Here is a 57,671-nt window from a genome sequence, read left to right on the forward strand (position 1 = left end):
TTGCTTTGATCTTACGATCAAAGACCCTACACATTTGATTCGTCGAAACTTTATTCAGTTTTCAAAGGTCTACCATGTTCACTTCTTTAACAAGTCAGTGAGCATTTATTATAATAACATGTTATCTGTATCTCGTCAACAACTTTTTTGAAATTATTTTGAGAAATGATTGAAAAGTCATATCAACAGACAACTATTATAATTTATCAAACCGTTGTAAGAATGTCAACAACTTTTTTCAACTAAGTTGAAGCAACTTATTAACTTGCCTCACAACGTTTATATACTATAAAGAATCCCCCTTCAGAAGTCAACACCCCTTTTCTTAACCAGCCCACCCCTAATACCACTAATGACGAACTATCCTTAACATTAACACTCAATAATTAGTTATTCTCCCATAACACTGGCAACAAACATTTCGATAGTGTCAATCAGTAATTCTAAACATTAACAATCAAAAAAAGCAAAAAAATAAAAGCTACATCACCGTGTAGCTTTTATGCTTAATTATTGGTCTTTGGACGCATCGTTGGGAACAGCAAGACATCACGAATTGACTTAGCATTGGTCATCAACATCACAAGCCGGTCAATTCCAACACCGAGTCCTCCCGTAGGTGGCATCCCGTATTCGAGCGCTTCAACAAAGTCTTCATCAATTGGTTGGTACTCATCGTTACCTTCCGCATGTTCCTTTGCTTCCGCTTCAAAACGTTCTCGCTGATCAATCGGATCATTTAGTTCGGTAAAGGCGTTCGCATATTCATTACCTAAAATGTACAATTCAAACCGGTCAGTAAACCGTGGGTCTTCGCGGTTCATGTGGGCTAATGGTGAAATTTCCTTCGGGTGACCGTAGATAAAGATTGGTTGTTCAAGCTGGTCCTGTACCTTTTCTTCAAAGAAGGCATTGATAATATGACCGACCTTCCACCAGTCTTCATATTCAATTCCATTGTCATCAGCCAATTGACGAGCTTCTTCAACTGACATTTCAGGCCAAAAATCTACCCCAGTATACTTCTTGATGGCATCAACCATGTGCATTCTCTCGAATGACTTACTGAAGTCCAGCTCAGTCCCTTGGTAGTTAATCTTTAAATCATTGGAAACTACTTTAGCTGCGGCTTGGAAAATCCCCTCAGTTTCCTTCATAACATCATTAAAGTCAAAGTAAGCCGCATAGGTTTCCATTGTATCAAATTCCGGATTATGGTGAGGGTCCATCCCTTCATTCCGGAAAATCCGACCTAATTCATAAACACGTTCCATCCCACCAACAATCAAACGCTTTAACCGTAATTCGGTGGCAATCCGCATATACATATCAATATCTAACGCATTATGGTGAGTAATAAATGGCCGTGCTTCTGCACCCGAAGCGATATTTTCCAAAATTGGCGTTTCCACTTCAGTAAAATCATTGCGATCCATGTACTGACGGATAGCCTTAATAATCTTGGTACGGGTTTGGAAACGGTCAAAACTTTCCCGGTTCGTAATCAAATCCAAATACCGCTGACGATAAACAATTTCTGGGTCCTGTAAACCATGGTACTTATCTGGTAATGGACGCAAGGCCTTCGTTAAGAAAGTCATCTTCCGGGCCCGAATCGTTAGTTCACCCATCCGCGTTTTAATAACATCACCGGTAATTCCCCAGAAATCACCAATATCAGAATCCTTAAAGACTTGGTAAACGTCTTCGCCAACAATATCCTGACGAACATAAAATTGAATCTTACCACCACGGTCCAGGAGGTCAGCAAAACTAGCCTTCCCGCTGCCCCGCTTGGCAATCATTCGTCCCGCAATCGTCACTTCATTTTGTTGCTCAGCGAGTAATTCTTCACTCTCGTCACCGTACTTAGCCCGGATATCCGTTGAAATATCATGATCCGGTGCAAACCGGTGCCCAAAAGGATCGATGCCCTTCTCACGTAAAGCATCCATCTTTTGCCGGCGCACCACCATCTGATCGTTAAGCTTCTCTTCCTTTGCCATTAAACATCCTCCTTAATTAATTCGCCGCCTGGCGCTTTGCTTGCCGTTCCTCATATTGGTCAAGAAAACGGTCAAAAATTTCATCCGCTTCTGCCTGCTTGGTAGCGGACATCAAGGCCACCTTGGTCCGTGCGGAACGTGGAATCCCCTTGAGGTAGTAAGCAGCTTGTCCACGAAATTCACGAATACCAACGTATTCACCCTTCAAATCACACAGGGCCGCCAAGTGTTCCTTGGCAGTGTGAATTTTTTGTTCAGGGGTCGCTTCTGGTAATAATTCACCAGTTTCCAAATAATGTTCGGTCCGGGTCAACATCCATGGATTCCCCATTGCGGCCCGACCAATCATCACCGCGGTCGCCCCAACCTCATCAAGCATCCGCTTAGCATCCTCAGGCGTCCGTACATCACCATTTCCCATAAATGGCACCGTCAATTGGGAAGCAACTTCTTTCAAGATGTCCCAATCAGCATGGCCGGTATACATTTGCTTTCTAGTTCGACCGTGCATGGCAATGGCCGCAGCTCCAGCGCGTTCTGCCGCCAGGGCATTTTCTACCGCCAGGATATGTTTGTCATCCCAACCAGTCCGCATTTTAACGGTGACTGGTTTTTGAACGGCATCCACAACATATGAAACCATTTCATAAACTTTATTTGGATCGAGCAACCAACGGGCCCCAGCATCAGTATTGACCACTTTATTCACTGGGCACCCCATATTGATGTCGATCACATCAGCATCAGTATGTTGGTCGATAAATTTCGCCCCTTCAACCAGGGTTTCCTTGGTCCCGCCAAAAATCTGAATCCCCATCGGGTGTTCATGGGGGTCAACAGTGGTCATTGAAAGAGTCTTTTTATTATGGTACATGATTCCCCGATCGGAAATCATTTCACAAACCACGTAACCAGCACCAAATTTTTTGCAGATCACCCGGAAAGCCTTGTTAGTGACACCGGCCATTGGTGCAACAACCACTTGGTTGGGAATCTTCACATCCCCAATTTGCCATTCCATGAGCTTTCCTCCTTTTTTCTCAAAATCACAATCAATATTGTATCACAGCATCGAAAACCAACAAACTAATCTTTATCCTTCAGCATTTGGCGAAGCTCATCTTCGGAGAATTCGTACTTTTTTCCACAGAACTGGCAAACTGCCTGGGCACCGTGATCCTGATTAATCATTTCCTCAAGGTCTTCTTTTTTGACACTCGCCAGGGCCTGAGAAAAGCGGTCTTTTGAGCAATCACATTGATACTTCACCGGCATCTTTTCGAGGATTTTGAGTTCTTGGCCGGCAAAAATCTTTTTGAGAATGTCTTCGGGAGTTTTCCCGTCTCTTAACATTTCTGAAACGAGGGGCAGTCCCTGAATTGACTTTTCCAAGTCCGCGATTTGCTCATCTGAAGCACCTGGCAAGACTTGTACCAAGAAGCCCCCCGCAACTTCAATCGAATCATCTGGATTGACAAAGACAGACAAACCAACCGCAGAAGGGATTTGTTCAGACTGAGCCAGGTAATATGTAAAATCATCACCAAGTTCACCTGAAACAAGGTTAACCTCACCAGTATACGGTGTTTTATCAGCAACGTTCATCTTAGTGACCGACAAAGTTCCCTGCTTACCAACCGCTCCGGCAACATCAATCTTGCCATTACTATTCAAAGGAAGGTTCACATGGGGATTATGGACATAGCCCTTCACAGTGCCATTGGCAGTTCCATCTGCCACAATAAAGCCCACTGGACCATTCCCTTGAATTTTCACGGTCAAGCCTGCTTGGTCGCCTTGTAATCCCGAAGTTGCTAACAAGAGTGTCCCAACTAAGGTGCGCCCGAGGGCTGCAGAAGCCGCACTCCACGTTCCATGAATTTTTTGAGCTTCACGCACCAACTCCGTTGCGTTGACGGCATAGGCCCGAAACATCCCATGTTCGGCCGTCGCCTTTACCAAATAATCTTCAGTCATCATTGTTACCTCCAATTAAGATCTTGTTTCCATTCTAACATCAATTTGAATTAACCAGAAATGCAAAGAGGCCGGGAAAAACCTCTAACTTAGCTGTAATACGAACAGCGCAGTACAACAATGGGCTCCAACATCCGGTAAAACCGAATGCTGGAGCCCTATTGTTGCTTGCGGGGGCGTTAATACGAAGTCGTAAACGACTTCTGTAACGCTCCCTCTAAATTCAATTTTAATTGTCTTCTGGTTTGTGATCATCAGTCGATTGGTTTGAATCATTCGTTGATTCATGACCTTGATCAGCATCGTCAGCGGTTGAATCATGCCCAGCAGCCTGGTCATCCGGTTGATCGATTGCGGCCGTTTGGTCGTCTTGATCAGCCTTGGCGTTTTCACGCCGTTCAAGTTCACGCTTGGACTCTTCAAAGGTTGCTGCCCGTTGTTCATCTTCCGCGGCTTCAACATCCTTTTCAGGCATCTTACCGTACTTGTACAAACTAAGAATTTGCTTTTCATCCAGCGTTTCGTACTTAAGCAAGGCTTCGGCAATCAACTTGTGTTGGTCACGGTGCGTTTCGATAATGTGCAATGCCCGTTGGTGACCTTCAGTCAGAATCCGCCGAACTTCTTCATCAACCAATGCGGCCGTCTTTTCAGAATACGGTGATTGATCATAACCTTGGCCAGTAAAGACTTGGCCAGAACTTTGCAGTTCAACTGGTCCAATCTTATCACTCATCCCGTATTGGGTAACCATCGAACGCGCAATTTGTGTTGCTTGTTCAAAGTCATTCGAAGCACCCGAAGATTGTGAGTTGAAGATTAATTCTTCGGCTGCACGACCACCCATTAAACCAGCGATCTGTTCTTCGGCATTCTTCTTACTCATCAGCATTTGGTCTTCCTTAGGAAGCATGATCGCGTATCCGCCGGCTCGACCACGTGGCACAATAGTAACCTTGTGAACAACCCGCGCATCGTTAAGGACTAACCCAACGATGGTGTGCCCAGCTTCGTGGAAGGCAACGGTCTTCCGTTCTTGTGGCGAAACGACCCGATCCCGCTTAGCTGGACCAGCAATTACCCGATCTTCGGCTTCATCAACGTCAGACGCATCAATTTCCGTCTTATTCCGCCGGGCGGCCAATAATGCAGCTTCGTTTAAGAGGTTTGCAAGGTCAGCCCCAACAAAACCAGGGGTTTGCTTAGCAATTTCCTTTAAGTCAACGTCCGGTGCCAACGGTTTGTTCTTCGCGTGAACACGAAGAATTGCTTCACGACCCTTCACATCAGGACGACCAACCAGAATCTTTCGGTCGAAACGACCTGGCCGCAATAAGGCCGGATCAAGGACGTCTGAACGGTTGGTAGCGGCCATTACAATGACCCCTTCGTCACCTTGGAACCCATCCATTTCAACTAACAGTTGGTTCAAGGTTTGTTCACGTTCATCGTGACCACCGCCCATGCCATTACCACGTCGCCGACCAACGGCGTCAATTTCATCAATAAAGATGATCGATGGGGCATTCTTCTTTGCTTGGTCAAAGAGGTCCCGGACCCGGCTAGCACCAACCCCGACGAACATTTCAACGAAGTCAGAACCAGAAATCGAGTAGAACGGTACCCCCGCTTCACCAGCAACGGCCTTAGCTAACAAGGTCTTCCCAGTACCTGGAGGTCCTTCCAAGAGGACACCAGATGGGATCTTGGCACCAAGCTTCATAAACTTCTTTGGATCTTTCAGGAATTCGACAACTTCGACCAGTTCCTGCTTTTCTTCTTCTTCTCCAGCAACGTCAGAGAAGCGAACCTTATTGTCCTTCGAATTAGATGGTTTTGCTTTCGACTTACCAAAGTTCATGACCCCACGGCCACCACCTTGGCCAGCTTGCCCCATCATCATGTAGAAGAAGAGAATCATAATGACGATTGGCAAAGCTGTAACTAACAGGTTCACCCAAATGCTATTGGATTCCTCTGGGTGAGTCGAGATCTTCACGTTATTTTTATCCGCATACTTTTGTAATTGGCTAACCGTGACATCACTTTGCAAAACAGAGCTTTGGAAACTAGTCGTGGTGCTTGACTTTTGGTTCATCAACGAGAGCCCAGTTTGGTTACTATTGGAAACCTTTTGTGGCTTTCGATAAGTCCCCGTAATCTTGTAAACACCACCATTTGGTTGGACTTGGAAACTCTTAACTTGGTTCTTTTTCAGAGCAGTTACAAACTGCGTTTGGGAGACATTTTTACTTTGCCCGGCAGTATTGTTGCCACCAAAGAAAAAGTACACAATCCCCATGATACACAGGAAAATAACTGCATAGAAGAGCACGTTATGAGTAAAGCCGTTATTTTTACGATTGTTGTTCATAACAACCTCCTATTTCTAGCAGTGTTGATGCTTAATAATTACAGTGCATCTATAATAGCATATTTGACCATCACTGACCAATATTTTATCATGATTTTCGTTGGTAAACTTCAGGCTTCAAAACCCCGATATATGGCAGGTTACGATACAGTCCCTTGTAATCAAGACCATAACCGACCAGGAACTCATTTGGCACATCAAAACCAACATAATCAGCATTGACATCAATTACCCGACCTTCGGGTTTATCAAAAATTGAACAAACCCTAATACTATTGGCGCCGCGGTCTTGCAAAAGATCAATCAAAAACTTGAGGGTCCGACCGGTATCGACAATGTCTTCGCAGATAATGACATCTTTACCCTTAATGTCATTCTTGAGATCATGGAGTAACTTGACCGAGCCTGTCGATGCGGTGCCCCCTTGATAACTAGAAACATCTACAAAGTCGATATGCGCATACAAATCAAGTTTCTTATAGAGGTCAATTGTAAACATAATGGCCCCGGTGAGCACGGCCACGACGACAATGTCCCGCTTACCAGCATAGTCATGACTAATCTGAGCTGCCAGTTCGCCGACCCGATGGTCAATTTGTTCCTGATTGTAAATGACACGTTCAATATCGTTATTCATTATTCTCTCCCGTAACTGCTTTTCGGCAAAAATAGACTTGCTGATGGTGATCATGAGCGGCATAGCGATCTAACCAAGCGGTTTTATGACCGATTAACCAAAGCACCTGACCCAGATGGTCAACCATCACGACCTCTTGCTGGCGCAAATTCAATGGAACCTTTTGATCAATTAAAATTCGCCGTACTAATTGATGGTGCCCAGATTTCAAGCGGAGCCGATCACCAGGCTGCCATTGCCGCACACGCAGTGGTTGCTGCTCAGGCGTCAGCAGAATCGTCGCCTCAACCTGTGCAACTGGTGTCGTAAAGACTCCATATTGATAACCATCAGTCCCTGAATACCAATGGTCAAATTTTACCATAAAATCAGCCACTGACGAATCGTTTCGCGTTAAATTCTGAACTTTTTTTAGCTCCGCAATCTGATAGTTCTTAATTAGCAACCAATTGGCGTTGACAGTCACCTGTCCTTGGGGGCGTTGCCGATTCATTAAGAAATGGTCCAACTGCGTTAATTGCGCAGTTGTGACATCGTAAATTGCTGAATGATTGAAGTAATCACGTAGCAAAAGTTGCCGAATGGTTGGCTGGTATTTCTGATATGAAGTTAGTTGTAATTTCCCTTTTGGGTCCACCCACATTTCATCATCCAAGGTTTGCTCCTGCCAGTCGAGCAAAGAGGTTAACTGATCGTGGAGCTTTAACAAATGATCCAGAATTTGGGGATTTTCACTGGCCAGTTCTGGTAAGTAATGATGGCGAATGCGGTTCCGTAAGGTTGCATCAGCCTGATTACTGGCATCCTCAAACCAGTGGATCTGGTGTTGCCGCGCGTAGTCAACTAGTTGTTGTTTCGGAATTCGTAATAGGGGATGCAGCACAGTGGCGGACCCCAAATGGCGGGCCTCCTTAATTCCGACTAATTCACTCAGTTCGCCGGTGCGTAATAGCTTCATCAACATCGTTTCGGCTAAATCATTTTCATGGTGGGCAGTTAGCAGCAATTGCGCTCCTTCTTTTGCTAGAACTTCGCGAAAGAAGCGGTAGCGTTCCTGCCGGGCCGCCATTTCAATTCCCGTTTGCGGGTGATCTTCCACTACCCACTGATCAACAAACAGGCGGAGGTGATGTCCCTGACAATAATCCCTGAGGTAGCGTTCTTCCTCCCGGCTCTGCTCCCGCAAATGGTGGTTCACATGGGCCACCACAATCCGTTCTACTGGCACCAATTTTTGCAGGAGCGTCAGTAATACCATCGAGTCAACCCCCGTAGAAACGGCCACCACGAGCGGTTGCTGATTAGTAAAAAAACGGTACCGTTCCAGGCACCGTTTTACTGTTAAGCGTAATTGGTCAGCCATTAGCTACGCCGGCCGCCACGACCGCCACGTTTACCGTCAGTTTGCCGTTTCAAAGTGGATAAACGGGATTCGCTTTCTTTCATATAATTGGCAAGCATATCATCGAAGTGGCTCTTTTCATGACGTCCGCCAAAGCCATGATGTTGCTGACGTTGATGATTAGCCGGCCGGTGAGCAAATTGGTCATTGTTGTGATGATGCTGATCATGGTGATGGTGGTCACGATGAAAGTCATGGTGGTCACCCTGTTCGTCATTTTGCGCTGCCTTGATTGATAAAGCGATCTTGCCATCATCCGCGACCTTCGTAACCTTAACCGTGACTTGGTCCCCCACAGTTAATACGTCATGAATATTTTTAACATACCGGTTTGAGACTTGACTAATGTGTACCAAGCCAGTTTGGTGATCAGCTAAATCAACAAACGCCCCAAAATTTGTGATTCCGGAAACAGTTCCAGTAACCTTTGCTCCTTCTTCAATTGCCATGAACCAGCAATCCTCCTAATTCTAATAAAAATTTAATCTTCCTGAGTATATCATAATCACGCCGTCAATTGATAGAGTGATATTTATAAAATCTAAAAATAAGGTCTAGAATGTTGAACCATCAACTATTCTAGACCTCATTGAGTTCGTCGAATCAAATTATTCGACCGTTGTCAGCTAACTGTTACTTCACAAAATTATAAAGTGTTTCGCCATCTTTAGCATAATTATATTTTTCACGCACGAGTTCTTGGAGATAGTTAGGATCGTGCAACTTTTTAACCTGTTTTTTAAGTTTGCCATTGGTGGACTGCTTTTGGGCCAACGTCGTGTTGGCTTTCGCAATGTTGCCATTGACCTTGCTTTGTTGCCGTTTCACCCCAATTAGTTGAATCGCTAAAATGAGGAACAACACTACAAATACCCCTAAAATAATTTGTGCCCGGCGAACGTGAACGTGATAACGATACGCTTGTTCACTGGTCCGTTCACGGTTTCGTTGACGAGCGAACGGTGTATTAATATTTGTAATATTGTTTTTAAAACGTTTCTTCATTCCGTAATCCTCACTTTGACTTATCAAGAATAAAGTTCCTCAATTAGCCGTGTCAACTATCTACTCCATTTATAATCATATTAGCAAAAATTACCGCGAAATACTAGCTTCAATTAATAAACAACTAATTATAAATAGTTAAGTAACTGACCGCTAATTGTTAGAAATCGTTCTTAAAATCTTCTTCATAACTAATGTCGAGAATTTCGTACATTTCCTCGGCTTCCGCCTTTTTGGTCGTTTCAACAATCCGCTTAACCTTGACCTGTTCGGTTTTATTGCCAAATTTGATCGTTAACACGTCGCCCGTGTGAACATCAGTTGACGATTTCGCCAGCTTATCATTAATCAAAATTCTGCCCTGATCAGCGTTTTTTTTGGCAACGGAACGTCGCTTAATAATTCGTGAAACTTTTAAAAATTTATCTAAACGCATGTAATTTTCCTCATTTCTTTGTCTGTGTTTGGGCTTCTTGAACCGTCGCCGCTAACTCAGCAACCACTTTGAGAAGTTGGTGAAGCCAATCCTGCTGGCTCATCTTTGGCTGAATAATTAAGCGGACCGTTAATTGTCCATCATCAGTTTCGCCCATTGTGGCCTTAAACCGGGTTTGAGCAACTGCTTTCATCACACCAGCGGCTTTCAAATACTGGTTAGCTGCTTTGGCAAAGGTCAAATTCAAGTTATCTTGATGTTGCTTAATCTGCGTGAGCAGTGCTTGGTCAGCTTCCATTTTAAGTTCACCAATTAATAACAAATTTGCGACTGGCTGACCATAGTCTCCGAAGCGATCGATCAGATCACCCTGAATTTCCAGTAAATCATCCTTATTCTGTGCCTGACGAATCGTTTTATACAATTCGATTTTTTGGCGTTGATCAGCCACATAATCACTCGGCAAGTATGCCTCCACTGCCACATCGATCTCAGCATTGGAAGTAGCCTTTTGCTGCTTTCCTTGTTTTTTCGCCACGGCATCCGCCAACATCGACGAATACAGGTCATAACCAACGGAGTCGATAAAGCCGTGTTGTTGTTTACCAAGTAAGTTCCCAGCGCCCCGGATCGCGAGGTCACGCATCGCAATCTTGAACCCGCTCCCCAACTCAGTAAAGTCCCGAATCGCTGCGAGTCGTTTTTCACCCGGTTCAGTCAGGACCTTATTAGGCTGGTACATGAAGTAAGCGTAGGCAACCCGGTTGCTACGCCCAATCCGCCCGCGAATTTGATACAACTGGGCCAGCCCCATCCGGTCGGCGTTTTCGACGAAGAGCGTATTGACGTTTGGAATATCCACCCCGGTTTCAATAATTGAGGTTGTCACTAACACGTCGTATTCACCCCGGATAAAGTCGTACAACACCCCTTCAAGCTGGGCTTCAGTCATTTGACCGTGAATATAACCAACCCGGGCTTCTGGAACCATCGTTTCTATCTCGTGGACAACCTGCTCAATGTCGTTAACCCGGTTGTGCAAGTAGTAAACCTGACCACCACGTTGCATTTCACGGAGAATCCCATCACGGATGGCTGTCCAATTTTGTTCCATCACGTAAGTTTGGATTGGAAAACGGCCAACTGGCGGTGTTTCCAAAACCGAGAGGTCCCGGACACCCAGCATTGACATGTGGAGGGTTCGGGGAATTGGGGTCGCAGTCAACGTTAATACATCAACGTTGGACTTAATCTGCTTCAATCGCTCCTTGTGTTTCACCCCAAACCGCTGCTCTTCATCGACGATCAGGAGCCCCAAGTCCTTAAAGTGGACATCTTTGGAAAGAAGTCGGTGAGTCCCCACAACAACATCAATGGAACCATCCGCGAGTCCCCGTTCGATTGCCTTCATCTGCTTTGGTGTGCGGAAGCGCGACATCATTTCAATTTTAATTGGAAAGCCTTCAAAACGTTCCCGCATGGTATCGTAATGCTGTTGTGCCAAAATGGTGGTTGGTACTAAGAACGCCACTTGCTTACCACCAGTCACAGCCTTAAAAATTGCCCGTAAGGCCACTTCGGTCTTTCCATAGCCAACATCACCGACCAGTAGCCGGTCCATTGGCTTTGGGGTTTCCATATCTTTTTTAACCTCTTCAATGCTCCGCAACTGGTCCTTGGTTTCGGTATACGGAAATTCGTTATCAAACTTTTCTTGCAGGTAATCGTCCTTGGGAAAGGAAAACCCCTTCGCCGTTTGCCGTTTGGCATAAAGGTCCACCAGATCGCCAGCAATATCTTCTACCTTTTGGGCCACCCGCCGTTTTGTTTTGGCCCATTCGTTGCCACCTAATTTATTGATGTGTGGTTTGGTGGCTTCTGAAGAAACGTATTTTTGCACCAAATTTAGCTGGGTTACCGGGACGAATATCTGCGCATTGTCACGGTAGTTAATCACCATGTAGTCCTGGTGTACCCCGTCCACGGTCATCGTTTTGATTCCTGAAAAGAGCCCAATCCCGTGATTGACGTGAACTACATAATCACCCGGCTTGAGGTCCGTGTAATTTTTAATTCGTTCGGCATTTGCGAGCTTTTGGGAACGGGGGCGCCGCTTCTTCACCTGTTTGAACATTTCCGCTTCGGTAATGACGACTAAGTTCGCCGCGGGCATTTCAAAACCACTGTGTAAAGAAGCCGCAACCAATTGCAATTGGTGTAATTGGAGGTCATCAAATTGGGTTTCTACGGCCTGAATCTGAAAATCCGCCAAGGTTTTAGCGACGCTGGCCCGGCGCTCATCGCTCTTCGTTAAAATCACGATTGTTTCCCCTTGGTCTTGGAACCGTTGGAGCTCATTTTTTAGTAGTTCCATTTGGCCAAAGAATTGTTCCATCGCCCGGGTTTGTAATTCAACGATTTGTTGAAAACGCAGCTGACCCATCCCCTTTTTGAACAGGGCAAAGAACAGTTGGGCATGCGAATCGTGCGTTAATTGTTGGACTGCATCATTCCCCAGTGAGCCAACATTTTGGCGTTGGTGATAATCAACCCGTTCCTGTTGCCACTGTTGTTCATCGGCCGCCAAGTCCTGGTTGGTATCCTTAATCCGAGAAAAATCGTCCACGATCACGACCCCAGTAGTTGGCAAGTAGTCCAAGAGGCAGGCAGGCCGCGGGTAAACAAGGTCGGCATAGGTTAAAAAGCCGTTAGTTAAATTGCCGGCATCAAGAGCATCGAGGAGGGGCCGAAAATGATTTTCGATTTGGCGACCATCGTCCTCGTCAGTAGCTAACTTTTGCAGTTGGGTATCCTCATCCTGAAATTGCTTCTTTAAAGAACCTAATTGCTGCGGATCAACAACCAGGTCGGTCGCTGGGAGAATCGTCACCGCCGCCACGTTTTCGATACTCCGCTGACTATTCGCCTCAAAGTAGCGGATCGAATCCACTTCCGTATCAAAAAGGTCAATCCGCACGGGGGCCGTCGTGTTCAGAGCATAGATGTCGATAATTGAACCTCTGACCGCAAAGTCACCTGGCGCCATCACCATCTTTTGGCGTTGGTACCCCATCACTGCTAGTTTTTTAACAGTATCCTCCAGATCAACTTCGCCCCCGACCTTAATCTTCAATTGGGCGTTTTCAAAGACCTGGGGACTAGGTAATGGGCGGCGCAACCCTGCCGTCGCGGTCACAATCACTGCTGTCTGCCCAGTCAAAAGGGCATTGAGTGCTTGCACCCTTTGTAAACGGTAATTAGGTGAGCTCGTCGCAATCTCCATTGCCAATGATTCTTCCACCGGAAATTGGTACACCGCAGTTTCCGGAAGTAGATTCTCTAAATCATCCGCTAATTCCTGCATATGAAATAAACTATCGGTGACCACCAATTGGGGGGCCGTTAAATGGTGCTGGAGGGTCGCCAATAAGGTTGTCTTACCTGAACCACTTACCCCAGTTACCAACTGCCGGTGTTGCGCAGTCAGTTGTTCTGTAATTTTTGAAAATTGTGGCGTTTGCGCCACGAGGTCCTCAATTTGCAAGTGGCAATTCCTTCTTTCTACTTAGTTATAGTCGTTCATTAATTGATCAAAATCTTCACCATGGACCCAATCGACCAGGGCCCGTTCTGCCGTCGCCACGGCGTTATCAAAATCTGGCCGTTCAGCTGGTTTAAACTTCCCTAAAACGTGGCTGACCACCGTACCTTGGGCTGGATGGTCAATTCCCAACTTCACCCGGTTAAACCGGTCGGTTCCCAAATGCTGAATAATACTTTTTAGTCCATTGTGCCCACCGGACTTGCCATGGGCTTTCAGACGAACTTTGCCAACCGGCATGTCCAAATCATCATTGACGATGACGACATCTGATAAATCCAGGTCATAATAATCCACTAGCGGTTTAACAGCCCGTCCAGAATCATTCATGAAGGTCGTGGGTTTAACCAACATTACTTTCTCACCATCAAGCATGCCCGTGGCGATAACTGCTTCGATGTTTTTGGCATGTTTGAACGCTCCCAGATGGTAGTCACGGGCAAGTTGTTCCACAACCATAAAACCGGTGTTATGACGAGTCTCATCATAACGAGTTCCGACATTACCAAGGCCAACAATCATTTTCATTTTTTCAATCTCCTTTAACTACAAAAAGGCCGCGCCGGGACTAACTAGCCCCTGCCCAGCAATTCATGCTCCATTATACATGAGGAATGACGAAAGCAAAATTTCCTGACCATTTTCTCATGATTTTTTAATTTTATGGTATGATGAAGTATAGAATGTCAAAAAACGGAGCATAAAAGATGATCTTTAATTCACTCATTAAACCTAAAAAAGAACTTACCACCTTAACCGAAGATGCTACCCTGGAAGAGGCATTGCAGGTTCTCGAAGAATCTGGCTACCGGTGTGTGCCCATTTTGGATCCTTCCCGGACCATATTCCGGGGCAACATTTACAAAATGCACATTTACCGCCACAAATCCCGGGGCGGTGATATGTCACTGCCCGTCACCGCGCTACTGAAGAATTCGACAAAATTTATCTCCATCGACACGGACTTCTACAGCGTCTTCTTTACCATTCGGGACCTCCCCTACATTACGGTCCTCGACCGGGAAAACCATTTTTACGGAATTCTCACCCATAATAGTCTCCTGAAATTATTGGCCGAGGCTTGGAACGTGAATAATGGTCGGTACGTGCTCAACGTCCACGTTTCTGATGAGCGTGGCGACCTCGCCCGGCTCACCAAAGAAATTACTCGCTTTTGTCAAATTGCCAACGTAATTTCGCTAGACCCTGACGAACAGGATGGCAAACAGGTTCTCTTCACCCTCCCTGCCGATGTCGATAAGGAAAAGGTCACCAAGATTACCAAACGGTTAACCAAAAAAGGCTTCACCGTGACCGAGGTGGAGGACCTCCACCGGCACTAAAATCACAGAGATTAGAAAGAGGCTGAGCACTTCAAAAAACTCAGCCTCTTTATTTTTAATCATTTGTGTCAATGTACTTACGGTGAAGACGGTCACCCAAGCCCGTTAAAATTTCGTAGTTGATGGTTCCTAATTGGTCGGCTAAATCAGTGGCCGTAATCTCTTCGTTCCCCGAGCGACCAAGCAGGACCGCTGCGGTGCCCACAGGCATTTCGTGAGGAAGGCGAATCATCATTTGATCCATACAAATCCGCCCCAAAATGTCACACTTTTGGCCATCGACCAGGACGTGGTAACCAGTCAAGCCACGACGGTAACCATCAGCATAACCAACGGGCAGGGTTGCCACCCATTCGTCTTCCTTGGCAGTATAAGTAGCCCCATAACTTACCGATTCACCCCGGTGTAGCTTTTTGACAAAGGTAGAATGGGTCACCAATGATGTGACCGGCTGCAGTTCAAATGTGGGCTTAATTTCGTGCCCAGATGGATTACAACCGTAGAGGGAAATCCCCATCCGCACGGTATTATTTTCAATAACCGATTGGTGCCAGAGGCCGGTCGCCGAGTTGGCCATATGGACATACCGTGGCCGGTCTTTCACAACCGCCAGAAAGGCTCGCCATTTCGTTAATTGACGTTCAAAATAGGTTTGATCTGCACTATCGGCCGTCGCAAAGTGGGTAAAAATTCCTTCAAACTCAAATTCCGGTGCGGCCAAAAATTTAATGGCGGCTGCTAAATCAGCGGGTTCTTGGAACCCAATCCGCCCCATTCCGGTGTCTAAACCCAAATGGACCTTCAACGGTTTCTTAACCCCGTTAGCTTGGGCCACTTTCTGGTAATCACGCAGCCAGGCCAGCGAACCAACCGTTAACGAAATCCCATTTTCCGCCGCAATGAGCGCATACTGAACTGGGGTAATGCCTAGCACCAGAATCGTTTCTTGTAAGCCAGCGTCCCGTAAGGTCAACCCTTCATCCAGCAGGGCCACACAAAAACCGGCCACTCCTTCTTCAGAAAGGACTTGGGCCACTTGGGTCATCCCGTTCCCGTAGGCGTCAGCCTTGACCACCCCAAAAATCTGGCTATTAGCTGGTAAAGCCGCCTTTTGGGTCCGAATATTATGCCGTAACGCCCCTAAATTTACAATCACGTCAGTGTTTCGCAACCGCGCGCTATTCATCGTCTGTCGTCTCCTTTTCTAATACAACCTCTGTCATTACTAGTGTACCAGTGTGGCTCACCGATGCCAAAGCAACGCCCTGAAACGGTGATTTAGTAATGATTGGCCGGCCAACCTGGTTATCCAAAATTTCAATATCCTGAAAGCTAACCTGTGAGCCAATCCCCGTCCCATAGGCCTTGGAGAAGGATTCTTTGAGCGACCACCGTCCACTCAAATACTCCCAATAACGCTGTCCAGCAAACTGCGCCAATTGTTCTTGTTCGTTTTGTGTCAGGACATGTTTGATAAATTGTGGCTGCTTTGAAGCCGCTTTTTTGATCCGGTCGATTTCTGTAAGGTCAATCCCGAGACCTGCCAACATCATTTTCACCCGATTTCAACTACTTTTGGCGTTTTCGAACACTAAACTTGTGATTGTTACCTTGGCGACGGTGGCCAAAGTTACCGCGGTCACCATTATGACGACGACCATGGCCCCGATAGTTATTATTATGCCGGTGACCATTACCACGTCCCCGATAATTGTTATTCCGACGACGCTTTGGTAATGGTCGTTCTGGCGTGATTTTGACTGGCACCTTGCTGGCATCATCCGTTGTCAAATCGTTCAACAGCGCTGCCACCAAATCAACCGCCTCGTGGGTCGCTAATAACTTTTCTGCCGACTCACGATACTTTTCAGTTGCGTCATCATTGATTAATTCATCAATATCATTGACGGCACTGGCCACCTGACCGCGAAAGGCCTCTTCTTCGGTTGGTGGTTTCAGTGGTAACATCCGCACCCGGGTTAACTTTTCAATTTCGTGGAGGTAATCCATTTCGTTTGGCGTCACGAAAGTAAGGGACACCCCATGGTGCCCGGCACGCCCAGTCCGGCCGATCCGGTGAACGTAGCTATCTGGATCCGATGGAATATCGTAGTTGTACACGTGCGTGACGCCCGAGATATCTAGGCCCCGGGCAGCGACATCAGTGGCAACTAAAATATCCAGTTGGCCATTTTTGAACTTTTTCATGATCTTAGAACGACGATCTTGGGTTAAATCACCATGGATGCCCGCAGCGTTGTAGCCGCGCGCCACCAATCCCCGGGAAAGCTCATCGACCCGGCGTTTGGTCCGACCAAAGACGATGGTCAAATCAGGATCCTGAACATCGATCAACCGGGTCATGATATCAAATTTTTCGTAGTCCTTAGCCCGGACGTAGTACTGATCCACCAGGTCGGTTGTCAATTCCTTGGCCTTAATCTTGACCGTCTGCGGGTCCCGCATAAACTGGACCCCAATCCGCTTGATTTCCGGTGGCATCGTTGCCGAGAAGAGTAACGTTTGACGGTCAGTCGGCGTTTCCTTAATGATTGCCTCGATGTCATCCAGGAACCCCATGTTCAACATCTCATCGGCCTCGTCCAGAACCAAGGTTTGAACGTGGTCTAACTTAACGGTTCCCCGACTAATGTGATCACGAAGCCGGCCCGGGGTCCCCACCAGGATTTGCGGATGCTTTTTTAAGGAATTAATTTGCCGACGGATGTCAGCACCCCCGTATACTACCTGGACCTTCACGTGCTTGTCATGACCTAAGCGGTATAATTCTTCCTGAGTTTGGATCGCTAATTCCCGCGTTGGCGAAATCACGATCGCCTGAATTGCTGGGTTATCAAGGTCAACGTGTTCGATAATTGGCAACCCAAAGGCAGCCGTCTTCCCGGTCCCCGTTTGGGCTTGCCCGATCACATCTTGCCCCTTCAAAACCATCGGGATGGTCTGCTCTTGAATTGGGGTGGCTTCTTCATAGCCACTTTGTTTCACGGCCCGTAATAGGCTTTTTGATAGTCCTAATTCTCCAAATTTCAATCATTTCACCTCATTTAGTATTATTGCTGAAAACACCACTACTCAATTGGCGTCGATATCTGGCCAATGGTAGTGGTGCCAAACATTATTTTGCTTTAAGTGCTTGTAAGACCTTCTCCAAGTGGATCCCATGACTCCCCTTTAAGAGGACAATGTCACCAGCTTGAATTGTCTTGTGGAGCTGTGTAATTAACTGAGTCTCTTCAACTGTTGTGAAGAGTTGTAAATCATCCGCCGGATACCCAGTGGCCAGTAATTGCTCACGGAGCGCCTTCATTTCATTTCCCACTAAAAAGACCTTTTGGAAATGGTCGTGGTCAATCGCGTCGGCAAGCCCGGCGTGAAGCTTTTGTGAAGCCTCACCCAGTTCCAACATGTCCCCTAAGACAATGATCCGCCGACCAGTTTCCGGCAATTCATTGAGCGTTTGTAACACTTCTCTCACGGCCGTGGGGTTCGAATTATAGACATCTGAGAGGATCTTTTCTCCTTGACTACCAGCGAGCCACTCCGCTCGGTTAGCCGTCACCTGCAGGTCTGCCAAACCTTTTTGAAGGTGTTCTGGGGTCACATGCAATAAATCACCAACCATCATGGCTGCCAAGGCATTATTGACGTTGTATTCACCAATCATTGGAATGGTAAATTCTTGATCCGGCCACAGGTTGACCTTGAAACGGATATCATGGTCTGATTGTTCAACACTGGTGGCGTAAATATCATTATTTAATTGCCGACCAAACGTCTTTTTGACCTGTTTCAGAGCTGCCGAGCGCTCACGAAGTAACGGTTCATCACCATTGTATACAAAGGTCCCATCTTCTCTAAGACCATGGGTGATCTCCATTTTAGCATCGGCAATCCGATCACGAGTACCGAAAAATTCAATGTGGGCCTCCCCAATCATAGTCAGCACTGCAATATCGGGCGTCACTAACTTACTGAGTTCGTCCAATTCGCCAAAATGACTCATCCCCATTTCTACAACGACCGCCTCGGTGTTCGCTTCCATGTTCAGCAGCGTCACGGGCACCCCAATTGCGTTATTGAAATTCGCGTGGGTCTTAGTCACGTTCATTTGGGTACTTAAGATTGACGCGATCATATCCTTCGTCGTGGTCTTACCATTACTACCACTGACTGCCACCACGATCGGATTGATCTTGCGAAGGTAATACTGGCCTAGTTTATGAAGGGCTTGAAGAGGATCAGCAACCACAATCCGGGGATGACCATCGTCTGCAAAATCATGGTCAGCCGCCCATAAGGTCGCACTGGCCCCGTTGTCAAAAGCCGTTTGCACAAATTCGTGACCATCACGGGCACCCGCCAACGGCACAAATAGGTTGCCGGCTTGCAATTTACGACTATCGAAGGCAACACCTGAAACTTCAATCTCCGCCCATTGCTCAACATTATTTTGGGCATCTACCGCGCGTGCGATTTCAGCGATGTTCATTTTCATGAGTAATCCTCTTCCTCTTTTATCCAGTTAATGATCGATTTTTAATTATATCACTATTCAGCTAGTCGACACAATCACCAGGCAACATAAAAACCAACCACGGGCAATTACCATCCCCTAGTTGGTTTCCACACTTTACATTTTTTCTAGACGTTCAATCCGGTTATCTAATGGCGGGTGAGTATCAAAGAGGTGACTAAACCGGTGTTTTTTCCCATTCCGTTCTGGGTCACTGATGTACAAAGCTGATGAATTCGGGTCAGGATCTTTCATGGGTGTCGCATCCTTTAATTTAGTCAAAGCCATAATTAAACCGTGGGGATTGCGCGTCAGCTCCACCGAGCCAGCATCAGCCAAGTATTCCCGGTTTCTCGACAGCGCCATCTGCGCAATTGAGGCCGCCAAAGGTGCCAAAATAATCATTAGTACCGAACCCAAGATTGCAATCACTCCAGCACCATCCCGGTCATTATCATCACGGCGGCCACCAAACCACCAAATGTGACTCACAAACCCGGTCAATGCACCAATCGCAGAGGCGAGTGCTAGCGCGATTGTCTGCAAGCGAATATCGTAGTTACGCACGTGCGACATTTCGTGGCCGATCACACCCTCTAACTCTTCCCGATTCATTACTTGTAAGAGGCCAGTAGTGGCCGCCACGGCAGCATGTTCAGGATTGTTACCGGTGGCAAAGGCATTCGGGCTCGGGTCGTCAATGATGAACACCCGTGGCATGGGAACTTGGGCCACCATTGCCATATCCTCGACCACGTGCCATAACTCTGGCGCTTCGTCAGCTGAATGAAGCTCATGAGCATTATTCATCCGCATCACCACATCGGTCGATTGGCCCACCATCACCGAAATATAAATCAAAGCTAACACCAACGCGATCACAATGCCGCCAACCGCACTCCCCGCAAATAAGTAGCCAACGGCCGCCCCCACCAAGGCCACAAGCAGCGAAAAACCCGCCATGACTACCACAGTCATCCGCTTATTTCTGGCAATTTGTTGATAAAGCATGGTCCATCACCATTACTGATCGAGATCGCTAAAGTCCACTTGGGGATTTTGCTTGGCTTTCTCAGGAACCTGCAAATAGTCCAGCTTGGTGAAGTGATGAAGTTTCGCCACTAAGTTTGCCGGGAACGTCAAAATTTTAGCATCAAATGCCGCCACAGTGGAGTTGTAAAGCTGCCGTGAGTAAGCAATCTTGTTTTCTGTATTACTCAATTCTTCCATTAACTTGCTGAACTCCGCACTGGCCTTTAAGTCAGGATAATTTTCTGCCACAGCATACAGCGAATTGAGGGCCCCAGTCAACTTGTCTGCCGCGGCCATCTTGGCCTGAGGATCATCAGCGGGGGCCTGAGCAACTTGTTGGCGCAAAGCGGTCACCTTTTCTAAAGTTTTGGCTTCGTACTTACTGTACCCCTTCACCGTGTTGACCAGGTTAGGAATCAAATCATTCCGCCGTTGCAACTGCACATCAATTTGGCTCCAAGATTCCTGGGCGTTCGTCCGCATTCGGACCAGACCGTTGTAAATGCTGATGTAAATTAAGATCAACACCACCACAATGATTAAAATAATAATAGTTGTCATTTCGAAACTCCTTTACAAAATTTTACCCTAATCATACCAGGACCACTCGGCCATGAAAAGTTAAGACTTCATTAAGGCCACTCTCCGTGGCGACTAATTTCGTATGGTATGATAAAAGAAAAGTGAGGGATGTCTATGAAAGTTTTATTTGTCTGTTTAGGTAACATCTGCCGCTCACCATTAGCGGAAGCCATGTTTCGCCAAATGGTTGCCGAACAAGGTCTCAGTGACCACATTACGATCGATTCAGCCGGGACCAGTAGTGAAGAGGAAGGTAACCACCCCTATCCAGGTATTCAACGAATTATGACCAAGTATCACCTGGCTGGCCATGACCTGGTTTCCCGACCAATCACCATGGCTGACTTTGATAACTTTGATTTGATTATTGGGATGGACGATATGAATATTCGTCACCTCAAATCGATCGCTCCGGCAGCTGATTTGCATAAGATCCATGGCATCAACGATTTAGTGCCCGGAAAAGCCGGTGAACCACTCCCAGATCCCTGGTATACCCATGAATTTCAGAAAACCTACGACGCACTCCACTTGGCCTTGCCATACTGGTTAGACTACGTGCAGGCGCAACAATAATAAAAGCGACCAGCTGGTCGCTTTTATTATTTATTCGTATAACCCTTACTCAAGCTCTTTTGCACTGACTTCGGTGCCTGCTTGAACTTCATCGATTTAACAAATTTACCCCGGATCATCAACCGCCGTGATCCCGTCTTATTACAAGTAATCAGGGTGATGATCTTTTGGGGCGTGTCGTTCACCACGTCGACCCGGGTGGCCGCAATAAATTTCCGTTCGGTAATCTGATATTCGTAAATCCGTGTCATGTCTGTCAAGTAAACCTTTTGGCCAACCTTGGCATCATAGTACAGTGGCGAAAACAAAATTCGTGAACCATGGGCCATGTTATGTCCCGCTAAGGCATAGTTTCCCTCACCCATTTTTTGGTCAGCCCGCATGGTGCCGGCAGCGAGGGCCAAGGTGTTATTATCAACACCCTTGCCAATCGGGATTGACATCTTGATGGCAGGAATGGAAATGACGCCAATCACCTTGATTGACTGTTTCCGGGCCCGCGCCTTTGCAACGGATTGTAAGTTCAGGTCCTGAACATTACTAAAATCGTAATTAGCCGACTTCTTGTTATTTTGTTTCACAGTTTGTTTGGTCACCGTCGGGTGGTAACTTCCAACTAAGTAATACTTAATTTGCTGGTTAAAAATTAAAACGACACTGACGATCAATAAAATGACCACGGCCGTCCACCGGAACCATTCCCGCTTTTTCATTGCTTTTACCTACTTTTCGTTAGTGTTATCATAATAGCATTAGTATACAACAAAACTGACTAGAAGGTGATTTTTTTGTCTGGTCAAAAACAACCAGCCTGGGTACGGAACCTCCGTGTCCTTTCCATCGGCGTCTTTTTCGCCGGCATGGGCTTTTCTGAAATCATGCCCTTTCTTTCTTTATACATTGCGACCTTGGGTCATTATACCCACCAACAACTAAACTTCTATTCTGGGGTTGTCTTTGCCGTCATGTACTGTGTTTCGGCGATCGTTTCTCCGTACTGGGGAAAGCTTGCTGACCGCAAAGGGCGGAAGCCAATGATCTTGCGGGCGGCCCTTGGGATGGCAGTCGTGATTGCTGCCATGGGGTTGGTCACCAATGTCTGGCAATTAATCGGTTTGCGGATGGCCCAGGGGGTCTTTGCCGGCTTCGTCAGTAATTCAAACGCCTTGATTGCTACTGAAACCCCCAAGAAAAAGTCTGGCCAAGCTTTGGGAACCATGGCGGCCGGCGTCACCGGTGGGAACCTCTTGGGGCCACTGCTCGGTGGGACCCTTGCGGAAATTTTTAGTTACCGGGTCACCTTCTTTATTACCGGTGGCATTCTCTTTATCATCTTCTTAGGATGTTTATTCTTCGTTCATGAAGAAGGGTTTCAACCGGTTAAAGAAAAGAAGTTTGATAAGGCTGCTGGTGTGATTCATGAATTAAAATCACCACGGATTATTTTTGGGCTCCTAATTACAACCATGATTATTCAAGCGGCTAATAATTCCATCAACCCCATTATTTCTCTCTTTATTAAGGAACTAATGCATGGCGGCAAAGGAGTCACCTTCGTCAGTGGGGTCATTGCAGCACTACCAGGTGTGGCCACGATGGTTGCCGCGCCATTGTTAGGCCGTCTTGGTGACCGGATTGGGACTCAAAAAATCTTAATTAGCGGTTTTATCGTCAGCATTCTCTGCTTCGTGCCGAGCGCCTTCGTGCAAAACCCGTGGCAATTAGGGATCTTGCGTTTCCTGATCGGCATTGCTGACGCCTCACTTTTCCCGCAAGTGCAAACCCTCTTAACGAAGAATTCCCCTAGCAAGCTAACCGGCCGCATTTTTAGCTGGAACCAGAGTTTCATGTACATTGGCAATATTATGGGGCCCCTGATTGGCGGCTTCGTCGCCGGACTGTATGATTACGGCGCCGTCTTCCTATCCACCGCTTTCTTAGTTTTAGTCAACATGCTCCTGTTCATCTTCAATGTCTACCGTCCATTGAGCAAGCCAACCGTTTAAACGCAAAAAAAGATCCTGGCATTTGCCAGGATCTTTTTTTGACGGCCAACCAATTAGTTGTTGGTAAAACCGTACTTCTTGTTGAACTTGTCGACTGCCCCATCGGCTTGAGTAAACTTTTGCTTACCAGTGTAGAATGGGTGTGAGTCAGAAGTAACTTCAACCCGAATCAATGGGTATTCGTTACCGTCTTCCCACTTAACAGTTTCTTTTGAAGTAGCAGTTGAGCCAGATAAGAACTTGTAGCCAGTTGAAGAATCTTCAAATACTACGTAGTGGTAATCTGGATGAATTCCTTGTTTCATAATTTATACGCTCCTTTGCCATGAATCATTGCCTGAAACATAGTTATTTTTACAACTACGATAGGATAACATATATTCGTGATGAACGCAAACCTATTCGTCATCTTCGATCTTAACGTCACCGTTTAACCGGTTTAACTTCCACACGATCCGGTCGTACCCGCGGAGGATGTTATCAGCCTTATGAATGACGGTCGTCCCATTTGCCATGAGGCCCGCAATCACCAAAGCTGCCCCGGCACGAATTTCTCCGGCTTCAACATCAGCCCCGTGTAATTCATCCGTATGGTCAATCGTAATGGTGCCATCATTGGCTTGGATCTTCATACCCATTTTTTGCAATTCCGGAATATGCTTGACCCGTTCCGGATAAATGGTATCAACAACCGTACTTTTCCCGGCTGCTAAGGACATCAGCGGCGTCAATGGTTGCTGTAGATCCGTGGCAAAACCAGGGTATGGCATGGTCTTGACATGAACGGGCTTCAGACTATGAACCGTTGGGACGTAGATTTTATCACTATCGATTTGGAGGTCAACGCCCATTTCCATTAATTTGCTGGTGTAAGCATCCAGGTGCTCTGGAATGACGTTTTTAAGCATCACCCCATCCCCTAAGGCGGCTGCTAAGGACAGGTACGTCCCAGTTTCAATCCGGTCCGCAATAATGGTGTGGGTATTCATGGATTGCAGGGTGTCAACTCCGGTAATCCGGACCACGTCCGTCCCAACACCCCGGATTTTAGCTCCCATGTTATTTAAAAAGGTCGCCAAATCAATAATTTCTGGTTCCCGGGCTGCGTTTTCGATAATCGTCGTCCCTTCAGCGCGGACCGCTGCTAAAATGGCATTGATTGTCGCTCCGACCGAAACCATGTCCATGAAGATTCGGGCGCCATGTAAACCATTGGGCGCGTCTAAGTGGACGGTTCCCTGGTCTTCACTGACGTTGGCACCCAATGCTTTAAAGGCCTTTAAATGTTGGTCAATCGGGCGCGGGCCAATATTGTCACCACCAGGAAAAGTCAAAGTTGCCCGGTGAAAACGGCCCAATAGTGCCCCCATGAAGTAATAAGATGCCCGTAAACTTTTAATTGCCTTACTCGGGAGTTCCGCCTCAATGATCTGAGTCGGATCAATGTCGAGTACCCCATGGGTAAACTCTGATTTAACGTTCATTGATTCCAGAATAATCATCAAGTTATGAACATCCAAGATGTCAGGGACAGTATCAAACTGGACTGGCGTATCCGCCAAGATAGCTGCTGGAATGAGTGCAACGGTACTATTTTTGGCCCCGCCGATGGTCACTTCACCAGCTATTCGGTTTCCTCCTTGAATGATCAGTTTCTTCATAGTGATCTATCCTCGCTTACAATTTTTACTTTTTTAGGTTTTTAATTCTTAATTATTATATTTAAACAGTCAATAAACATAATAATGAACTGGGCGTCAAATTACAAGTTTTTCGGCAAATAATTAAACTTTCTTCAAATTCAATTTCCCGGGAAAAGATTTCGTTGATCGCAGCAAGGCTTTCAACCACAAGCAGCCTTCAGCATTCCTGAAAAGCAGGGCGCTGGAGACTCATTTTGATAATCTCGGGTTATTTAATAGGCATTTTTGCCGCACCAAGCCAAGCATTACTTATCAGCGGCAGCGGCCTTAACGAAGGCACTGAATAGACCTTCTGGGTGATTTGGTCGTGATAGGAATTCTGGGTGGTATTGAGCGGCCACGAAGAACTTCTTCTCTGGTAATTCAACCACTTCGACCAGGTTCCGTTCAGGGTTAACACCCGAAACCACTAAGCCCGCCTTTTCCATTTCTTCACGGTAGGCGTTGTTGAATTCATAACGGTGCCGGTGCCGTTCGTGGATTAATGGCTTGTTATCATAAGCAGCAGCGGCAACCGTTCCTGGTTGTAAACGACAAGCATAGGAGCCCAACCGTTGGGTACCCCCCATGTCTTCAACGTCTGCTTGATCAGACATCAGGTCGATAATGTTGTGCTCGGTATTTGGATCAAACTCAGTTGAGTTAGCATCCTTGTAACCCAGGACATCGCGGGCAAATTCAATACATGCAGTTTGCATTCCTAAACAAATTCCCAGGTATGGCACATCATTTTCCCGCGCATACTTGATGGCAGTAATCATACCTTCCACACCCCGGTTACCAAAGCCACCAGGAACTAGGATTCCATCGTACTTACCAAGAACATCAGCAACGTTATCCGCATTAATGTGTTCAGCATTAAAGTGGTCAACTTGAACATCCGCATCAACCGGGTACCCAGCATGCCGTAACGCTTCGTTGACGGAAATGTAAGCGTCCTGAAGATCCGTGTATTTACCAACCATGGCGATCCGAACTGTCTTAGTCAGGTCATTTTCAATGTGGTTAACCATTTGGGTCCACGCACGCATATCGGCAACGGGAACGTCTAAACCAAAATGGTCAACCACTAGTTGATCCATCCCCTGCTTTTGAAGGTTCAACGGGATTTCATACAGGTTGGGTACGTCCAGTGATTCAATGACGGCCTTTGGATCAACATCACAGAAGAGGGCGATTTTCTTCCGCATTTCATCGGTAATTGGTTGTTCAGTCCGCACAACCAAAATGTTCGGTTGGATCCCTAAGCCCCGTAATTCGCGCACACTGTGTTGGGTTGGCTTCGTCTTCATTTCACCTGCTGCCCGAAGGTATGGAATCAACGTGGCGTGAATGTACAAAACATTTTCAGCCCCTGCTTCCTTCTTCATTTGCCGAATGGCTTCCATAAATGGTTGGGATTCAATGTCACCGACGGTCCCTCCAATTTCGGTAATCACAACATCGGCATCGGTACTTTCACCGGCCCGCTCGATCTTTTCTTTGATCATATTCGTAATGTGTGGAATGACTTGGACAGTCCGCCCCAGATAGTCACCGCGGCGTTCCTTACGCAGGACTTCGGAATAAATTTTCCCGGTTGTCACATTAGAATACTTATTCAAGTTATTATCAATAAACCGTTCGTAGTGTCCTAAATCCAGGTCAGTTTCTGTCCCATCATCGGTAACGAACACTTCACCATGTTGGTATGGACTCATCGTGCCGGGATCGACGTTAATATAAGGATCGAACTTTTGAATTGCAATCTTTAAGCCCCGGTTTTTCAGTAAGCGCCCTAATGAGGCCGCAATGATCCCCTTACCGAGTGACGAAACAACTCCACCAGTTACAAAAATGTACTTTGTCATTCTTTACTCTCCTTTGGCTCTATTACGTTAAAAACAAAAAAACTCCCCATTTCGTATGAAACAGGGAGCTATTGAAACGAGATGTCCCAAGCTTTCTTGGGAGCCCAAGTAAAATAATACAAAGGCTAACCCGAATAGTCAAGCGAAACTTTTATTCTTCGTCACCATCATCGTAATCATCGTCATCACTATGTAATTCTGACAGGTGATTTTCAATGTCGCTATCCGAATCATCGTCGTCAATCGGATTATCATCATCGTAATCATCACTGTCATCATAATCATCTGAATCGTCATCATCGTCGTTCAGATCATCATCTTCGGGATCATCATTGTCGTAATCGATGACATCATCATCGTCATCACTACCCGTCAAGAAGGCATTAACCTTCCGACGACGCTTCTTTGGACGATCATCACTATCATCGTCATCTGATTCACCAACAGTGGCTTCATCAATTGAATCGTATGGGTACCATGCACGCAAGCCCCAAGTATTATCACCAAGGGAGATAAAACTGCCGTCGACGTTTAAGTCAGTGTAGAATTGGGAAAGCCGTTCCCGAATTTCCTCATCACTCTTGCCAAGGTACTGTTGAATTTCGTTTGTAAGATCCGCAAACGCCATCGCTTCACCATGGTAAGCTAAAATTGCGTGTGCGACTTCGATCATTGAAAGTTCTGATTTATCTTGGCCATCGAAAACCTTTAAATCCAAATTGGTGCACATCCCTTCAAAAAGTCTAATCTATATATTACAATATTACGCTTGAAATTGCAATTGAATCCGGTATGTTCCTAGAACTTGACCGGCGTTTTTTAACTGGTATTTGGTGGTTAACCGGCCCCATCGTTCTTCAAAGTTGATCTCCTTGGTCAATTCGAACGTGGTGACTGCCAAATGAATCACCCCGTATTCGGTTTGATAACGCGTAATCGTTTCCTGATCCTCCTGAAATTGGAGTCGGGTCTCTTTCGGACCGCGGCGATCTAACTGCACCCCTTTACCATCAAGGCGAAATTGGACCGGGGTTTCCTGACCGGCCTGGTGCTCCAGGTAGCGTAAGTAGGTTTGCCCACCACCAAGGCGAATCAACCGTCCTGGTTCATGGAACGCAAATTTTTCAGTGTCACCATTCATCTGAATCTCTGTCTTTAAATCAACAGTTACTGGGTACTCTTCCTTGATTGTTCTTCACCTAACTTCATTTTTGACCATTATAAGCTAGATTGGGAATCTGCGCCAGCAATGCGGAAATTGAGATAATTTTGTATAATAATAAGAAAAGTTCAGGTTAGGAAGCGAACTATGAGTTTTCAAGATGAAGAATTAAGCAAAGAAAAGGTCTTCCGTGATCCCATTCACGGTCACGTCATCGTTGACAATCAAATTATTTTAGATCTGATCAACACCCCTGAGTTTCAACGACTCCGTCGAATCAAGCAGCTGGGCACCACCTCACTTACTTTTCATGGCGCCGAACACTCCCGCTTTGGTCATTGCTTAGGTGTGTACGAAATTGCCCGACGCATGTGTAATCACTTTGAACGAAACTATCCCAGCAATCACCCCGGGGATGGTTTGTGGAACGACCAAGAACGCCCCGTTGCCCTGACTGCGGCCCTCCTCCACGACCTGGGACACGGGCCATACTCGCACACATTTGAACACATTTTCAACACCGACCACGAAGCAATTACTAAGCAAATCATTACCAGTCCGGAAACCAACGTTAACCGAATTCTCCGCCGGGTCAGTCCAACTTTCCCGCAAGAGGTGGCTAGTGTCATTGACCACACCTATCCCAACCAGCAAGTTGTGCAAATGATTTCCAGTCAGGTGGACGCCGACCGGATGGACTACCTGCAGCGTGACGCCTACTATACTGGCACCAATTATGGTAAATACGACCTTGACCGGGTTCTTCGGGTCATGCGCCCCGTTAAAAACGGGATTGCCTTTGAAATTTCCGGAATGCATGCCGTTGAAGATTACATCATTAGTCGTTTGCAAATGTACTTACAAATCTACTTTCACCCGGTTTCCCGGTCGATGGAAGTGATTTTGGACCACCTCTTAATGCGGGCTAAGTACCTGTACCAACACCCGAGTGACTACTCCCCCGTCTTTACACCACACATGCTAATGCCCTTCTTTAATGGTCATTACTCCCTGAGTGATTACCTCTCACTAGACGACGGTGTCTTGACGACCTACTTCCTCCACTGGCGCGACTCTGGTGACGACATCCTGAGTGACCTTGCCAACCGCTTCCTAAACCGGCGCCCTTTTAAATCGGTCCTGTATGATTCATCAACGGCAGCATTACTGCCAAAGCTCCGTGACCTAATCTCCACAGCCGGATACAATGACCAGTACTATACCGCCACCAATTCTAGTTACAAGCTTCCTTACGATACCTATAACCCCCAGGATTCTAAGCCCCAAAGTCAAATTGAACTCATCCAGCCCAACGGCGAATTGGTTGAACTTTCCCAAGTCAGCACCTTAGTCCAAAGTATTTCGGGACGCGAAGCCGGCGATGAACGGTTCTTCTTCCCAAAGGAAATGCTGGTCCAACACGATAACATCGAGATCTTCCAACCGATTTACGATGAATTTCAGCAATACATTCAAAATAATCAAATTATTGTTCCAAAGTAAAAGGCTAGGCGTTTTTAGCGCCTAGCCTTTGATTGTCATTGTTAGTTTACTTTCGTAGCCGTCCCCGTCGAGGAATTGTATTCGTAAATACCAACCATGTTGGCAACGGAGTTATCGGAGTTATCTTGACGAACTTCGAAACGGTAAACGTTCCCGTTCTTGGAAACTGGGATGATACCGTAACCCTTCTTGTTGAAGCCCATCTTGTTGGCGAAGTCCGTAATCACACTTTCTTCAGTTTGTTCTGCAGCACTCGCATTGGCTGCTGATTGTGAAGATTGACTTGATTGACTCGTAGCCTTGCTTTGACTGTTAGAAGACTTCTTTGTGGAACTGGTTTCAATTTCACCATTAATGGCTTTTGAAATCTTCACCCGCAATGCCTTATAGGCCTTAGCCATTGGCTTGCTACTGGACTTCATTCCAGGCAATTCAGCCTCTGCTTCTTGGTAGTTCCCCTTGTTGTAATCTGAACGGGCATCCAAGTAGCTCTCCAAGTCGTCTTCAAGGTTTTCAACCTTTTTATTTTCGTGTTCAACATCATCCAAAAGGTTGTAAGCCTTTTGATACTTACCTTGTGTAATCAGATCGTTAGCTTGATCATAAGCTTTGTCAGCAGCACTCTTCGTGACCTTGGTTGATTTTACCGAACTGTCACTGGAACTGGCGCTTTTCTTATTGCCACAACCAGCAAGTCCAAGCACCAAGGCGAAGCCCGCAACAGGTAGTGCAACCTTTGATACCAAGCCCTTTTTCATTATTACTAATCCTCCTTAGTATGATTATGGAATATTATAACATTTTTGCTCCATAACCAAAAATCGTTTGCTAAGACAAATAGGAACCTTAACAAACGATTTCTTGTTATTCTTGATTAACCCGATCAAAAACGCTCTTAAAAAGTGGGCTAACTGGTCGATTTTCATTGATCCGCTTGATCGCATCCGCAATCAATGGTGCCACAGAAACTTGCTTGATCTTCGCAATTTGCTTTTCCTTTGGCAATTGAATCGAGTCGGTCACCACCACTTCCTTGATTGGTGAATCTTGGAGACGCTGGATTGCTGGGCCAGAAAGGACCGCGTGCGTACATGAAGCGTAGACTTCAGTGGCACCTGCATCCATGAGGGCCTTAGAACCCAAGGTAATCGTGCCGGCAGTATCAATCATATCGTCGATCATGATACACTTCTTGCCCTTCACGTCCCCAATAATGTGCATGATCTTGGCAACATTGGCCTTTGGCCGCCGTTTATCAATAATCGCAATTGGGGCCTTCAAAAATTCAGCCAGGGCCCGGGCACGAACCACGCCACCGTGGTCAGGAGAGATAACAACCGCATCCTTGGCAACACCTTGCTTGATAAAGTAATCCGCCAATAATGGAGCACCCATCAAGTGGTCGACTGGAATATCAAAGAATCCTTGGATTTGGGCCGCGTGGAGATCGAGCGCGATCACCCGGTCAACACCGGAATTTTGCAACATGTTGGCAACCAACTTCGCAGTAATTGGTTCCCGCGAACGGGCCTTCCGGTCTTGCCGTGCATAACCGTAGTATGGAATCACAACGTTGATCGTCTTGGCACTTGCCCGCCGCAAGGCATCGATCATAATCAATAATTCCATCAAATTATCGTTAACTGGTGCAGACGTGGATTGAATAATGTAGACATTATCTCCCCGGATACTTTCTTCAATGTTAATTTGAATTTCGCCGTCGCTAAAGCGGTCAACAGATAATTTACCTAATTCGACACCGACTTCATCAGCGATCTTTTCTGCTAATGGCCGGTTCGAACTCAAGGAAAAAATCTTTAGGTTCGGGTCAAAGTATTTCTGTTTCATGTGGTCCTCCAAAATAAAATCCCTTTTCATCTATAATCTTATTAACTGGTTGGGGAAAAAGCAACTACCAAGGGAGCTTTTTTGCATAATCCGGCTTATTTGTTTGCCGGGAGCGGGCAATGGCCATATCAAACTGCTTTGTATCATCGGTAATGGTCGAACCGGCAGCGATGAATGAATCTGCCGCAATGTTGACCGGTGCGACAAGGTTGCTATTGCTGCCAATAAAGGCGTGGTCACCAACGTTCGTGTGGTGCTTTTGGGCACCATCGTAGTTGACGAAGACGACCCCACAACCAACATTGATGTTCTTACCCAGGGTGGCGTCACCAACGTAGGTGAGGTGACCAACCTTCGTTCCTTCGCCGATGTAGGCCTTCTTGACCTCGCAGAAGTTCCCGATATGAACGTTCTTGCCAATTTCTGCTTGGGGACGAAGGTGGCTGTTCGGACCAATGTCTGAACCATCGTGCATTTCGGCGTTTTCCAGTGTTGAAGAAATGATCTTGACCCCATCATGGATCTTGGAATCCGTAATCCGTGATCCCGCGCCGATCAAGCAGTCACTACCAATTTGGGTTTGTCCCTTGATGACCACGTTGCCTTCGATCACCGTATCACGCCCGATCTTGACTCCCGCGTCAATGTAGGTCGATTCAGGGTCCACCATTGTAACCCCATTCATCATTAATTCTTCGTTAATTCGCCGCCGCATGATCTTATTAGCTTGGGCTAAAGCCACGCGGTTGTTAACCCCCATGGATTCATCAAAGTCAGCCATCTTATAGGCGGTCACGACTTCACCCTGTTGCTTCAAAATAGCGATCACGTCGGTCAAGTAGTATTCACCTTGGGCATTGTCATTGTTAATCTGCTTTAACGCGGCAAACAACTTTTTGTTATCAAAGCAGTACACCCCAGTGTTAATTTCGTGAATTTCTTGTTCTTGCGGCGTGGCATCCTTTTGTTCAACGATGCGTTCAACAATGCCCACATCATTCCGGACAATCCGTCCATAGCCAGTTGGGTCCGGAGCAACTGATGTCAAAATAGTGACCGCTGCTTGCCGTTGCTTGTGGTATTCAAACAGTTTTTCAAAGGTGCTTGCCCGAAAAAGTGGGGTGTCACCACTGACCACCAGTGTTTCTCCGTCAATGTCACCCAAAACGTCTTCTGTTTGCATTACGGCATGACCGGTCCCTAATTGCTGCTTTTGTAAAGCAAACTTCGTCCGGTCACCCACCGCATTTTCGACGCTTTGGGCACCGTAACCAACCACCGTCACAATGTTGTCAATATGGGCCGCTTCCAGTTGGCTCAAAACATGTTCAACCATGGTCTTACCACAGACTTCATGCAAGACCTTGTACAATTTGGACTTCATCCGGGTACCCTTACCAGCTGCCAGGATAATCGCATTCTTTTGTCCCATCAGTAATTTACTCCTTACTATCAAATACTTGTTCTAAATAATTACCAGCTTGAACGTGGAAGTGTTTATTAACGCCGTCACGTGCATCCACCTTAATCAGTGAGGTGCAGTCTTGCACTAACCGTTCGCCATCGAATTCACCTTCCGCAAACGCGGTCATCCCAACGAGGTGGGCGCCAAATTCTTGAATCAGGGACTTCATCCCATTCATTGTGCCCCCACCCTTCAAGAAGTCATCAACAACCACCACATTGGCGCCTTCCTTCATCGTGCGCCGGGACAATTCCATTTTCTTAATCCGCTGGGAAGAACCGGACACGTAGTTAACACTGACGGTCGAGCCCTCAGTAATGTGGGAAGAATTCCGAACAATCACAAAGGGCCGGTTCAGGTACATTGCCACGCTCTGGGCAATGGGAATCCCCTTCGTTTCAACCGTCATAATGACGTCCACGTCTTGATCTACATATTGGGTGGCAATCAATCGCCCAACCTCGCGTAGAATGTCTGGCCGGCCCAGTAAATCTGATAAGTAGACATAGCCACCTGGTAAGAGACGGTCCTCATCATCGACAGCTTCCACCAATTTATCAATAACCGCTCGGGCATTGTCGGCCGAATAAAGCGGCGTTAAACGGGCCCCACCACTGGCACCGGGGAGGGTCTCTAAACGCCCAACTCCCCACCGTTCCACGGTGTTGCGAATAATACTCAAGTCCTCGCTAATCGAAGACTTGGCAGAGTCGTAACGATGACCAAAAAACTTCAATGAAACTAATTCACGCGGGTGATCCAATAAGTAGCGGGTCATGTCCACTAACCGGTTACTTCTTCTAACTTTCATTGTCTAACCTCTTCAAATCTCATTCGTTGCTACGCTAAACTACATTTTGTATCTTTTCAAATCATACCATAATTGTTCGTCTTTAAGCGAACTTTTGCGGAATTTTTCCGAAAAAAAGCGGGCCATATTCGGCTCGCTTTTTAATTATCAACATTTAAGTGGTTAATTGTTAGCCCAGCGGTGGTAAACAAGGGCAGACAAGTAAATAACGACCTCGATAGTCGAGGTAAAGAAGCTGACCGGCCAACTGGTGACATAGCCCAGATAGAGTCCTAGCCAGATCCCAAGCAGCGCAAACAAAATTGCTAAACCAATCATCTTCGCCGTTCCGGTCGTGTAATATTTTGCGCTGGCCGCCGGGAGGGTCAGGAGAACAAAGATCAAAAGTGTCCCCACCATTTGGACCGCGACACTAACACTCAAAGCCAATAAGAGCAGAAAAACGATGGAGATGAAGGTTTCGTTGAGACCATTGGCGGCCGCCCCGTCAGGATCGAATGAAGAAAATTTCAACTGTCGGTAGATCAAAAACACCACCGCCAAAACAATCAGCGATAACCAGACCAATTGGACCACTTCATGACGACTAATGCCAACCACGCTCCCGAATAAGATGCTCGTGGCTGAACTAGCCGTTTTGCTTGACAGGTATAAGAACAAAATTCCTAATCCAATAAAAAATGCCGAGACAGCGGTGATCACGGACTCACGACGAGCCTCATCAATACTGAGTTGGCCAACCATGACGGAGCTCAACATTGTAAACAAAAGCATGCCATTTAATGCTGGCCACCCCATAAAGAGGGCAAACGAGGCCCCAGCAAAGCCAATTTCAGAGAGGGTGTGAGTCATAAATGGCATATTGCGGGCAACCACAAAGACGCCAATCACACCGCTCACCACGGCAATAAACGTGCCAGCTACGAATGCATACCGCATAAAACTCAAACTAAACATGTTGGTCCTCCTCAATTGTTGGTAATTCATTGATGGGGCCCTCGCGATACTCAGCATTAGGTAATAATTGCAAATAACGAGTGCCATACCGTTTAGCCAGGTCCCAATCATGCGTAATGAAGAGAACACTGAGGTGATTTTGCTGAAACTTCGCCACCAAGTCTAACAATTCGTATTTCATCTCGTTATCGAGGCTGGCCGTTGATTCATCCAAAATCAACAGGCGAGGATCGTCAACGAGGGCCTGGGCCAGGTAAGCCCGCTGCTTTTCACCACCGGAAGCCAACCCTAATGAACGATCCTCAATTGCCGTCAAATCCGTCTTGCGAATAATCCGGTCAAGGCGCCCTTGTTCTTTGTGACTCAACCATGGTAAGCGGGACTTAGAGAGATTTAAAGCGGCAAAATCACGGATTGATAATGGATAGTTTGTTGGTAAGTTACGAAATTGGGGAACGTAGCCAATTTTCAAGCTTTTGGCCATCTCAATGTCCCCTTGTTTAGGTTTTAGTTGACCCAACAGCGCACGAACAATGGTGGTTTTCCCGGCACCATTTTCCCCCACCATCACAAGAAAATCGCCCTCGTTGATCGCAAAGCTCAGGTCTTTGACCACGGGCTGGTCCCCGTAAGCTAAAGTAATATTATTGACTGAGATTACTGCCATTGTTGGCCTCCCGTTTCTGAATTTTAATAAGTTGTTGATATTGGTCCATCATCCATTGGACATAGGTCTGCCCAGCTGGTTTGGTTTCGGTAACGTTCAAGACTGGAACATCGTACTTTTTGCACAACTTCAGCATATTTTTGATGGTGGTACTGCTCTCCTGACGATTATTAACGAAGAAGGCCACCCGGCGTTGACGAATTGCCGTCTGCATCATTGCAATATCATGTGGTGACGGGTCATTATCATCTTCAATCGCCTTGGCGAAATGCCGGTTCATAATTCGGTACCCTAAATTCTCTAAGGCGTAATCAAAGACCGGTTCACTAACCAGAACCTGATTATGTCCAGACTGGACACCGCGTTTGGCTTGTTCAATTAACTGATTCAATGGTTGCAAACTTTGCCGATATTTTTGGGCCTGGGTCGCATAATACTTGCGGTGAGCTGGATCAATCCGCGAGTACTGACGGGCCAAGGTCGTCGCCAGTTTGCTCATCGTCTGTGGTTGATACCAAACGTGTTCGTTGGCCCCACTTCGTTTGTGGGCGACCGTCTTGCCAACATTCACCACCGCCAAATCTTGGTTATTTGCCCCCACCATTTGGTTCAGCCAACTGTCGTAACCCAAGCCATTTTCAATAACCACGTTCGCCTCACTTAACTGTTGGGCCTGCTTAGTTGATGGTTGAAAGTCATGGGTATCCACCGCTGAATTATTAATGAAGGATGTTGTTTGTCCATACTTACCAGCGACACTTTCCGCCACCTCACCATAGAAATTAAGACTGGTAACCACACGAATGGGTTTGGCCTGCCGTTGGCGGTTTGGTTGCCAACCGGTAATCATTAAAATGAGGGTGACTACCAAAAAGCCCACCAAGGTCCCTAATCCCCACCACTTTTTGTGCATCTGCAATCCTCCTTTAATAAATAGTAATCATTACTATTTAACTCACAAATGATATCTTAACGGAGATTAACCCCAGAAGCAACCAAAAAATCCCCCCGGACATAAAAAAACGGCGCACCATTGTTGAAGATTCAACAAGACGCTGCCGGAGAAGTGGCTAAAATTATAACAACATTACTAGATAAACTTCGGAACAAAAGCCCCGCATACTATTGTAAATCCGTTTGGCCCGTGATTCACTATGACAAATGCCAAAAACGGTTGGCCCCGTGCCACTCATGTGGGCCATGTCCGCCCCTAATTTAATCATGCCATCTTTAAGCTTGCGAATTTTCGGATATTCACGCATGGTGACTGGTTCAAGGACATTGCCCATTTTGGCAAAGGCCGCTTGCCAATTTTCCTCTTGAATGGCCGCCAACAAACCAGTGTTGTCCAGGTGCTGGATCCGTTCATAATTAATCTGACGCAAAATCGTCGGTGTCGACACACTGACGCTGGGTTTAGCAATCACCGCCCAGTAATGAGGACATTGTGGGAGGAGGGTGATTTGTTCACCGTGCCCTGTAACGTGAGCGGTATGGCTATAGATGCAGTATGGGACGTCTGAATCAATCGTGAGAGACAGGCGAGCAAGTTCATCGTCAGATAACCCTAGCTCCCAGCCCCGGTTCAGTCCCCGTAGCACGGCCGCTGCGTCTGATGACCCACCCCCGAGGCCCGCGGCAACGGGAATGTTTTTCTTAATCCGCACCGTCACCCCTTCCGACCGGTGGAAGCGAGTTTTCAGAATATGGGCCGCCTGATAGGCCAGGTTCCGCTGGTCATTCGGCAGGAAGCCACTGTCCGTATAGATTTTGATGGTTTGGGGACGAGTGTGGATATCAATCGTCAGGTAATCGGCTAAATCAACCGAGTTCATGACCATATTCCACTGTGGTGACCCATCGAGATACCGCATCGGCGTATCTAACGACAGGTTGATCTTGGCCGGTGCCTTTTCAGTGACAATCATGGACTCATCCTCCTCATTAAATATTTTGTTATTATAGTAACTTGCCTGCCGGCGGTTGGCAAGCCTCGTTAAGATAAAAGGAGGGATTGTAAACAATCCCTCCTTTTATCTTAAATAATCGCTAATTTGTGAAAGCCATTGGCGAGTTCAATAAATTGGTTCAGCGTCAAGGCTTCTGGGCGCACCGTCCGTTCAATCCCTAATCGTTCCAGTAATTGACCTGCCTGGTCTTGCTGGTCATGATCCTTCCCGATTACCGGTTTAAGGTTATTCCACAGGTTCTTGCGCCGATGGGCAAAACAGGCTTTGATAAATTTAAAAAGCTTTTGCCGGTCAAATGGTTCCACCGGCAGCGGCGTTGGCCGTGGTGTTAGCACCACAATTGCCGAGTCAACATTTGGTGCCGGGACAAACGCATGGCGAGATACCCCGAACGCTTCATGCGCCGTCATCGAATACTCGATCGCCAGAGTGAGGGCCCCATACTGCTTGGTACCCACCTTGGCGGTCAAACGGTCCGCAACTTCCTTTTGCATCATTACACAAATGGCCGCCCACTGAACCGGGCTATTGAGCAATCCCATTAAGATCGGACTTGTAATGTAGTATGGTAAATTGGCCACCACTTTGATTGGTCGCTTTGGATCAGTAAATTGTGTTTGGATAAGCTCCGGCAGGTTCGCCTTCAGAACATCCTGGTTCAGCACTTTAACATTCTGATATGGTGCCAGAACGTCATCTAAAATCGGCAACAAGTCGGTATCAATTTCTAAGGCCACAACCTCTCCAGCCGCTTTGGCTAACTGCTCGGTTAAGGCCCCGAGGCCCGGACCAATTTCAATCACGTTGTCCGCTTTGGTAATTTCAGCCGCGTCCACAATCCCGGTCAAAACGTTGAGGTCGGTTAAAAAATTTTGGCCAAACCCTTTTTTGGCATGGACCCCATACTTTTGAATAATTTCTCGCGTCCGTCGTCCATTCCCAATCTCAGCTTTTGTCATGCTCTGCCTCCTGATCTAACTGCTTCACCGCAACATTAAATTGATCGCGGGTGATGCGAAACACGTTAAGTCGTTTTAGAAGTTGCTTTCCATTGCCATAACCAATCCCTAAAATTTGCCCCAGACGTTCCCGCCGGTAACGCGCCGCTTGACCACTAACCAAGTCATGGTTCGCCAAGTCTTGACGAGTAAATTCTGGCGTCAAAGGGGCTTCCTCAGTATACAGGCTTTGCAAAGCTGCTTTGATGGTTGCCTGGGAAGCGTGCTCGACTCCTAAACTGCCATGTGCTTCGGTCGGAACACCTTGATCTCGACGAATAAAAGCGTGCTTCACCCCTGGAATTGCCTGGCTGATCATTTTCCGCAGCCGTTCCCCATTAAAATCGGGGTCCGTAAACACGATCAGTCCCCGGGTCTGCTGTAATTTTTTCAGTTGTTCCAGGTCATCTAACGACAAAGCAGACCCGTTTGTCTCAAACGTGTCTGCATCTACCGCGCGCTGAATTTGTTTGGTATCATCCTTGCCTTCCACAACGATGACTTCTTTAATCTTCTTCATGCGGTTCCCTTTTCTTAAATAATCGACGAGCATTTGCAAAACTGGCCGCGGCAACCGTCTGTGGAGTTTCACCCAGGAGGTCACTCAAGGCCAGCACAGTGTAGTAAGTAAAAGCGGGTTCATTTTGCTTGCCCCGGTACGGCATGGGGGTTAAGTATGGTGCATCCGTTTCCACCATCAGACGGTCCAACGGCGTCACCTTTGCCGCGGCGTGGACGTCCTCAGCCCGGTGGAAACTCACCACTCCACTATAGGAAAGTGACATCCCGAGGTCCAGGAATTTCTGTGCCCACTCCGCGTCACCAGCAAAGCTGTGCATGACCCCGCCAAAGTCTTCAACATGGGCTTGACGCAATAATTCATACGTCTCAGGTAACGCTTCTCGGCAATGAATGGAGACCGGCAGGTGCATTTGCCGGCCGATCACCAACTGATCTTGAAAAACCCGTTTTTGAACCTCCCGGGGTGAAGTATCCCAGTGATAATCTAAGCCAATTTCACCAATGCCGACCACCGCGAGATCAGCTAACTGCCTTACCAGTTGCTGGCGGTGTGCTGAATCATAGTCCTTGGCGTCTTCGGGGTGCCAACCCACCACCGCGTGTAATTCCGGATACTGGTGCGCTAACTTGAGGGCACGCGTATTCAACTGTTCGTTGGAACCTACCATATTCATCTCAACGACCCCATAATGACGGGCCCGGGCCAGGTAGGCGGGCACATCACCGTAAAAGCAATCATCGTTCAAATGGGTGTGTGAATCATAGATCCGCAGTGGCAATAATTGATCCGTCATTGATCTGCTCCGCAAATTAGCCAATTTCTGATCCTGGAATCAGGTCATCTGGCAAGATCAAAAGTTTGATTTCGCCGTCATGTTCAGCAGAAAGGAGCATGCCTTGGCTAAGTTCGCCACGCATTTTCCGGGGCTTCAGATTAGCAACAAAGGCCACCTTTTTACCAACCAATTTTGCTGGTTCAGGATACCATTTGGCAATTCCCGAGAGAATCTGGCGACCTTCTGGGGTTCCGTCATCAATTTGGAATTTCAACAGCTTATCGGCTCCCTTGACGTGGTCAGCGGCTTTGATCTCACCAACCTGGAGCGCCACCTTATCAAAGGCTTCGATCCGGATTTGCTTCTTACCGGTATTGGCTTCTTGTTCCTTTTCTTGGGCTGCTTTTTTGGCTTCTTCCATGACCTTGCGACCCTTTTGCTTCGTGTTGGCAGTCATTTGTGACTTTAAAAAGGCCACTTCTTCATCGACATCCCGCCGTGGGAAGATTGGGGTCCCCTTCTTCACCACCGTGGCCGTTGCTGAGAAGTCATTGAATGACAGGTCCTTCAGTGATATTGCTTCAACCGGCAGGCCTAATTGACGGAGAATTTCCTTCGGTGCCTCTGGCATCGTTGGTTGCAACAAGGCCGCGATAAAGCGCAGTGACTTAGCCAGGTGGGTCATCACGTCGGATAGTTCCGCCTTCTTGTTGTCATCCTTGGCCAAGACCCATGGTTCAGTTTCATCAATGTACTTGTTGGCCCGGGCCACCAGCTTCCAGATACTAGACAAGGCTTCGGCAAAGTGACAGCTATCCATTAATTCACTGTATTCGGCCAAAACATCCGCTGCTGTTTGTTCCAAATCAGCATCGTATGGCGTCGTCGCATCGTTGGTTCCCGTTAATTGACCATCCTGGTACTTATTAACCATGGCCACCGTCCGGTTCAGCAGGTTCCCCAGGTCATTGGCTAAATCAAAGTTCAGCTTGTCCACAAAGTCTTCCGGACTGAAGACCCCATCGTTACCAAATGGCATTGCCCGCAGCAAGTAGTAACGGGTCGCATCCAAGCCATAGCGTTCAACCAAGGTTTGTGGGTAAATCACGTTCCCCTTGGACTTGGACATTTTACCATCCTTCATGGTTAACCAACCATGACCAACAACGTGCTTTGGCAGTGGTAAACCAAGGGCGTGGAGCATAATTGGCCAGTAAATGGTGTGGAACCGGACGATTTCCTTACCAACCATTTGAACGTCTGCCGGCCAGTATTTCTTGAACTTGCTGTCGTCATCAGAACCATATCCAAGGGCGGTAATGTAGTTGGAAAGGGCATCAATCCAGACGTAAACAACGTGCTTCGGATCGCTCGGCACTGGAACTCCCCAGTTAAAAGAGGTCCGGGTGACGGCCAAGTCTTCCAGGCCCGGCTTCAAGAAGTTATTGATCATTTCATTCATCCGCGTGTGCGGTTGGATAAAGTCCGGGTGTTCCTTGTAGTAGTCCATCAGCCAATCGGCGTACTTGCTCATCTTGAAGAAGTAGGATTCTTCTTCCACCAGTTGGACTTCATGGCCGGATGGCGCCTTCCCACCGATCACGTTGCCGTCATCATCCCGGTAAACTTCGGCCAGTTGACTTTCGGTGAAGTATTCCTCATCATCCACGGAGTACCAACCCGTGTACGTGCCCTTGTAGATGTCCCCTTGGTCCAATAACTTTTGGAAAATCTTTTGCACGGCCTTTTCGTGGAAATCATCGGTCGTCCGGATAAACATGTCGTTTGTAATGTCCAGTGTCTTCCAGAGTTGCTTGATCCCCGCAGCCATTTCGTCAACGTATTCTTGGGGTTGTTTGCCCAATTGTTCCGCCTTTTGTTCAATCTTCAAACCGTGTTCATCAGTCCCAGTTAAGTAGAAGACATCGTAACCCATTAACCGCTTAAAACGAGCTTCCGCGTCACAAGCAATCGTGGTGTAGGAATTCCCAATGTGGAGCTTTCCAGATGGGTAATAAATTGGAGTTGTGATGTAATAAGTTGGTTTGGTTTCAGCCATGCCGGATTCCCTCTTTCTCGTAGTGTAATTAAAAACTAGTATAGCAAAGAACCGGGTAAAATTCGATCATTCCCGGCGAATTATTAATTTCAAATTAGAACAGGTCTAATTGTTCTGGATCATGGGGGACGAGCCCAGTAAAGTGTAAATTCAGCATTTTCTTGAGCATGAGCGCATTCGGGGCGGCGTCCCCTGCCGAATTATTGTTAAAAATCACGCACAGTTCGCGCGGCTGGGGCTGCAGTTGATGAATTTGTTGCACGAGTTCCTGGAGCTCAGCCGTGGAATAGCGGTAACGGGTCCGCTGTTTGCGCCATTCCCGTCCCGGGTGATACCAGCCTTGTGCATTGCGACCGTGCAAGCGAATTAACGCCAACCCGGGCGTGGTCGTGGCCAGGTAAAATGGCACCGTTGCTTGAATTTGGTGGGGTTCATCCGCCGCCACCAACGTCAAATGCAGGTCTCGACAGTAGCCAACCAATGATTGGACAACGCCCGGCCGGTACCAACTCTGGTTACGGAGTTCAATGGCAACGGGCAAGTCACCCATTAATTCACGCACCTTCATTAAGTACTCGATATTTTTCACCTCCGCCGTAAACTGGGGTGGAAACTGGAACAGGACCGTCTTTAATTGGTCAGTGGCAATCATTGGTTGGAGCACTTGCCGAAAGCGGGTAAACATCTCCGGCAGGTCCATGCCATCAGGGATTATTGACCGCGGGTGACGAGTCATCGACTGGTGGGCCTTCACAATAAATTGAAAGCTTGGGCTCACCTGGTTAATCCACTGTTGAATGGTTTTTAATTGGGGCAGGGCGTAGAAGAACGTGTCAACTTCCACCGCTGGTAATGATTGCGCATACTCACGGAGTGCCACTGGGCGGTGCGCATGAATCAAGGCCGGATGTTCAGTCCACGTGGTTAATGCAATCGTCGTTTTCATATTAGCCCCCTCTCAAAAAATAAGAAAATCACTCAATTTGCTCATAATTACGACTTTTCTTAAAAATCGCTAAATGCATATTAAATGAAATATTCACGTTGAAAATGCATAGTGATCATAAAATATACGCAGTGATCGTCAGTTTTTACACGATTATGAATATCGGCGCTGACCGCCTTTTTATCACTTTCTCATAGTACCACAAATCCCTTTAAAACAGCATTTAAACATGGTATTTTAAGTTTGAATGAAGGGAGACGATAATTATGTTTAAACACCTCTTACATAAGCAACAAGCCACTCAACATGTAACCAAAGCTGGACGTAAGGATCGTCTGCCACGGATTTGGAAAGTGGCTGGCAAAACCATTGACTTTGGTTAGTAAAAAAGTAAGATCCAGGGTTGGTAAAAATACCAACCCTGGATCTTTTTATTTGGCCGTTTGCATTTCGTGACTGACCGCAAAGGTAATGAAGAAGGAAATTAACATGATCACCGCCACCACCAGGTACGGCGCTTGATAATTGGTATCCAACAGGGCCCCGGAAATTAAGGGCCCGATGATATTACCGACACTGGTCAATGACATATTAATCCCGTTCAGCAGTCCCTGGTTGCTATCACTCATCTTCGTTAACAGCGTCGTAATTGCGGGCCGAAGCATGTCAAAGCCCTCGTACACTACCAGGGTCGCAACAAATAGTTGCCAGTGTGAACTATCGTAAATCACGACCAAAGTGCCCAGCACGCTCAGGAAGAAACTCCAGCGAATAATTTTGACTTCGCCAAACCAAATCACCAACCGGTCAAATAAGAAGGCCTGCAGGATCAACGATAAGACCCCGTTGACCGTCAAAACGGCGGCAATAATCGTCAAATCAAAGTGGTGAACCTGGTTGACGTACAAACTATAGATACTTTCAAAGCCCGCGAGACCAAAGGCGGAAACCAAAATCATGATGAAGAGGACCGTTAATGACGGCGTCAACATCTTTTTGATGGCCACCCAGCTGCTCTCGGACAATTCCTCGCCCGCACTTTCTGAGCGTTCATAAAACGCTTCTTTTTCGTCCGCTGGTAAGGCCACTGCAGCGACGATGGCACTAATGATTCCGAGCACGCCGGCGACCCAGAATGGCATCTTGTAGCTAATGTTCGCGAGCAGGCCGCCCAAACCAGGACCAAGCATTAAACCACCGCTAAAGGCCGCCGAGAGCCACCCAATCACCTTCGCCCGTTGTTCCTTGGTCGTAATATCCGCCGCGAGGGCCATCGAAGTTGGAACGTACATCGCAGCCGAAAGGCCATCGACCGCCCGTGAAAGGTCAAATAGCCATAACTTACTGGTGGCCGCAAACACGAATTCGGCGAGGGCAAAGACGACCAGCCCCCACACCAGCATAGGCTTCCGCCCGGTTTTATCGGACAGCCGACCGACAATCGGCGAAGCGATAAACTGGACGAGGGCAAAGAGTGATGACATCATCCCCATATCAAAGGCGGAAAAATGGTATTCGTTCCGGATGAACGGCATCACCGGAAAAATTAAACTCATCCCTAAACAAATCAGAAATTCACAAAATAGGACAATTCCAATCGTTGATTTTACTTGCTTACTCAATTCCTTCTTCCTCCCTTCTCCCATTTTCTACGAAAAAAGAGGCCGAACTCACGCTCAGTCTCTCCCTTATTTAGCTTCACTTTACCATTAAACAGTCAAATCTGCAAAGTATTTTGTGGCATCCGCTTGAATCATCTTGAAATCAACCGGTAAAGCTAATTGCTGCTGGTTGATTGCCAAGATCGGGGCTGCCGGATTAGCATACTGCAATAAGCCAGCAAATGGGTAAACCTTCATGGACGTCCCGACGATCACAATCAAGTCCGCATTAGCCATCGCGTTTAATGATTGGGAAATCGCGTCTTGAGAAATCCCTTCGTCATATAAAACGATGTCTGGCCGGAGGTTGCCCCCGTCCTTTTCATGAATGCGACTCTTTAAATAGTCGGCCACTGGCACCGTTTCGTGACATTTTTCGCAGTAGACGTTGTAGAGGTTGCCGTGAAAATCGACTAAATGCTTAGTTCCCGCTTCTTCGTACAAATTGTCAATATTTTGGGTGATTACAGTTGCCCGGTTCTGTTGGGTTAACGCCGCCTGCTTTTCATGGATCACGTTCGGCTTGGCATCTGGAAAGTACAAGTTATTCTTGCAGTATTCGTAAAAGCCTTCCGGATCGGCCACAAAGTAGCGGTGACTAAGATAATACTCCGCATTCTGGTTCTGGGTATACAGACCGTTAGCGGACCGGAAATCTGGAATCCCCGAAGCGGTTGAGACCCCGGCTCCCGTCAGAAAGACGATGTGATTGGCCTGATCAAATAATTCCTGTTCTGCAACTGCCATTTGATCACTTCCTTACAATGTATGGCACGTTTAAATCTTCCAGCAGTTTTTCAACGGGTTCATCATACATTTCCACAAACTTCTGGGACCGATTTTTGCCACTTGGACCCCGCAATGTAAAGGAATTTTGGTGGTCATTCCGCCGTAAACCGATGTAAATATCATCGTGACCGCGCCGGTCCTTCATGTCAGAATGGAAAATTTCAAAGACTTGGCGAACCTTCAAACGGAGTTGGCGGGCACTCAGCACTGGGGAGACCGTCGTGAATTCATTGTTGTGCAGTGCTGGCAATCCCCAATCTAATAATTGTTCATCAAACAGCCGGTATAATTTAACGATTTGCCGCCGCATTTCAAACGGGGAATCAATCCGCCGCTCCGCAATTTGGTCATACATTTTGAGGGCTGCTGCAAAGGCCAGTGGGTAATCTTGCTCCAGTTGGTCGCGCACCTTATCCAAGTGGCCCCCATAAAAGACAATCGCGTCGAGTAAAGTTAACAACCGGAGGGTTCGTTCATCGTCCTCCCCACCAGCGGTTTCTTTGGTAATCGTCGCCTGAATACCTTTCAAGTATTCGGCTTCAATTTGGTCGTCAATTAAGTTGTGCTTGCGTTGTTCCGCCACTACTACCCGGTGCATCGCAACGTCATACAGGTCCGTGGACATGATCATCATTTGTTCGTCAAGCTGTTCGTCACCTAACGACAATTGGAAAAAAATCTGTGGAAAACCACGAAGGAGCATTAACAAGTGAAGCAGCTCATGCGACGCCGTGTAGTTTGGCGCCGTCATGTCAGTGACCGTGATCACGAGACCACCTGGCAAATTTGTTTGCCGGGCCTGGTCGTGGCGAACATAGCCCACCGGTTCCTTATCCTCATCAAATTGCACAAAGACATTGCCTTCCGGATACAGTTCGTTAACTGCATCCAAGAGGCTTTGGGCCGCTTGGTTTAATTTAAATTTCTCTGGCATCATTCTCTTCCTTTCGTAGCTGCGTTAATAGATCCTTGGCCACGTTGGTATCCACCCGTGACGCTTTTTGGAGGCGTTGGACCAGTGGGGCGATCTCCTGTGCGGTCGCCCCTACGCTCATGGCGAGGGATCGGTACTGCATTTGCATATGGCCGGCTTGAATGCCGTTGGTTGCTAAAGCCCGCAAAGCCGCCAGATTTTGGGCTAAGCCGACGCTCGCAACTACCGCACTTAATTCTTGGGCGGTTTGGATTTGACTGATTTGGTAATTAATTTGGGATTGGTCAGTCAATTTAATCGACCCACCAACGACTCCAACGGTCAGTGGTAAGGCCAGGGTTCCGCGCAAGCCACCAGGAACGGTGTGCCATTGGCTAAGTCCCCGGTACTGCCCGTCACGAGCAGCGTAGGCATGGGCACCAGCTTCAACCGCGCGCCAATCGTTGCCGCTTGCCAACACCGCCGCGTCAATGCCATTCATAATCCCTTTGTTATGGGTCACCGCCCGGTAAGGATCAACCTGGGCGAGCTTGCTTAAGGCCGCAATTCGTTCCGCCACTTGCCGACCAGCCATTGTCTTCGTGGCCAGGACCTCGTTGGTGACGGTACATTCAACCATTTGGACGGCGTCGAGCGCGTAATTACTCAAAATGGCGGTCAAAACGTGCCAGCCATGTTGCTGGCAGTAACGCCCAACCGCCTCCGCCATCGTATTGACGCTATTGGCCCCCATCGCCTGGTCGACATCAATCAACAGGTCCAGGCTCATGAACTCACCAACCTGGCGCACTTGCACATCCTTGGCGCCGGCGCCGCGCCTTTGCATCGACGGGTGGGCCTGATTGGCCACTTCAAGTAGACCTGCTTCATTCAGCCGACACCACTCCCGAAACTTTTGGGGGTCACTAACGTCCTGAATGAACACCTGACCGGTGACCAACCGCTCTTGTTCAGGAGCGACAAAGCCACCACTCTGGGCAACCCGTTTGGCACCGTTACATGCCGCGGCAACCACCGATGGTTCCTCGGTGACCATCGGCACCACGTAACGCCGGTCGTTCACTAAAAGGTCCACCACAACCCCCTCCGGAACCGCGTAGTCCATCAGATAGTTTTCAATGACTTCATTGTGCCGTTCGGAACAATGTTGTACCAAATAGTCCTGTTGTCTCTTCGACAGTCCTTGGTGTTGGGCTACCAAGCGTTGCCGCTCAGCAAGGGACCGCTTGTACAAGTCACGTGTCCAATCACTCATTTTCTTCCCCCGTTTGCGAATGGTGACGGTTGATATATTCAGTGATAATCCCTTCGCGAACCCCGCTTTCGGAGAAAATCACCCGGCCATCACTATTCCGCTGTAGCAAACAAACCAGCGGTAACATGCCACCGACAATGATATCTGCGCGGTCACTCTCGAGGCCCGGCATTTTATTCCGTTGCGCCAAATTTTTATTGAGCAGTTCGCGGTAGGTCGCGTAGACAACCCGGGACGTTAACCGGTAACCATGAATACCATGATAACGGGAATGGCGGTGGGTCTTGCTCATCCGGGCCAGCGTCCGGTTAGCTCCACCCAAGAGCACAATTGGCACCCGGTTTGCAAACCGGAGCCACGGGACCTTATTATAACGTTGGGTGATCATCGTTTGTGCCCGGAAGAGGTCCGCCGCCCGGACAAAGCCGCCCAGGCGGAATTGCTCAGAGAGGTTGACTGCGCCAAAGGGCAAGGAAATCATGTCACGGGCTTTGCGGTGTTGCACCAAAACAAGTTCGCAACTGGCCCCACCAACATCCAGGATTAAGCAGTGGTCCATCTTCAATGAACGGACGACCCCCAAATAGTCATAGTAGGCCTCCTGCCGGCCAGACAACACGCGGAGCTGAATCCCCGTTTCCTGCTTGACCCGTTGTAAAAATTCCTGTTGGTTCTTGGCCTGCCGAACGGCGGCCGTCGTAATCGCGGTCACCTGGATATTCGGGTAGCGCTGGTAAACTTTTTTGAAACGCTTTAAAGCAGCGATCGTGTGGTTGATGGCCTTGGGCTGTAATATTTTCTCGGGGCCCATCCCTTCCGAGAGTCGTGTATTTTCTTTGACGCGCTTAATCTCATGGAAAGTGCCGTTGGGATTAATCTGCGTAATCGCAAGGCGCGCTGAGTTGGAACCCAGGTCCACAATCGCAAGGTTTTCCACGACCCATCACCTTCTTTTTTTAATTTTTGTTCGAAATTATACCCTTTTAATGGTAACATGATATTTCTTTACTAACATTAGGAAAGTTCGTCAATTTGAAAAATTTTTTGGCGGACGAACGGACGTTTTCTAGACGTGCTAAAATTAATGATAAGATTTCAGAATAAATGGAGGAATGATGATGGTGGCAAGCCACGAAAAAGTCGCGGAACAGGCCCGGGTTGACCGGGTCATCCACGCCATTGACCAGCAAATTGCCCAGGCTCAGCAAGCCCTTGCTGAAGCCCACCAAGAAACCCGGGCGGTCGAACAAAACTACGGGGAAAACGCCTCGATCAACCGCTACGAAGTTGACGACATCGCAGAATCACGTTCTGCACTGGAGCAGCAACGGCAATTAGTTGCCCGGGCCACGGAAAATGAAGATATTTTAAACCACCAGTTGGCCACCCTCCAAGAACTGCGCAAGTCCCCATACTTTGGCCGGATCCAGATTAAGGAAAGCGGTAGTGATGAAGTCGAAACTCTCTACATTGGGATTGCTTCATTAATGAATAGTGATAAAACTGACTTTTTGGTCTACGATTGGCGGGCGCCAATTTCGAGTGTCTACTACAACGGCACCCTCGGCCCGGTCACTTACCAAACCCCGGCAGAGCCGCGAACCGTCGAATTGGTTCAAAAACGGCAGTTCACGATTGTCGATGGAAAAATCACCAACATGTTTGATACCAACGAACGGGTCGGTGACGAAATGCTGCAAGCGGCGCTCGGTCGGCAAAATGACCAGGCAATGCAAAACATTGTTGCGACCATCCAACAGGAACAAAATGACATTATCCGCAACACCAGCAGTGACCTCCTGGTAGTCCAAGGGGTCGCGGGGAGCGGCAAGACGTCGACCATCCTGCAGCGGATCGCCTACCTGCTCTACCATGCTAAGGAATCCTTAAACGCGGACCAAATCGTCCTGTTTTCACCAAACCAATTATTTAGCCAGTACATTTCGGAAGTGCTGCCGAGTTTAGGGGAACGGAACATGCGCCAGGTGACCCTGGCTGGCTTCTTGCGCCGCCGGTTTGAAGGGTTAAATGTCGAAACGATTTTTGACCGTTACGAAAATCAGGATGACCAACCCACCGCGGCCCAACAATTTTTAGAATCCGCTCCGGCCATGCGAGCGGTCGAGGATTACGTGGACCAATTGCGCACCGGTCAACAACAACTCCAGTTCGCCAACATTAACTTTGGCGACCGGGTCTTTTTCTCGGCTGCCCACGTGCAGGCAATCTTTAACCAACAACCACGGGCCATGACGATCGCTGACCGCCTGATCCGCACAAAAAACCATCTGATCCGTGAATTACAACGTCGTTCCCGGCAAGAAGCCAACAAGGACTGGGTTCAACGGGAACTGAATGCTTTGGATACCCAGTCGATCCATCAGTTGATGGGCCGGCATTCCATTGATGACTTCGCTGACGAACAGGCCCAAGCTCGGTACCTGGCCCGCCGGTTGGCCCATAACCGCCTCCGGATCGTGGCCGACGCCATTTATAACAACTACTTTTTGGACTTTGATCAGCAATATACTGCCTTTCTCACTGCCGTTCAGTGGCCAACTACGGTGGACAGTAATGCTCAAGAAGCGGTCCTACATGGTTACCAACGGGACCTTGAATTCCACCAGCTCCACTTCATGCATACGGCACCATTGATGTACCTCCGGGACCTGATCACTGGAAGTGGTGAAAACCGCGATTTCCAATACGTCTTTATTGACGAAATGCAGGATTACCCAACAGCGATGTTAATCTACCTCCACCATGCCTTCCCGCAAGCACGCTTTACGATTCTGGGAGACAGCGAACAAGCCCTCTTTTACCCCTTGCAATTACCGGAAGACCTGCTTAACCAGTTGGCTGAGGACCTGCAAGCCAAACACCCCCGCCTCATTACCCTCCGGCAAAGTTACCGGTCCACCACTGAAATTACCAACTTTGCCAAGGCTCTCTTGCCGGATGGTGACCAAATCCATGCCTTCACTCGCCACGGTTCCCAACCGCGTTTGGCCATGACTTTCAACGACCAGGAATGGACACACCAACTGCGAGAAAGTGTCATCGACGAGTTACAGAAATTCCCCACAGTGGCCATTTTGACCAAGAATCAGGAGCAGGCGCAGCGGGTTTACCACGCCCTTTATCGGCGGGTTCCTGACCTGCACCGGTTAACTAGTAAAGATAGCCAGCTCCCCCACACCGGGGTGGTGATTTTGCCAACCTATCTGGCAAAAGGGCTCGAATTTGATTCCGTGATCGTCGCGGACGTCAGTCAAGATGCCCTGGGCAAGGAGGCAACCGGATTGTTATACACGATGGCGACCCGGGCAATGCATGAATTGACGATGATCAGCAACGGCCCCGTGGCGGACGCGTTTACTGACCTGGCCACGCAACAGCTCGTGATTAACCGGCGACCAAAAGAACAGGAGCAATCATGATTGATCAACAAGAAATCGAATTTGCAGAACGCATTTTTAAGCTTTTAAGCAACGAAAAACGAATTCGCCTCCTCTATTTATTAGAGAATCAAACCCTCAACGTCAGTGAAATCAGTGACCAGCTTGGTCTTCCCCAGCCGTCCGTATCTCACCAACTGGCGCTGTTGCGGCAGTACCAACTAGTGCAAGCCCGTCGCGATGGCAAGCAAATCTATTATTCTCTGGACGACCCGCATATTATTGAGGTGCTCAATGACATGTTTGCCCACGTCCAGCATACGATCCACCATCGTGATCACTGGAACCACCAAATCTAGCAGAAGCCCTGGGAATTACTTTCGTATTTCCGGGGTTGTTTTTTTAATACATATGTCATATATTGAATATGTTATATGAATTTTGGAAAGGACTCTTCAATATGAATTGGATACTGATTACTACAACCTTTCTCGCCGTCAACCTGGATTTTTTCGTGATTCTGCTATTTTTATGTCAACGGTTTACCACTCGCCAAGTGATTAGTGGCTACCTCCTGGGCCTCGCCATCTTAATCACCGCCGCCTTTTTGGCCGGCCAAATCCTGCTCAAATTTTTACCAGAATGGCTCTTAGGAGTCCTCGGTGTGATCCCAATTTGGGCCGCCCTCAGCGATAATGATGAGGACCCCACTACGAATCATCAGCACTCGCCAGTGTTGACGGTCTTAATTACCTATCTCTCAGTCTGCGCCGGGTGCAACCTGTCCCTCTTTCTGCCCGTTTTAGCAACCCAAACTTGGGCCAATTTCGGTTTGATTCTCGCTTATATCGGTGTCCTGACGATTTTCCTGGTGCTCTTAATCGCCCGGTTTGGTCAACTCACCCCGGTTCAGCACGTGCTGAATCGGTGGGGCGAACCCCTCATGAAACTCTGCTACATCGGAATTGGGATCTACGTCTTCTTCGATAGCGGCCTTGTGCACCATTTAATTAGTCTAATTTAGTCAAATCTGCTTGTATTCTGGATGGAACCGGTTTATGATTAAATTTCAATGAGAACGATTTGCTATTGGAGGTTGTGGATATGACGCAAAAGTTAAAAGTCGGCGTAATTGGTGCCACCGGCATGGTTGGCCAACGCTTCGTGACCCTGCTCGCTGATCACCCCTGGTTTGAAGTGACCGTGGTGGCCGCAAGTAAACACAGTGCTGGTCAAAAGTACGGTGAAGCCGTTAAAGACCGCTGGAAGATGGGTGACACACCGGTTCCAGAAAACGTCAAGAACTTGACGATCTTGGATGCCGAAGACGTCGACAAAGTTGCTTCCCAAGTTGACTTTGTCTTCTCTGCTGTCCACATGTCAAAGGATGAAATCCGCCAACTCGAAGAAGAATATGCCAAGCACGAAACTCCGGTGGTTTCCAACAACAGTGCCCACCGGTGGACACCAGATGTTCCAATGGTCGTTCCGGAAATCAATCCGGACCACACGGACATCATCAAGTATCAACGGCAACGGTTAGGAACTAAACGCGGGTTTGTTGCGGTCAAGCCCAACTGTTCAATCCAAAGTTACACCCCTGCACTGGCCGCTTGGCAAAAGTTTGAACCAACCCAAGTCTTGGCAACCACCTACCAAGCGATCTCCGGAGCCGGGAAGACTTTGGAAACAGCACCAGAAATTGTGGGCAATGTGATTCCGTACATTCCTGGTGAAGAAGCCAAGTCCGAAGACGAACCACTCAAGATTTTCGGCCACGTTGACGCTGATAAAAAGGAAATTGTCAAGGCAAACGGTCCTGTGATCACGAGTCAGTGTCTCCGGGTACCGGTATTGTACGGCCACACCGTAGCGGCCTTCGTCAACTTCAAGCAAAATCCGTCTAAGGATGACCTGATTGAAGCCTTGGAAGACTACAGTGGTGTGCCACAAGAACTAGAATTACCAAGTGCACCAAAGCAGTTTATTCAATACCTGCAAGATGATTTCCGGCCACAAGTTCGTTACGATGTGAACTTCGAACACGGCATGGGCATCTCAATTGGGCGCCTGCGTCCCGATAAATTATTTGACTGGAAGTTTATTGGCCTTTCCCACAATACGGCCCGTGGTGCCGCGGGTGGTGCGATCGAATTTGCCGAATTGCTCAAGGCCCAAGGTTACATTCAACCAAAGTAAATTTCAGTTAACTGCCTAATTTTTTGATTCTACTAAACACGAAAGGCTCACGCTAATAACGTGAGCCTTTCGTGTTTAAATTATTAATCATGTACCTATCTCAAAAAAGTCCACTCAAAGATCAGACCTTTTGCCAATTTTGGGTTGATGTAAGTCCAAAACCGATTAGATCATACAAATTGATAAGCAATATAACGGTTACGAACAATTTATCACTTTATACGTCAGGAATCCTGATATGTCGCGGATAGTGAACATTCCCCAGCAACTTTTTTCTTAGCTTTCTAAGGCTGGAGTCATCTAGTGTCCCAGTCCAATTTCTAAACTGATTGCCCCCAAAGAAAATTATAGAGCAGGGCATTCACATCTGCATTCTCATGCAATCGGCTATGGGACGCCTGTTTACCGGTCAGCTTTTGCTCTTGGTATGACTTGGCGCGTGGGCTGACTAAATATTTCAAAGATTGCGCCGATTGCACAGTCAAGTCACCATCGGTCCCCTGTCCTTTATCACCATAAATATTTAACACCTCTGCCGATTGCGGATAGGTTTGGCGCAATTTTTCCAGGTAGCGATACTGTTTCGTGACATTGTTTAATGGTTTGCCATTTTTAGCGACCCGGTCATGGTTCTTATTCGTATCACTCATCACCAAACCATTAAAGTGTCCGGCAATTGCGACCTGCTTATTCAGTGTTGGCAACTGGTGATTACTACTGTACTGACGGAGGTAGTACATAATTGCTAAATTCCCCATCGAGTGGCCAACTAAGTTCACTTTGTTAAATTTGTAGTGATTTTGTAACGTGACAATCACGTTCCGTACCCATTGACCATCAGTTTTGTAATTCGGGTTACGCGGATTATCAAAGTTGACTTCAACAATTGGGTTTTGACTGTTTGCTCGAATAGTTCCCGTCAGTTTGACACTCCCACTTGGCCGCACATTCGCACGAATTATCGCCTTTTTGGTGGTGATCCCTTCCTTCACGGCACCGTTGACCATGTACTCCTCGGCGTGGTAGCTACTACCATAGCCATGGAAAAAGAAGGTCGGTGTCCCGATTGTCGGACGATTGTGCTCTGGTTGATAATTCACCGTTTGAGCAAACAAATGACCAGTATAATAGGCCACACCGAGTCCGGCCACGACGATGATGATTAATAACCAGCGCCAGAATTTTTTCATCTTATTCCGCCTCCTGTGCTCCGTGCATGCGGTGAAGTGAATGTTTCAGGATGAACGGTGCCAAGATGGTCGCTAATACAATCACCGTAATGATATCCGAGTAATATTTTTCGGAAAGCAAGTGGGCTTGGAAACCGATTTGCGCCGTGATCAGCGACATTTCGCCCCGGGCAATCATTCCGCTCCCAATGATGTAACTACTATCGAGGTTGAAGCCGGTTAGTTTGGCGCCTCCGCCACAACCAATCAACTTGGTCAGGCAAGCCAACACAGTCATCATGATAATGAACCAGAGGGAATCCATAAAGTGATCAAAGCGCATACTCAACCCTACGTTGACAAAGAAAATTGGAATGAACATCGCGTAACCGATCGGGACGAAACTCTTGTTGACGAGTTCTTTTTTCTTGGTATTTGCGACAGCAATTCCCGCAAAGAAGGATCCCACGGCGCCACTGAGTTGGACGGCGTCTGCTAGTGCTGCCATCCCTAGACAGAGGATCATTGCGATCACACTCGGTGCCGCCGTCGTCAGCAGGTCCGAACTGATTTCCATTAAATATGGGGCTAGCCAGCGAACCAGTAAATAGGTCCCACCAAAGAAGATCACTTGGAGCAAGATCACCAATGGCAGGCTCATTTGCTTCCCCGACTGACCATTATTCATCATGCTAATCAAAATACTTAATAGGAACACGCCACCAATGTCATCGGCTACGGCGGCCCCCAGAATCGTTGCACCTTCCTTACTACCCAACTGGTTGTAATCCCGCAAAACCGCTACGGAAATGCTGACAGAGGTCGCAGAAAAAACCACCCCAATAAAGAGCGATTCAAACCACTGCATGCCATACAGGTCCGAAGCCACTCCCATGACCACAATTGGTAAAACCATGCCCATGAGGGCCACCACGACCGCGGGCTTTAAATACTTTTTCAGCAGTCCCAGATCGCTTTCGAGACCGGCAATAAACATCAGGATAATGACCCCGATTTCTTGAAATTCGGTAATCATATGAGTTTGATGAATCCAGCCGAAAACCGCTGGTCCCATCACAATGCCGACGATAATTTGGCCGATCACGTCTGGAATTCCAATCCGCATACTAAAGTGTGAGACAATCTGGGTGACTAATAAAATTATGGCCAGTGTTGCAATAAATGTCATTCTCTTTTTCTCCTACTTATTTTCAGTAACTAACTCGTTGCTCATGATCACCAATTTTCTGGTGACGCTACGTAGTCGTCGACCCCGTCAGGGTTGCCCGACCACTTAAATTTGTCGTACCAAATGGCATGCTGCTCGTCATGTAACGCATCAATTTCTAGCATTTCAAATGGTGATAATTCAAAATCGAAGACGTCAGCATTTTCTTGCATCCGCTGTTCATGGGTCGTCTTTGGAATTTCAATGAAGCCGTGCTGAAGGCCCCACCGTAATTCAACTTGGGCGGTTGTCTTCCCGTGGGCTTGAGCGATTGCGGCAATCCGTGGATTCTGGAGGAGTTGACCATTGCCCAACGGTGACCAGGCTTCCAAATGGATCCCGAGTTGCTGACAAAATTCAACCAAATGCGGTTGCCGAATCCGTGGGTTTAATTCCAATTGGTTCACAACCGGCAGCACAGTGGCGTGGTCGATCAGGTTGATCAACCGGCCACGGTCAAAGTTGCAAACCCCAATGGACCGGGCTTGACCGTCCTTCAGAATTGCTTCCATTGCCCGCCAGGTTTCGTTAAATTTACCATCAACCGGCCAGTGTTCAAGTAAGAGGTCCACGTGGTCAGTTTGCAGGGCCTTCAGTTGGCCTTCAAAGCCTTGCCGTACCCGGTCATAGTCACCCTGATCACCATTAAAAATCTTGGTGGTCAAAAACACATCGTCACGATTAATGGTTCCCTCATCAATCGCTGCTTGTAAGCCAGCACCAACACCAGCTTCATTACCGTACTGCTTGGCCGTATCAATCAACACGTAACCATTTTTGAGGGCCGTTTGTACCATTGTTTTTGTCTGTTCAATCGGTGTCTTCCAGACCCCTAACCCCAGTTGGGGAATCTTGACTCCATTGTTCAGTTCAACAGTTGCTTGTAAATTTTGCTTCATTTTGAACACCTCTTACGTTCATTATAGCGATTTCACCAGCATTTGCGGCTATGACTTTGCTAGATACTCCCGCGCCTCTTCCTGGGTCAGGTGGTATTGTTGCATAATTTTATCTATCACTTCGTCGTTCGAAAGATTCATTGCTTTTAAAATTTGAACAGTGCCAATTATCCCCTGTTCCTTTCCTAAATTTAGTCCTTCTTCCCGTGCTTCTTTCAATTCGTGACGATGATCCATTTCATACAACGAAAGTCTCATGTATTCCGCCCTCCATTTCTTATCATGCTTCACCATCTGGATTCGTTGCCTTAATTTTACGACAAAGTCATCAGTGTCTTCAATCTTGCGGTGGGCAATAACATCCAGAAATTGCTGCATCTTCGGGCTAACCGTCTGTTTAAGACTCCGGACATCAAAGAAAATATTCACTGAACCGTCATGCAACACTATTTCTGGTCGTTCATCGACATGTCGATGCATTGTATATTTCTGTAAGCCTTGCTCTAACGGATCAAATAGACAGAAAAAAATAATGTAAGAATCATCTGCCTCCCGATAATCTTGTCCCTTTTCATAGGCGTCAATTGAATTCATGGACTGATAGTAGCGCGCCCGTTGCAAAATATTGTATTCGTTGACCACCTGCATTTCAATGTCGTACCGACGCTGGCGGTCATCCTGCACATAAATATCAAATCGCACACTTTTCGCATCATACGTACTCGCGAATGTCTGTTGATCATTCAGCATTTGGATCCGTTCAATCTTCTTCTCTGGTAGAACCCGCCGGATTACTTCCAAACAAATCTCGGGTCCAACATCACCTTGCTGAACACAAAATCATTTTCGAGCCCCGCCTGCGCCCATTGTTGCGCTAAATTCATTTTCTTCACCTCTTCGATAATTCTTCATTATCTAAAGACGGCAAAAATGAGATTAGATATTTTATCGTACACAAAAAGCCACCAATCGGATTCGAACATGAGTGTCACACTCATTGATATAACCCGCTTTGATGGCTTTTAATTATGAAACGTGTTGCAAATGTGTTGCAGTTTTATTTATCTAACCAGACATTTAGTAATTTAGATGAGAGACTTTGTTCGGGATGGACATATTTCTTCAAATAAACCTCATTAGAATGGCCTAACCGGTCAGCCGACCACGCAATATTCATCCCCTTAGCTGCAGTTAACGAAGCTACTGAATGACGGCAAGTGTACATACTGATTCCCTTAGTGGTATCAACAATCTCTAAACGGCGACAGATTCTTTTCAACATGCCATTCATTGATTCTTGACTTAGTATGCGTCCCTCTTTGGCACGTTTAAAGTCACGGATATTTAATAGGATAAAACCATGGTTTTTAATTTTGTACCGGTTAAGTAGT

The 57,671-nt window shown here is 47.3% G+C and carries 54 protein-coding genes (1 of these 54 running past the window's edge); 8 read left to right on the plus strand and 46 right to left on the minus strand.

The window, feature by feature from the left end; translation table 11 throughout:
- Positions 1 to 506: 506 nt before the first annotated feature.
- The 11 genes from lysS to pth all read right to left on the minus strand — a co-directional run bounded on the left by lysS (position 507) and on the right by pth (position 13,966).
- Positions 507 to 2,006 carry a lysine--tRNA ligase gene (gene lysS, locus NFR43_RS07685; RefSeq protein WP_251548063.1) on the minus strand — a complete coding sequence of 500 codons (1,500 nt, stop codon included), beginning with the start codon at positions 2,004 to 2,006 and terminating at the stop codon, positions 507 to 509.
- 16 nt (positions 2,007 to 2,022) lie between these two features.
- Positions 2,023 to 3,027, minus strand: coding sequence for a tRNA dihydrouridine synthase DusB (gene dusB / locus NFR43_RS07690; protein ID WP_251548065.1), 1,005 nt, complete (start codon positions 3,025 to 3,027; stop codon positions 2,023 to 2,025).
- 65 nt (positions 3,028 to 3,092) lie between these two features.
- Complete coding sequence (gene hslO, locus NFR43_RS07695) at positions 3,093 to 3,986, minus strand: Hsp33 family molecular chaperone HslO (protein WP_251548067.1); 894 nt, start codon at positions 3,984 to 3,986, stop codon at positions 3,093 to 3,095.
- Between the two features lie 226 nt (positions 3,987 to 4,212).
- Entirely contained in the window at positions 4,213 to 6,357 is a 2,145-nt protein-coding gene (gene ftsH, locus NFR43_RS07700) for an ATP-dependent zinc metalloprotease FtsH (protein ID WP_251548069.1), read from the minus strand.
- Between the two features lie 88 nt (positions 6,358 to 6,445).
- Entirely contained in the window at positions 6,446 to 6,994 is a 549-nt protein-coding gene (hpt, locus tag NFR43_RS07705; protein WP_251548071.1) for a hypoxanthine phosphoribosyltransferase, read from the minus strand.
- Entirely contained in the window at positions 6,987 to 8,357 is a 1,371-nt protein-coding gene (gene tilS / locus NFR43_RS07710) for a tRNA lysidine(34) synthetase TilS (RefSeq protein ID WP_251548073.1), read from the minus strand. Before tilS ends, hpt begins: the two co-directional genes overlap by 8 nt.
- Positions 8,357 to 8,845, minus strand: coding sequence for a S1 domain-containing RNA-binding protein (locus NFR43_RS07715; RefSeq protein ID WP_251548075.1), 489 nt, complete (start codon positions 8,843 to 8,845; stop codon positions 8,357 to 8,359). The genes tilS and NFR43_RS07715 overlap by 1 nt, the downstream gene beginning before the upstream one ends.
- A gap of 184 nt (positions 8,846 to 9,029) precedes the next feature.
- Entirely contained in the window at positions 9,030 to 9,401 is a 372-nt protein-coding gene (locus NFR43_RS07720; RefSeq protein WP_251548077.1) for an FtsB family cell division protein, read from the minus strand.
- Between the two features lie 160 nt (positions 9,402 to 9,561).
- Positions 9,562 to 9,837: an RNA-binding S4 domain-containing protein gene (locus NFR43_RS07725; protein ID WP_251548079.1), complete on the minus strand. Its 276-nt coding sequence runs from the start codon at positions 9,835 to 9,837 to the stop codon at positions 9,562 to 9,564.
- A 10-nt stretch (positions 9,838 to 9,847) separates the two neighbouring features.
- Positions 9,848 to 13,381, minus strand: coding sequence for a transcription-repair coupling factor (mfd, locus tag NFR43_RS07730; protein ID WP_251548081.1), 3,534 nt, complete (start codon positions 13,379 to 13,381; stop codon positions 9,848 to 9,850).
- Between the two features lie 21 nt (positions 13,382 to 13,402).
- Positions 13,403 to 13,966 carry an aminoacyl-tRNA hydrolase gene (gene pth / locus NFR43_RS07735; protein WP_251548083.1) on the minus strand — a complete coding sequence of 188 codons (564 nt, stop codon included), beginning with the start codon at positions 13,964 to 13,966 and terminating at the stop codon, positions 13,403 to 13,405.
- Positions 13,967 to 14,145: 179 nt separating this feature from the next.
- Here pth and cbpA point away from each other — a divergent pair, with 179 nt between their 5' ends.
- On the plus strand, positions 14,146 to 14,781 hold the full coding sequence (gene cbpA / locus NFR43_RS07740; protein WP_251548085.1) for a cyclic di-AMP binding protein CbpA: 636 nt from the start codon (positions 14,146 to 14,148) through the stop codon (positions 14,779 to 14,781).
- A 55-nt stretch (positions 14,782 to 14,836) separates the two neighbouring features.
- Here cbpA and alr read toward each other — a convergent pair whose 3' ends face one another.
- The 6 genes from alr to NFR43_RS07770 all read right to left on the minus strand — a co-directional run bounded on the left by alr (position 14,837) and on the right by NFR43_RS07770 (position 20,908).
- Positions 14,837 to 15,967, minus strand: a complete 1,131-nt coding sequence (gene alr, locus NFR43_RS07745) for an alanine racemase (RefSeq protein ID WP_251548087.1) — start codon at positions 15,965 to 15,967, stop codon at positions 14,837 to 14,839.
- Positions 15,960 to 16,331, minus strand: coding sequence for a holo-ACP synthase (gene acpS, locus NFR43_RS07750; protein WP_251548196.1), 372 nt, complete (start codon positions 16,329 to 16,331; stop codon positions 15,960 to 15,962). The genes alr and acpS overlap by 8 nt, the downstream gene beginning before the upstream one ends.
- Before the next feature lie 19 nt (positions 16,332 to 16,350).
- Positions 16,351 to 17,832, minus strand: coding sequence for a DEAD/DEAH box helicase (locus NFR43_RS07755; protein WP_251548089.1), 1,482 nt, complete (start codon positions 17,830 to 17,832; stop codon positions 16,351 to 16,353).
- Between the two features lie 85 nt (positions 17,833 to 17,917).
- Positions 17,918 to 19,297 carry a UDP-N-acetylmuramoyl-tripeptide--D-alanyl-D-alanine ligase gene (locus tag NFR43_RS07760; protein WP_251548091.1) on the minus strand — a complete coding sequence of 460 codons (1,380 nt, stop codon included), beginning with the start codon at positions 19,295 to 19,297 and terminating at the stop codon, positions 17,918 to 17,920.
- Positions 19,298 to 19,432: 135 nt separating this feature from the next.
- Positions 19,433 to 20,326, minus strand: a complete 894-nt coding sequence (gene htpX / locus NFR43_RS07765; RefSeq protein WP_251548092.1) for a zinc metalloprotease HtpX — start codon at positions 20,324 to 20,326, stop codon at positions 19,433 to 19,435.
- A gap of 12 nt (positions 20,327 to 20,338) precedes the next feature.
- The gene (locus tag NFR43_RS07770; RefSeq protein WP_251548094.1) at positions 20,339 to 20,908 is read right to left on the minus strand and encodes a LemA family protein; all 570 of its coding nucleotides are present in this window, start codon (positions 20,906 to 20,908) and stop codon (positions 20,339 to 20,341) included.
- Between the two features lie 135 nt (positions 20,909 to 21,043).
- Between NFR43_RS07770 and NFR43_RS07775 the strand changes: the two genes are divergently transcribed.
- Complete coding sequence (locus NFR43_RS07775) at positions 21,044 to 21,505, plus strand: low molecular weight protein-tyrosine-phosphatase (protein ID WP_251548096.1); 462 nt, start codon at positions 21,044 to 21,046, stop codon at positions 21,503 to 21,505.
- Positions 21,506 to 21,531: 26 nt separating this feature from the next.
- Here the strand turns inward: NFR43_RS07775 and NFR43_RS07780 are convergent, their stop codons facing one another.
- The gene (locus NFR43_RS07780; RefSeq protein ID WP_251548098.1) at positions 21,532 to 22,218 is read right to left on the minus strand and encodes a class A sortase; all 687 of its coding nucleotides are present in this window, start codon (positions 22,216 to 22,218) and stop codon (positions 21,532 to 21,534) included.
- A 75-nt stretch (positions 22,219 to 22,293) separates the two neighbouring features.
- Between NFR43_RS07780 and NFR43_RS07785 the strand changes: the two genes are divergently transcribed.
- A complete protein-coding gene (locus tag NFR43_RS07785) occupies positions 22,294 to 23,511 on the plus strand; it encodes a multidrug efflux MFS transporter (RefSeq protein ID WP_275087112.1) in 1,218 nt (405 codons plus the stop codon).
- A gap of 53 nt (positions 23,512 to 23,564) precedes the next feature.
- On the opposite strand, the gene NFR43_RS07790 is transcribed toward NFR43_RS07785, so the two are convergent.
- The 5 genes from NFR43_RS07790 to NFR43_RS07810 all read right to left on the minus strand — a co-directional run bounded on the left by NFR43_RS07790 (position 23,565) and on the right by NFR43_RS07810 (position 28,253).
- The gene (locus tag NFR43_RS07790) at positions 23,565 to 23,816 is read right to left on the minus strand and encodes a type B 50S ribosomal protein L31 (protein WP_251548100.1); all 252 of its coding nucleotides are present in this window, start codon (positions 23,814 to 23,816) and stop codon (positions 23,565 to 23,567) included.
- A 93-nt stretch (positions 23,817 to 23,909) separates the two neighbouring features.
- Positions 23,910 to 25,172, minus strand: a complete 1,263-nt coding sequence (locus tag NFR43_RS07795; protein WP_251548102.1) for a UDP-N-acetylglucosamine 1-carboxyvinyltransferase — start codon at positions 25,170 to 25,172, stop codon at positions 23,910 to 23,912.
- A gap of 287 nt (positions 25,173 to 25,459) precedes the next feature.
- Positions 25,460 to 27,064 carry a CTP synthase gene (locus NFR43_RS07800; protein ID WP_251548104.1) on the minus strand — a complete coding sequence of 535 codons (1,605 nt, stop codon included), beginning with the start codon at positions 27,062 to 27,064 and terminating at the stop codon, positions 25,460 to 25,462.
- A 151-nt stretch (positions 27,065 to 27,215) separates the two neighbouring features.
- Complete coding sequence (rpoE, locus tag NFR43_RS07805; protein WP_251548106.1) at positions 27,216 to 27,782, minus strand: DNA-directed RNA polymerase subunit delta; 567 nt, start codon at positions 27,780 to 27,782, stop codon at positions 27,216 to 27,218.
- A gap of 45 nt (positions 27,783 to 27,827) precedes the next feature.
- The gene (locus NFR43_RS07810; RefSeq protein ID WP_275087113.1) at positions 27,828 to 28,253 is read right to left on the minus strand and encodes a DUF1934 domain-containing protein; all 426 of its coding nucleotides are present in this window, start codon (positions 28,251 to 28,253) and stop codon (positions 27,828 to 27,830) included.
- 120 nt (positions 28,254 to 28,373) lie between these two features.
- Between NFR43_RS07810 and NFR43_RS07815 the strand changes: the two genes are divergently transcribed.
- Positions 28,374 to 29,729, plus strand: coding sequence for an HD domain-containing protein (locus tag NFR43_RS07815; RefSeq protein WP_251548110.1), 1,356 nt, complete (start codon positions 28,374 to 28,376; stop codon positions 29,727 to 29,729).
- A gap of 41 nt (positions 29,730 to 29,770) precedes the next feature.
- On the opposite strand, the gene NFR43_RS07820 is transcribed toward NFR43_RS07815, so the two are convergent.
- The 18 genes from NFR43_RS07820 to NFR43_RS07905 form a co-directional block, all read right to left on the minus strand.
- On the minus strand, positions 29,771 to 30,487 hold the full coding sequence (locus tag NFR43_RS07820; RefSeq protein WP_251548112.1) for a hypothetical protein: 717 nt from the start codon (positions 30,485 to 30,487) through the stop codon (positions 29,771 to 29,773).
- Positions 30,488 to 30,593: 106 nt separating this feature from the next.
- Positions 30,594 to 31,577: a ribose-phosphate diphosphokinase gene (locus NFR43_RS07825; RefSeq protein ID WP_251548114.1), complete on the minus strand. Its 984-nt coding sequence runs from the start codon at positions 31,575 to 31,577 to the stop codon at positions 30,594 to 30,596.
- A 64-nt stretch (positions 31,578 to 31,641) separates the two neighbouring features.
- Positions 31,642 to 33,009 carry a bifunctional UDP-N-acetylglucosamine diphosphorylase/glucosamine-1-phosphate N-acetyltransferase GlmU gene (glmU, locus tag NFR43_RS07830; protein WP_251548115.1) on the minus strand — a complete coding sequence of 456 codons (1,368 nt, stop codon included), beginning with the start codon at positions 33,007 to 33,009 and terminating at the stop codon, positions 31,642 to 31,644.
- A 7-nt stretch (positions 33,010 to 33,016) separates the two neighbouring features.
- On the minus strand, positions 33,017 to 33,853 hold the full coding sequence (gene purR / locus NFR43_RS07835; protein ID WP_251548118.1) for a pur operon repressor: 837 nt from the start codon (positions 33,851 to 33,853) through the stop codon (positions 33,017 to 33,019).
- 162 nt (positions 33,854 to 34,015) lie between these two features.
- Positions 34,016 to 34,810: a metal ABC transporter permease gene (locus NFR43_RS07840; RefSeq protein WP_251548120.1), complete on the minus strand. Its 795-nt coding sequence runs from the start codon at positions 34,808 to 34,810 to the stop codon at positions 34,016 to 34,018.
- Positions 34,803 to 35,477: an ATP-binding cassette domain-containing protein gene (locus NFR43_RS07845; protein WP_251548122.1), complete on the minus strand. Its 675-nt coding sequence runs from the start codon at positions 35,475 to 35,477 to the stop codon at positions 34,803 to 34,805. Before NFR43_RS07845 ends, NFR43_RS07840 begins: the two co-directional genes overlap by 8 nt.
- On the minus strand, positions 35,455 to 36,390 hold the full coding sequence (locus NFR43_RS07850; protein ID WP_251548124.1) for a metal ABC transporter solute-binding protein, Zn/Mn family: 936 nt from the start codon (positions 36,388 to 36,390) through the stop codon (positions 35,455 to 35,457). The genes NFR43_RS07845 and NFR43_RS07850 overlap by 23 nt, the downstream gene beginning before the upstream one ends.
- Positions 36,391 to 36,553: 163 nt before the next feature.
- Positions 36,554 to 37,405 (minus strand): 4-(cytidine 5'-diphospho)-2-C-methyl-D-erythritol kinase, encoded by an 852-nt coding sequence (gene ispE / locus NFR43_RS07855; RefSeq protein ID WP_251548126.1) that lies wholly within the window; start codon positions 37,403 to 37,405, stop codon positions 36,554 to 36,556.
- Positions 37,406 to 37,515: 110 nt separating this feature from the next.
- Positions 37,516 to 38,406, minus strand: coding sequence for a 16S rRNA (adenine(1518)-N(6)/adenine(1519)-N(6))-dimethyltransferase RsmA (gene rsmA, locus NFR43_RS07860; protein ID WP_251548128.1), 891 nt, complete (start codon positions 38,404 to 38,406; stop codon positions 37,516 to 37,518).
- Complete coding sequence (rnmV, locus tag NFR43_RS07865) at positions 38,393 to 38,965, minus strand: ribonuclease M5 (protein ID WP_251548130.1); 573 nt, start codon at positions 38,963 to 38,965, stop codon at positions 38,393 to 38,395. The genes rsmA and rnmV overlap by 14 nt, the downstream gene beginning before the upstream one ends.
- Positions 38,952 to 39,761, minus strand: coding sequence for a TatD family hydrolase (locus tag NFR43_RS07870; RefSeq protein WP_251548132.1), 810 nt, complete (start codon positions 39,759 to 39,761; stop codon positions 38,952 to 38,954). Before NFR43_RS07870 ends, rnmV begins: the two co-directional genes overlap by 14 nt.
- A 16-nt stretch (positions 39,762 to 39,777) precedes the next feature.
- Positions 39,778 to 41,802: a methionine--tRNA ligase gene (gene metG, locus NFR43_RS07875; RefSeq protein ID WP_251548134.1), complete on the minus strand. Its 2,025-nt coding sequence runs from the start codon at positions 41,800 to 41,802 to the stop codon at positions 39,778 to 39,780.
- A gap of 94 nt (positions 41,803 to 41,896) precedes the next feature.
- Entirely contained in the window at positions 41,897 to 42,748 is an 852-nt protein-coding gene (locus tag NFR43_RS07880; protein ID WP_251548136.1) for a DUF72 domain-containing protein, read from the minus strand.
- 431 nt (positions 42,749 to 43,179) lie between these two features.
- The gene (locus tag NFR43_RS07885; protein WP_251548138.1) at positions 43,180 to 44,370 is read right to left on the minus strand and encodes an MFS transporter; all 1,191 of its coding nucleotides are present in this window, start codon (positions 44,368 to 44,370) and stop codon (positions 43,180 to 43,182) included.
- Positions 44,371 to 44,457: 87 nt separating this feature from the next.
- Positions 44,458 to 45,156 carry an NAD-dependent protein deacylase gene (locus NFR43_RS07890; protein WP_251548140.1) on the minus strand — a complete coding sequence of 233 codons (699 nt, stop codon included), beginning with the start codon at positions 45,154 to 45,156 and terminating at the stop codon, positions 44,458 to 44,460.
- A 4-nt stretch (positions 45,157 to 45,160) separates the two neighbouring features.
- Positions 45,161 to 46,135, minus strand: a complete 975-nt coding sequence (locus NFR43_RS07895; RefSeq protein WP_251548142.1) for an IpaB/EvcA family protein — start codon at positions 46,133 to 46,135, stop codon at positions 45,161 to 45,163.
- Positions 46,116 to 47,387, minus strand: coding sequence for a hydroxymethylglutaryl-CoA reductase, degradative (locus NFR43_RS07900; protein ID WP_251548144.1), 1,272 nt, complete (start codon positions 47,385 to 47,387; stop codon positions 46,116 to 46,118). The genes NFR43_RS07895 and NFR43_RS07900 overlap by 20 nt, the downstream gene beginning before the upstream one ends.
- Positions 47,380 to 48,324, minus strand: coding sequence for a Ppx/GppA family phosphatase (locus NFR43_RS07905; protein WP_251548146.1), 945 nt, complete (start codon positions 48,322 to 48,324; stop codon positions 47,380 to 47,382). The genes NFR43_RS07900 and NFR43_RS07905 overlap by 8 nt, the downstream gene beginning before the upstream one ends.
- 178 nt (positions 48,325 to 48,502) lie before the next feature.
- Between NFR43_RS07905 and helD the strand changes: the two genes are divergently transcribed.
- The 4 genes from helD to asd all read left to right on the plus strand — a co-directional run bounded on the left by helD (position 48,503) and on the right by asd (position 52,984).
- Positions 48,503 to 50,827 carry an RNA polymerase recycling motor HelD gene (gene helD, locus NFR43_RS07910; protein ID WP_407658150.1) on the plus strand — a complete coding sequence of 775 codons (2,325 nt, stop codon included), beginning with the start codon at positions 48,503 to 48,505 and terminating at the stop codon, positions 50,825 to 50,827.
- Positions 50,824 to 51,144 carry an ArsR/SmtB family transcription factor gene (locus NFR43_RS07915; RefSeq protein ID WP_251548148.1) on the plus strand — a complete coding sequence of 107 codons (321 nt, stop codon included), beginning with the start codon at positions 50,824 to 50,826 and terminating at the stop codon, positions 51,142 to 51,144. The genes helD and NFR43_RS07915 overlap by 4 nt, the downstream gene beginning before the upstream one ends.
- 101 nt (positions 51,145 to 51,245) lie before the next feature.
- Positions 51,246 to 51,809, plus strand: coding sequence for a cadmium resistance transporter (locus NFR43_RS07920; protein ID WP_251548150.1), 564 nt, complete (start codon positions 51,246 to 51,248; stop codon positions 51,807 to 51,809).
- 80 nt (positions 51,810 to 51,889) lie between these two features.
- Entirely contained in the window at positions 51,890 to 52,984 is a 1,095-nt protein-coding gene (gene asd / locus NFR43_RS07925; protein WP_251548151.1) for an aspartate-semialdehyde dehydrogenase, read from the plus strand.
- Between the two features lie 320 nt (positions 52,985 to 53,304).
- Here asd and NFR43_RS07930 read toward each other — a convergent pair whose 3' ends face one another.
- From NFR43_RS07930 to NFR43_RS07950, 5 genes are all read right to left on the minus strand, one after another.
- Positions 53,305 to 54,174 carry an alpha/beta hydrolase gene (locus NFR43_RS07930; protein ID WP_251548153.1) on the minus strand — a complete coding sequence of 290 codons (870 nt, stop codon included), beginning with the start codon at positions 54,172 to 54,174 and terminating at the stop codon, positions 53,305 to 53,307.
- Position 54,175: 1 nt separating this feature from the next.
- Entirely contained in the window at positions 54,176 to 55,342 is a 1,167-nt protein-coding gene (locus NFR43_RS07935) for a cation:proton antiporter (protein ID WP_251548155.1), read from the minus strand.
- Positions 55,343 to 55,389: 47 nt separating this feature from the next.
- Positions 55,390 to 56,280, minus strand: coding sequence for an aldo/keto reductase (locus NFR43_RS07940; protein WP_251548157.1), 891 nt, complete (start codon positions 56,278 to 56,280; stop codon positions 55,390 to 55,392).
- A 48-nt stretch (positions 56,281 to 56,328) separates the two neighbouring features.
- On the minus strand, positions 56,329 to 57,081 hold the full coding sequence (locus tag NFR43_RS07945; protein WP_251548159.1) for an Rpn family recombination-promoting nuclease/putative transposase: 753 nt from the start codon (positions 57,079 to 57,081) through the stop codon (positions 56,329 to 56,331).
- A gap of 256 nt (positions 57,082 to 57,337) precedes the next feature.
- Positions 57,338 to 57,671: the final stretch of a tyrosine-type recombinase/integrase gene (locus NFR43_RS07950; RefSeq protein WP_251548161.1), read on the minus strand. 899 nt of this gene lie beyond the right edge of the window; only the last 334 of its 1,233 coding nucleotides appear in the window; its start codon lies beyond the right edge, outside the window; the stop codon is at positions 57,338 to 57,340.

The organism is Limosilactobacillus caecicola, from assembly GCF_943192935.1.
Lineage (GTDB): Bacteria > Bacillota > Bacilli > Lactobacillales > Lactobacillaceae > Limosilactobacillus > Limosilactobacillus caecicola.

What these genes read in the sequence shown, in the direction of transcription:
- NFR43_RS07895 (WP_251548142.1), bottom strand. Translation starts at nt 46,135, where the DNA reads ATGATGCCAGAGAAATTTAAATTAAACCAAGCGGCCCAAAGCCTCTTG.
- NFR43_RS07820 (WP_251548112.1), bottom strand. Translation starts at nt 30,487, where the DNA reads ATGAAAAAGGGCTTGGTATCAAAGGTTGCACTACCTGTTGCGGGCTTC.
- NFR43_RS07825 (WP_251548114.1), bottom strand. Translation starts at nt 31,577, where the DNA reads ATGAAACAGAAATACTTTGACCCGAACCTAAAGATTTTTTCCTTGAGT.
- NFR43_RS07850 (WP_251548124.1), bottom strand. Translation starts at nt 36,390, where the DNA reads ATGCACAAAAAGTGGTGGGGATTAGGGACCTTGGTGGGCTTTTTGGTA.
- NFR43_RS07935 (WP_251548155.1), bottom strand. Translation starts at nt 55,342, where the DNA reads ATGACATTTATTGCAACACTGGCCATAATTTTATTAGTCACCCAGATT.
- cbpA (WP_251548085.1), top strand. Translation starts at nt 14,146, where the DNA reads ATGATCTTTAATTCACTCATTAAACCTAAAAAAGAACTTACCACCTTA.
- NFR43_RS07780 (WP_251548098.1), bottom strand. Translation starts at nt 22,218, where the DNA reads ATGAAAAAGCGGGAATGGTTCCGGTGGACGGCCGTGGTCATTTTATTG.
- rnmV (WP_251548130.1), bottom strand. Translation starts at nt 38,965, where the DNA reads ATGAAGAAGATTAAAGAAGTCATCGTTGTGGAAGGCAAGGATGATACC.
- NFR43_RS07715 (WP_251548075.1), bottom strand. Translation starts at nt 8,845, where the DNA reads ATGGCAATTGAAGAAGGAGCAAAGGTTACTGGAACTGTTTCCGGAATC.
- alr (WP_251548087.1), bottom strand. Translation starts at nt 15,967, where the DNA reads ATGAATAGCGCGCGGTTGCGAAACACTGACGTGATTGTAAATTTAGGG.
- NFR43_RS07845 (WP_251548122.1), bottom strand. Translation starts at nt 35,477, where the DNA reads ATGGCAGTAATCTCAGTCAATAATATTACTTTAGCTTACGGGGACCAG.
- lysS (WP_251548063.1), bottom strand. Translation starts at nt 2,006, where the DNA reads ATGGCAAAGGAAGAGAAGCTTAACGATCAGATGGTGGTGCGCCGGCAA.
- rsmA (WP_251548128.1), bottom strand. Translation starts at nt 38,406, where the DNA reads ATGACAAAAGCTGAGATTGGGAATGGACGACGGACGCGAGAAATTATT.
- NFR43_RS07915 (WP_251548148.1), top strand. Translation starts at nt 50,824, where the DNA reads ATGATTGATCAACAAGAAATCGAATTTGCAGAACGCATTTTTAAGCTT.
- ispE (WP_251548126.1), bottom strand. Translation starts at nt 37,405, where the DNA reads ATGATTGTCACTGAAAAGGCACCGGCCAAGATCAACCTGTCGTTAGAT.
- NFR43_RS07800 (WP_251548104.1), bottom strand. Translation starts at nt 27,064, where the DNA reads ATGACAAAGTACATTTTTGTAACTGGTGGAGTTGTTTCGTCACTCGGT.
- purR (WP_251548118.1), bottom strand. Translation starts at nt 33,853, where the DNA reads ATGAAAGTTAGAAGAAGTAACCGGTTAGTGGACATGACCCGCTACTTA.
- NFR43_RS07920 (WP_251548150.1), top strand. Translation starts at nt 51,246, where the DNA reads ATGAATTGGATACTGATTACTACAACCTTTCTCGCCGTCAACCTGGAT.
- NFR43_RS07760 (WP_251548091.1), bottom strand. Translation starts at nt 19,297, where the DNA reads ATGAAAATGAACATCGCTGAAATCGCACGCGCGGTAGATGCCCAAAAT.
- hpt (WP_251548071.1), bottom strand. Translation starts at nt 6,994, where the DNA reads ATGAATAACGATATTGAACGTGTCATTTACAATCAGGAACAAATTGAC.
- NFR43_RS07900 (WP_251548144.1), bottom strand. Translation starts at nt 47,387, where the DNA reads ATGAGTGATTGGACACGTGACTTGTACAAGCGGTCCCTTGCTGAGCGG.
- NFR43_RS07720 (WP_251548077.1), bottom strand. Translation starts at nt 9,401, where the DNA reads ATGAAGAAACGTTTTAAAAACAATATTACAAATATTAATACACCGTTC.
- NFR43_RS07880 (WP_251548136.1), bottom strand. Translation starts at nt 42,748, where the DNA reads ATGAAAACGACGATTGCATTAACCACGTGGACTGAACATCCGGCCTTG.
- pth (WP_251548083.1), bottom strand. Translation starts at nt 13,966, where the DNA reads ATGAAAATGATTGTTGGCCTTGGTAATGTCGGAACTCGTTATGATGAG.
- tilS (WP_251548073.1), bottom strand. Translation starts at nt 8,357, where the DNA reads ATGGCTGACCAATTACGCTTAACAGTAAAACGGTGCCTGGAACGGTAC.
- NFR43_RS07940 (WP_251548157.1), bottom strand. Translation starts at nt 56,280, where the DNA reads ATGAAGCAAAATTTACAAGCAACTGTTGAACTGAACAATGGAGTCAAG.
- NFR43_RS07795 (WP_251548102.1), bottom strand. Translation starts at nt 25,172, where the DNA reads ATGAAGAAACTGATCATTCAAGGAGGAAACCGAATAGCTGGTGAAGTG.
- htpX (WP_251548092.1), bottom strand. Translation starts at nt 20,326, where the DNA reads ATGCTTTATCAACAAATTGCCAGAAATAAGCGGATGACTGTGGTAGTC.
- glmU (WP_251548115.1), bottom strand. Translation starts at nt 33,009, where the DNA reads ATGGGACAAAAGAATGCGATTATCCTGGCAGCTGGTAAGGGTACCCGG.
- NFR43_RS07775 (WP_251548096.1), top strand. Translation starts at nt 21,044, where the DNA reads ATGAAAGTTTTATTTGTCTGTTTAGGTAACATCTGCCGCTCACCATTA.
- NFR43_RS07725 (WP_251548079.1), bottom strand. Translation starts at nt 9,837, where the DNA reads ATGCGTTTAGATAAATTTTTAAAAGTTTCACGAATTATTAAGCGACGT.
- hslO (WP_251548067.1), bottom strand. Translation starts at nt 3,986, where the DNA reads ATGATGACTGAAGATTATTTGGTAAAGGCGACGGCCGAACATGGGATG.
- NFR43_RS07840 (WP_251548120.1), bottom strand. Translation starts at nt 34,810, where the DNA reads ATGTTTAGTTTGAGTTTTATGCGGTATGCATTCGTAGCTGGCACGTTT.
- ftsH (WP_251548069.1), bottom strand. Translation starts at nt 6,357, where the DNA reads ATGAACAACAATCGTAAAAATAACGGCTTTACTCATAACGTGCTCTTC.
- metG (WP_251548134.1), bottom strand. Translation starts at nt 41,802, where the DNA reads ATGGCTGAAACCAAACCAACTTATTACATCACAACTCCAATTTATTAC.
- NFR43_RS07930 (WP_251548153.1), bottom strand. Translation starts at nt 54,174, where the DNA reads ATGAAAAAATTCTGGCGCTGGTTATTAATCATCATCGTCGTGGCCGGA.
- NFR43_RS07790 (WP_251548100.1), bottom strand. Translation starts at nt 23,816, where the DNA reads ATGAAACAAGGAATTCATCCAGATTACCACTACGTAGTATTTGAAGAT.
- NFR43_RS07890 (WP_251548140.1), bottom strand. Translation starts at nt 45,156, where the DNA reads ATGGCAGTTGCAGAACAGGAATTATTTGATCAGGCCAATCACATCGTC.
- helD (WP_407658150.1), top strand. Translation starts at nt 48,503, where the DNA reads ATGATGGTGGCAAGCCACGAAAAAGTCGCGGAACAGGCCCGGGTTGAC.
- acpS (WP_251548196.1), bottom strand. Translation starts at nt 16,331, where the DNA reads ATGTTGGCAGGTCTCGGGATTGACCTTACAGAAATCGACCGGATCAAA.
- asd (WP_251548151.1), top strand. Translation starts at nt 51,890, where the DNA reads ATGACGCAAAAGTTAAAAGTCGGCGTAATTGGTGCCACCGGCATGGTT.
- dusB (WP_251548065.1), bottom strand. Translation starts at nt 3,027, where the DNA reads ATGGAATGGCAAATTGGGGATGTGAAGATTCCCAACCAAGTGGTTGTT.
- NFR43_RS07870 (WP_251548132.1), bottom strand. Translation starts at nt 39,761, where the DNA reads ATGACGGATCAATTATTGCCACTGCGGATCTATGATTCACACACCCAT.
- NFR43_RS07770 (WP_251548094.1), bottom strand. Translation starts at nt 20,908, where the DNA reads ATGACAACTATTATTATTTTAATCATTGTGGTGGTGTTGATCTTAATT.
- NFR43_RS07815 (WP_251548110.1), top strand. Translation starts at nt 28,374, where the DNA reads ATGAGTTTTCAAGATGAAGAATTAAGCAAAGAAAAGGTCTTCCGTGAT.